Source organism: Sphingopyxis sp. H073 (assembly GCF_001468395.1).
Classification (GTDB): Bacteria; Pseudomonadota; Alphaproteobacteria; order Sphingomonadales; family Sphingomonadaceae; genus Sphingopyxis.
On sequence record NZ_LNSG01000003.1, the window covers coordinates 115210 to 170168 of the forward strand.

General features: G+C 64.8%; 60 protein-coding genes and 3 tRNA genes (1 of these 63 running past the window's edge). 38 read left to right on the top strand and 25 right to left on the bottom strand.

The features are described 5' to 3' along the window. Both trpD and trpC read left to right on the top strand, forming a co-directional pair. Positions 1–727, top strand: the 3' portion of a protein-coding gene (trpD, locus tag ATE64_RS06090) for an anthranilate phosphoribosyltransferase (RefSeq protein ID WP_058456391.1). It extends 272 nt beyond the left edge of the window; only the last 727 of its 999 coding nucleotides appear in the window; the start codon falls outside the window, past its left edge; its stop codon occupies positions 725–727. Next, positions 724–1509, top strand: a complete 786-nt coding sequence (gene trpC, locus ATE64_RS06095; protein WP_058456390.1) for an indole-3-glycerol phosphate synthase TrpC — start codon at positions 724–726, stop codon at positions 1507–1509. Before trpD ends, trpC begins: the two co-directional genes overlap by 4 nt. 304 nt (positions 1510–1813) lie before the next feature. Here the strand turns inward: trpC and ATE64_RS06100 are convergent, their stop codons facing one another. After that, positions 1814–2152, bottom strand: coding sequence for a 2Fe-2S iron-sulfur cluster-binding protein (locus ATE64_RS06100; RefSeq protein WP_156416529.1), 339 nt, complete (start codon positions 2150–2152; stop codon positions 1814–1816). Further along, positions 2149–3240 (bottom strand): aminotransferase class V-fold PLP-dependent enzyme, encoded by a 1092-nt coding sequence (locus ATE64_RS06105; protein WP_058453863.1) that lies wholly within the window; start codon positions 3238–3240, stop codon positions 2149–2151. Before ATE64_RS06105 ends, ATE64_RS06100 begins: the two co-directional genes overlap by 4 nt. A gap of 263 nt (positions 3241–3503) precedes the next feature. Between ATE64_RS06105 and ATE64_RS06110 the strand changes: the two genes are divergently transcribed. Next, entirely contained in the window at positions 3504–4160 is a 657-nt protein-coding gene (locus ATE64_RS06110; RefSeq protein WP_058453864.1) for an alpha/beta hydrolase, read from the top strand. Positions 4161–4201: 41 nt separating this feature from the next. Here ATE64_RS06110 and ATE64_RS21960 read toward each other — a convergent pair whose 3' ends face one another. After that, complete coding sequence (locus ATE64_RS21960) at positions 4202–4366, bottom strand: hypothetical protein (RefSeq protein WP_167541744.1); 165 nt, start codon at positions 4364–4366, stop codon at positions 4202–4204. 155 nt (positions 4367–4521) lie between these two features. On the opposite strand from ATE64_RS21960, the gene rpiB reads away from it, so the two are divergent. From rpiB to ATE64_RS06140, 7 genes are all read left to right on the top strand, one after another. After that, positions 4522–4974, top strand: a complete 453-nt coding sequence (rpiB, locus tag ATE64_RS06115; RefSeq protein ID WP_058453865.1) for a ribose 5-phosphate isomerase B — start codon at positions 4522–4524, stop codon at positions 4972–4974. Continuing rightward, positions 4971–6278, top strand: coding sequence for a serine hydroxymethyltransferase (glyA, locus tag ATE64_RS06120; RefSeq protein ID WP_058453866.1), 1308 nt, complete (start codon positions 4971–4973; stop codon positions 6276–6278). The genes rpiB and glyA overlap by 4 nt, the downstream gene beginning before the upstream one ends. A gap of 4 nt (positions 6279–6282) precedes the next feature. Further along, the gene (locus tag ATE64_RS06125) at positions 6283–6501 is read left to right on the top strand and encodes a hypothetical protein (protein WP_058453867.1); all 219 of its coding nucleotides are present in this window, start codon (positions 6283–6285) and stop codon (positions 6499–6501) included. A 3-nt stretch (positions 6502–6504) separates the two neighbouring features. Beyond that, positions 6505–6969, top strand: coding sequence for a transcriptional regulator NrdR (gene nrdR, locus ATE64_RS06130; protein ID WP_058453868.1), 465 nt, complete (start codon positions 6505–6507; stop codon positions 6967–6969). A 78-nt stretch (positions 6970–7047) separates the two neighbouring features. Beyond that, positions 7048–7182 carry a GIY-YIG nuclease family protein gene (locus tag ATE64_RS21040; protein ID WP_082657603.1) on the top strand — a complete coding sequence of 45 codons (135 nt, stop codon included), beginning with the start codon at positions 7048–7050 and terminating at the stop codon, positions 7180–7182. Further along, complete coding sequence (locus ATE64_RS06135) at positions 7179–7901, top strand: RNA methyltransferase (RefSeq protein ID WP_058453869.1); 723 nt, start codon at positions 7179–7181, stop codon at positions 7899–7901. The genes ATE64_RS21040 and ATE64_RS06135 overlap by 4 nt, the downstream gene beginning before the upstream one ends. 25 nt (positions 7902–7926) lie before the next feature. Further along, positions 7927–8172 carry a hypothetical protein gene (locus tag ATE64_RS06140; protein ID WP_058453870.1) on the top strand — a complete coding sequence of 82 codons (246 nt, stop codon included), beginning with the start codon at positions 7927–7929 and terminating at the stop codon, positions 8170–8172. Between the two features lie 43 nt (positions 8173–8215). Here the strand turns inward: ATE64_RS06140 and ATE64_RS21965 are convergent, their stop codons facing one another. Beyond that, positions 8216–8524: a chorismate mutase gene (locus ATE64_RS21965; RefSeq protein WP_058453871.1), complete on the bottom strand. Its 309-nt coding sequence runs from the start codon at positions 8522–8524 to the stop codon at positions 8216–8218. A 201-nt stretch (positions 8525–8725) separates the two neighbouring features. Here ATE64_RS21965 and rpsD point away from each other — a divergent pair, with 201 nt between their 5' ends. Next, positions 8726–9337, top strand: coding sequence for a 30S ribosomal protein S4 (rpsD, locus tag ATE64_RS06150; protein ID WP_058453872.1), 612 nt, complete (start codon positions 8726–8728; stop codon positions 9335–9337). A gap of 73 nt (positions 9338–9410) precedes the next feature. Here the strand turns inward: rpsD and ATE64_RS06155 are convergent, their stop codons facing one another. Then, positions 9411–11393 (bottom strand): S9 family peptidase, encoded by a 1983-nt coding sequence (locus ATE64_RS06155; RefSeq protein ID WP_231729097.1) that lies wholly within the window; start codon positions 11391–11393, stop codon positions 9411–9413. Positions 11394–11562: 169 nt separating this feature from the next. Here ATE64_RS06155 and ATE64_RS06160 point away from each other — a divergent pair, with 169 nt between their 5' ends. From ATE64_RS06160 to ATE64_RS06175, 4 genes are all read left to right on the top strand, one after another. Further along, positions 11563–13242, top strand: a complete 1680-nt coding sequence (locus tag ATE64_RS06160) for a M28 family metallopeptidase (protein ID WP_058453873.1) — start codon at positions 11563–11565, stop codon at positions 13240–13242. A 106-nt stretch (positions 13243–13348) separates the two neighbouring features. After that, entirely contained in the window at positions 13349–14332 is a 984-nt protein-coding gene (locus tag ATE64_RS06165; RefSeq protein ID WP_058453874.1) for an agmatine deiminase family protein, read from the top strand. A 58-nt stretch (positions 14333–14390) separates the two neighbouring features. Then, on the top strand, positions 14391–15242 hold the full coding sequence (gene aguB / locus ATE64_RS06170) for an N-carbamoylputrescine amidase (protein WP_058453875.1): 852 nt from the start codon (positions 14391–14393) through the stop codon (positions 15240–15242). 21 nt (positions 15243–15263) lie between these two features. After that, positions 15264–15908: a heme-binding beta-barrel domain-containing protein gene (locus tag ATE64_RS06175; RefSeq protein ID WP_058453876.1), complete on the top strand. Its 645-nt coding sequence runs from the start codon at positions 15264–15266 to the stop codon at positions 15906–15908. Between the two features lie 3 nt (positions 15909–15911). Here ATE64_RS06175 and ATE64_RS06180 read toward each other — a convergent pair whose 3' ends face one another. The 4 genes from ATE64_RS06180 to ATE64_RS06195 form a co-directional block, all read right to left on the bottom strand. Beyond that, positions 15912–16532, bottom strand: coding sequence for a PilZ domain-containing protein (locus ATE64_RS06180; protein ID WP_058453877.1), 621 nt, complete (start codon positions 16530–16532; stop codon positions 15912–15914). Between the two features lie 290 nt (positions 16533–16822). Further along, entirely contained in the window at positions 16823–17863 is a 1041-nt protein-coding gene (locus ATE64_RS06185) for a rod shape-determining protein (protein ID WP_058453878.1), read from the bottom strand. 213 nt (positions 17864–18076) lie between these two features. After that, a tRNA-Leu gene (locus tag ATE64_RS06190) sits at positions 18077–18161 on the bottom strand. A 65-nt stretch (positions 18162–18226) separates the two neighbouring features. Further along, positions 18227–19681: a coniferyl aldehyde dehydrogenase gene (locus tag ATE64_RS06195; RefSeq protein WP_058453879.1), complete on the bottom strand. Its 1455-nt coding sequence runs from the start codon at positions 19679–19681 to the stop codon at positions 18227–18229. Positions 19682–19927: 246 nt separating this feature from the next. Here ATE64_RS06195 and ATE64_RS06200 point away from each other — a divergent pair, with 246 nt between their 5' ends. The 8 genes from ATE64_RS06200 (at position 19928) to ATE64_RS06235 (ending at position 27181) form a co-directional block, all read left to right on the top strand. Beyond that, complete coding sequence (locus ATE64_RS06200) at positions 19928–20377, top strand: hypothetical protein (protein ID WP_058453880.1); 450 nt, start codon at positions 19928–19930, stop codon at positions 20375–20377. Positions 20378–20701: 324 nt separating this feature from the next. Next, entirely contained in the window at positions 20702–21544 is an 843-nt protein-coding gene (locus ATE64_RS06205; RefSeq protein ID WP_058453881.1) for a helix-turn-helix domain-containing protein, read from the top strand. A 131-nt stretch (positions 21545–21675) separates the two neighbouring features. Further along, positions 21676–22635, top strand: coding sequence for a tetratricopeptide repeat protein (locus ATE64_RS06210; RefSeq protein WP_058453882.1), 960 nt, complete (start codon positions 21676–21678; stop codon positions 22633–22635). Continuing rightward, on the top strand, positions 22589–23590 hold the full coding sequence (tilS, locus tag ATE64_RS06215) for a tRNA lysidine(34) synthetase TilS (RefSeq protein ID WP_082657604.1): 1002 nt from the start codon (positions 22589–22591) through the stop codon (positions 23588–23590). Before ATE64_RS06210 ends, tilS begins: the two co-directional genes overlap by 47 nt. An 87-nt stretch (positions 23591–23677) precedes the next feature. Beyond that, positions 23678–25621, top strand: coding sequence for an ATP-dependent zinc metalloprotease FtsH (ftsH, locus tag ATE64_RS06220; RefSeq protein ID WP_058453884.1), 1944 nt, complete (start codon positions 23678–23680; stop codon positions 25619–25621). A gap of 40 nt (positions 25622–25661) precedes the next feature. Next, positions 25662–26054, top strand: coding sequence for a hypothetical protein (locus tag ATE64_RS06225; RefSeq protein ID WP_058453885.1), 393 nt, complete (start codon positions 25662–25664; stop codon positions 26052–26054). A 25-nt stretch (positions 26055–26079) separates the two neighbouring features. Further along, positions 26080–26553: a hypothetical protein gene (locus ATE64_RS06230; RefSeq protein ID WP_058453886.1), complete on the top strand. Its 474-nt coding sequence runs from the start codon at positions 26080–26082 to the stop codon at positions 26551–26553. A gap of 22 nt (positions 26554–26575) precedes the next feature. Beyond that, positions 26576–27181: a DUF3800 domain-containing protein gene (locus ATE64_RS06235; RefSeq protein ID WP_058453887.1), complete on the top strand. Its 606-nt coding sequence runs from the start codon at positions 26576–26578 to the stop codon at positions 27179–27181. A gap of 75 nt (positions 27182–27256) precedes the next feature. Here ATE64_RS06235 and rpoZ read toward each other — a convergent pair whose 3' ends face one another. Beyond that, the gene (rpoZ, locus tag ATE64_RS06240) at positions 27257–27601 is read right to left on the bottom strand and encodes a DNA-directed RNA polymerase subunit omega (RefSeq protein WP_058453888.1); all 345 of its coding nucleotides are present in this window, start codon (positions 27599–27601) and stop codon (positions 27257–27259) included. Between the two features lie 146 nt (positions 27602–27747). Between rpoZ and ATE64_RS06245 the strand changes: the two genes are divergently transcribed. Continuing rightward, entirely contained in the window at positions 27748–28965 is a 1218-nt protein-coding gene (locus ATE64_RS06245; RefSeq protein WP_058453889.1) for a phospholipase D-like domain-containing protein, read from the top strand. On the opposite strand, the gene ATE64_RS06250 is transcribed toward ATE64_RS06245, so the two are convergent. Beyond that, positions 28962–29597: a methyltransferase domain-containing protein gene (locus ATE64_RS06250; protein ID WP_156416532.1), complete on the bottom strand. Its 636-nt coding sequence runs from the start codon at positions 29595–29597 to the stop codon at positions 28962–28964. The genes ATE64_RS06245 and ATE64_RS06250 overlap by 4 nt on opposite strands. Before the next feature lie 150 nt (positions 29598–29747). Here ATE64_RS06250 and ATE64_RS06255 point away from each other — a divergent pair, with 150 nt between their 5' ends. After that, the gene (locus ATE64_RS06255) at positions 29748–31049 is read left to right on the top strand and encodes an MFS transporter (protein ID WP_231729098.1); all 1302 of its coding nucleotides are present in this window, start codon (positions 29748–29750) and stop codon (positions 31047–31049) included. Here ATE64_RS06255 and ATE64_RS06260 read toward each other — a convergent pair. Beyond that, positions 31046–33373 carry a CDC48 family AAA ATPase gene (locus ATE64_RS06260; protein ID WP_197410110.1) on the bottom strand — a complete coding sequence of 776 codons (2328 nt, stop codon included), beginning with the start codon at positions 33371–33373 and terminating at the stop codon, positions 31046–31048. The genes ATE64_RS06255 and ATE64_RS06260 overlap by 4 nt on opposite strands. A gap of 160 nt (positions 33374–33533) precedes the next feature. Here ATE64_RS06260 and ATE64_RS06265 point away from each other — a divergent pair, with 160 nt between their 5' ends. After that, positions 33534–34412: a LysR substrate-binding domain-containing protein gene (locus ATE64_RS06265; RefSeq protein WP_058453891.1), complete on the top strand. Its 879-nt coding sequence runs from the start codon at positions 33534–33536 to the stop codon at positions 34410–34412. 6 nt (positions 34413–34418) lie between these two features. On the opposite strand, the gene ATE64_RS06270 is transcribed toward ATE64_RS06265, so the two are convergent. Together ATE64_RS06270 and ATE64_RS06275 are read right to left on the bottom strand one after the other, a co-directional pair. Next, a complete protein-coding gene (locus tag ATE64_RS06270; protein WP_231729099.1) occupies positions 34419–35489 on the bottom strand; it encodes an AI-2E family transporter in 1071 nt (356 codons plus the stop codon). 89 nt (positions 35490–35578) lie between these two features. Continuing rightward, a tRNA-Thr gene (locus ATE64_RS06275) sits at positions 35579–35653 on the bottom strand. 116 nt (positions 35654–35769) lie between these two features. Between ATE64_RS06275 and ATE64_RS22320 the strand changes: the two genes are divergently transcribed. After that, on the top strand, positions 35770–35898 hold the full coding sequence (locus ATE64_RS22320) for a hypothetical protein (RefSeq protein WP_269433198.1): 129 nt from the start codon (positions 35770–35772) through the stop codon (positions 35896–35898). Here the strand turns inward: ATE64_RS22320 and ATE64_RS06280 are convergent. Both ATE64_RS06280 and ATE64_RS06285 read right to left on the bottom strand, forming a co-directional pair. Next, the gene (locus ATE64_RS06280) at positions 35888–36202 is read right to left on the bottom strand and encodes a DUF1905 domain-containing protein (RefSeq protein ID WP_058453893.1); all 315 of its coding nucleotides are present in this window, start codon (positions 36200–36202) and stop codon (positions 35888–35890) included. The two genes, ATE64_RS22320 and ATE64_RS06280, sit on opposite strands and share 11 nt — an antisense overlap. A gap of 5 nt (positions 36203–36207) precedes the next feature. Then, on the bottom strand, positions 36208–37248 hold the full coding sequence (locus tag ATE64_RS06285; RefSeq protein ID WP_058453894.1) for a peptidylprolyl isomerase: 1041 nt from the start codon (positions 37246–37248) through the stop codon (positions 36208–36210). A gap of 127 nt (positions 37249–37375) precedes the next feature. Between ATE64_RS06285 and ATE64_RS06290 the strand changes: the two genes are divergently transcribed. Beyond that, positions 37376–37466 (top strand) — tRNA-Ser (locus ATE64_RS06290). A 279-nt stretch (positions 37467–37745) separates the two neighbouring features. Here ATE64_RS06290 and ATE64_RS06295 read toward each other — a convergent pair. Further along, positions 37746–38435: a Crp/Fnr family transcriptional regulator gene (locus ATE64_RS06295; protein ID WP_058453895.1), complete on the bottom strand. Its 690-nt coding sequence runs from the start codon at positions 38433–38435 to the stop codon at positions 37746–37748. Between the two features lie 418 nt (positions 38436–38853). On the opposite strand from ATE64_RS06295, the gene ATE64_RS06300 reads away from it, so the two are divergent. The 7 genes from ATE64_RS06300 (at position 38854) to ATE64_RS06330 (ending at position 45968) form a co-directional block, all read left to right on the top strand. Then, the gene (locus ATE64_RS06300) at positions 38854–39513 is read left to right on the top strand and encodes a hydrolase (RefSeq protein ID WP_058453896.1); all 660 of its coding nucleotides are present in this window, start codon (positions 38854–38856) and stop codon (positions 39511–39513) included. 69 nt (positions 39514–39582) lie between these two features. Next, on the top strand, positions 39583–40419 hold the full coding sequence (locus ATE64_RS06305; protein WP_058453897.1) for an alpha/beta hydrolase: 837 nt from the start codon (positions 39583–39585) through the stop codon (positions 40417–40419). A gap of 23 nt (positions 40420–40442) precedes the next feature. Further along, entirely contained in the window at positions 40443–40691 is a 249-nt protein-coding gene (locus ATE64_RS06310; RefSeq protein WP_058453898.1) for a DUF1427 family protein, read from the top strand. After that, positions 40688–42619, top strand: coding sequence for an amidohydrolase (locus tag ATE64_RS06315; protein WP_058453899.1), 1932 nt, complete (start codon positions 40688–40690; stop codon positions 42617–42619). The genes ATE64_RS06310 and ATE64_RS06315 overlap by 4 nt, the downstream gene beginning before the upstream one ends. Before the next feature lie 3 nt (positions 42620–42622). After that, on the top strand, positions 42623–43033 hold the full coding sequence (locus ATE64_RS06320; RefSeq protein WP_058453900.1) for a DoxX family protein: 411 nt from the start codon (positions 42623–42625) through the stop codon (positions 43031–43033). Beyond that, a complete protein-coding gene (locus ATE64_RS06325) occupies positions 43030–44610 on the top strand; it encodes an MFS transporter (protein ID WP_058453901.1) in 1581 nt (526 codons plus the stop codon). The genes ATE64_RS06320 and ATE64_RS06325 overlap by 4 nt, the downstream gene beginning before the upstream one ends. Beyond that, positions 44610–45968 carry an alginate export family protein gene (locus ATE64_RS06330; RefSeq protein ID WP_058454141.1) on the top strand — a complete coding sequence of 453 codons (1359 nt, stop codon included), beginning with the start codon at positions 44610–44612 and terminating at the stop codon, positions 45966–45968. Before ATE64_RS06325 ends, ATE64_RS06330 begins: the two co-directional genes overlap by 1 nt. Here the strand turns inward: ATE64_RS06330 and ATE64_RS06335 are convergent. After that, complete coding sequence (locus ATE64_RS06335; protein ID WP_058453902.1) at positions 45965–46894, bottom strand: LysR family transcriptional regulator; 930 nt, start codon at positions 46892–46894, stop codon at positions 45965–45967. The genes ATE64_RS06330 and ATE64_RS06335 overlap by 4 nt on opposite strands. A 113-nt stretch (positions 46895–47007) precedes the next feature. On the opposite strand from ATE64_RS06335, the gene ATE64_RS06340 reads away from it, so the two are divergent. Next, on the top strand, positions 47008–47706 hold the full coding sequence (locus ATE64_RS06340) for a pirin family protein (RefSeq protein WP_058453903.1): 699 nt from the start codon (positions 47008–47010) through the stop codon (positions 47704–47706). Between the two features lie 36 nt (positions 47707–47742). On the opposite strand, the gene ATE64_RS06345 is transcribed toward ATE64_RS06340, so the two are convergent. The 6 genes from ATE64_RS06345 to ATE64_RS06370 form a co-directional block, all read right to left on the bottom strand. Next, positions 47743–48087, bottom strand: coding sequence for a UBP-type zinc finger domain-containing protein (locus ATE64_RS06345; protein WP_058453904.1), 345 nt, complete (start codon positions 48085–48087; stop codon positions 47743–47745). 13 nt (positions 48088–48100) lie between these two features. Continuing rightward, complete coding sequence (locus tag ATE64_RS06350) at positions 48101–48655, bottom strand: methylated-DNA--[protein]-cysteine S-methyltransferase (protein ID WP_058453905.1); 555 nt, start codon at positions 48653–48655, stop codon at positions 48101–48103. A 94-nt stretch (positions 48656–48749) separates the two neighbouring features. Beyond that, positions 48750–49250 (bottom strand): retropepsin-like aspartic protease, encoded by a 501-nt coding sequence (locus tag ATE64_RS06355; protein WP_082657606.1) that lies wholly within the window; start codon positions 49248–49250, stop codon positions 48750–48752. Positions 49251–49343: 93 nt separating this feature from the next. Next, a complete protein-coding gene (locus ATE64_RS06360) occupies positions 49344–50213 on the bottom strand; it encodes a hypothetical protein (protein ID WP_058453907.1) in 870 nt (289 codons plus the stop codon). A 17-nt stretch (positions 50214–50230) separates the two neighbouring features. Continuing rightward, complete coding sequence (locus ATE64_RS06365; RefSeq protein WP_058453908.1) at positions 50231–50956, bottom strand: PEP-CTERM sorting domain-containing protein; 726 nt, start codon at positions 50954–50956, stop codon at positions 50231–50233. Positions 50957–51082: 126 nt separating this feature from the next. Beyond that, the gene (locus tag ATE64_RS06370; protein WP_082657607.1) at positions 51083–51955 is read right to left on the bottom strand and encodes an EpsD family peptidyl-prolyl cis-trans isomerase; all 873 of its coding nucleotides are present in this window, start codon (positions 51953–51955) and stop codon (positions 51083–51085) included. Between the two features lie 98 nt (positions 51956–52053). On the opposite strand from ATE64_RS06370, the gene ATE64_RS06375 reads away from it, so the two are divergent. Further along, positions 52054–52308 (top strand): XrtV sorting system accessory protein, encoded by a 255-nt coding sequence (locus ATE64_RS06375; RefSeq protein ID WP_058453909.1) that lies wholly within the window; start codon positions 52054–52056, stop codon positions 52306–52308. On the opposite strand, the gene xrtV is transcribed toward ATE64_RS06375, so the two are convergent. Next, positions 52305–53213: an exosortase V gene (xrtV, locus tag ATE64_RS06380; protein ID WP_082657608.1), complete on the bottom strand. Its 909-nt coding sequence runs from the start codon at positions 53211–53213 to the stop codon at positions 52305–52307. The genes ATE64_RS06375 and xrtV overlap by 4 nt on opposite strands. Positions 53214–53478: 265 nt before the next feature. Between xrtV and ATE64_RS06385 the strand changes: the two genes are divergently transcribed. Further along, the gene (locus tag ATE64_RS06385) at positions 53479–54873 is read left to right on the top strand and encodes an oligosaccharide flippase family protein (protein ID WP_058453910.1); all 1395 of its coding nucleotides are present in this window, start codon (positions 53479–53481) and stop codon (positions 54871–54873) included. Positions 54874–54959: the final 86 nt, after the last annotated feature.

Consider the following 54959-nt stretch of genomic DNA (forward strand, 5'->3'; position numbering starts at 1 on the left):
TGCGGTCGCGATCGTCGTGGCGGCGTGCGAAGTTCCTGTGGCAAAGCACGGAAATCGCGCAGCTTCTTCCAAATCGGGCGCCGCCGACACGCTCGAAGCCCTCGGCCTCGACATGGAACGCGCCGCGCAGATGGCCGAAGCGCAGCTGGCCGACCTCGGCATCTGTTTCCTGTTCGCCGCGCACCACCATCCGGCGATGAAGCACATCATGCCGATCCGCAAGGCGATCGGCCGCCGCACCATCTTCAACCTGATGGGCCCGCTCGCCAACCCGGCGCGCGTCACCCGCCAGCTCGTCGGCATCGCGCGCCCCGCCTATGTCCCCGTCTATGCAGAGGCGCTGCACCGGCTGGGGACGGATCATTCGCGGGTGATTTCCGGCGACGAAGGGCTCGACGAACTCTCGCTCGCCGGCGGCAACGAGGTCGCGATCGTCACGCGCGAGAATGTCCGTATGCAGCGCAGCGTTGCGGCCGACGCGGGGCTTCCCAGCCATCCCATTTCGGCGATCCGCGGCGGCGATGCGCGAGAAAATGCCCGCGCGCTGCGCAGCCTACTGCAAGGCGAACGGAACGCCTATCGCGACGCCGTGCTTTATAATGCCGCCGAGGCGCTCCTCGTCGCCGGAGCGGTCGAAAACCGGATCGACGGGGTCGAGGAAGCCGCCGAAGCCATCGACAAGGGGCTTGCCAACGCTCTCCTCAATTGCTGGATCGCCTACAGATGAACAAGCTCACCCAAATCCTCGCCACCAAGGCGGATGAGGTCGCGACCCGGCGGCAGGCCTATTCGATGGCCGACCTCGACCGTGTCGACGCGGGCGCTCCGCGCGGCTTTCAAGCCGCCCTGCAGGCAAGGATCGATGCGGGCGGCTACGCCCTGATCGCCGAAATCAAGAAAGCATCGCCTTCCAAGGGATTGATTCGTCGCAATTTCAATCCCGCCGACCATGCCCGCGCCTATGCCGCCGGCGGCGCGGCCTGCCTCTCGGTGCTCACCGACGCCCCTTATTTTCAGGGGCATGAAGAGTTCCTCATCGCCGCGCGCACCGCGTGCGATCTGCCCGTCCTGCGCAAGGATTTCATGATCGACCCCTGGCAGGTCGCCGAGGCGCGCTCGATCGGCGCCGATGCGATCCTGATCATCGTCGCGGCACTCGACGACGGCGCCATGCGCGACATCGAGGCGGCGGCGGTCGAGCGCGGCATGGACGTGCTTGTCGAAGTCCACGACGAAGCCGAACTCGACCGGGCTCTGGCCAAGCTCCAGTCGCGCTTGATCGGCGTCAACAACCGTGACCTGCGCACCTTCGAAACCGATCTCGCCGTCACCGAGCGCCTTGCGAAGCGCGTTCCGGCGGGCACGTTGCTCGTCGGCGAAAGCGGCATCGCGACCCATGCAGACTGCCAACGCCTCGCGGAAAGCGGCGTAAAAGCCTTTCTCGTCGGCGAAAGCGTGATGCGCCAGGACGACGTCGCGGCGGCAACGAAAGCGCTGCTCGAAGGCTGACGGCCGCTTCGGGGTGGGAAGCGGACGTCGCCGATCCTCCCCGGCACGGGGAGGGGGACCATGCGAAGCATGGTGGAGGGGTACGTGCAGTCTGGCGCGGCCTATGATCTCCTGTGCCCCTCCACCACCCTACGGGTGGTCCCCCTCCCCCGGTGGGGGAGGATCGTCTAGGACCGCAATCGGTCGTTTGCAGTCATAATGTGCACCCCGGCGAAAGCCGGGGCCCATGAAGCAAGCGCAGCGCTCATTGCCTGGATCCCGGCTTTCGCCGGGAATCACCAAGACGGCAACCGGTCGTTAGCTGTCAGCGCGGCCCCTGCATATTGCGGCTTTCGGAGGGAATATGGACCGTCAGCCCGTCCAACTCCTCGGTCAGCACGATCTGGCACGACAGGCGGCTCGTCCGGCGCACCCCGGCGGCGAGGTCGAGCATGTCTTCCTCCATCTCGCTGGCTTCGGGGAGGCGGTCGAAATCCTGCCTGTCGACGATGACATGGCAGGTCGAGCAGGCCATCTGGCCCTCGCACGTCCCTTCGAGCGGCATCAGATGCGCCTGCGCGACGTCGAGCAGGATATCTCCCGGCTTCGCCTCGGCCTCGGTGCGCCCCTTGCCGTCGGCGTGGATGAAGGTGACGCGCATCAATTAACCCCCTGGAGCCGCGCGGCATCCTTGATCGCCTGCAGCCCCTCGCGCAACTCCGCTTCGGTGGTGTAGCGTCCCCAACCGAGACGGATCGAGGCACGGGCGTCGGCTTCGCTGACCCCCATCGCGCGCAGCACATGGCTGACCTTGCCCGACCCGCTGCCGCACGCGCTGCCGAGCGAGAAAGCGACATTGCGGGCGTCGGACATCAGGCGGAGACCGTTCACGCCCTCGCGGCGGATGTTGAGATTGCCTTGATAACGCGGGCTTTCGGCGCCGTTGAGCGTCCATTGGGGGAGCGTATCCATCGCTACCGACCAGAGGCGCTCGACATGCTCGGCATCCTTGTCGAGCCGCTCGGCGGCGAGCGCCGCCGCGGCGCCGAAACCGGCGCAGAGCGCAGGCGAGACGGTTCCCGATCGCATCCCCTGCTCCTGCGCGCCGCCGAACATCAAGGGTTCAAGGTCGATGCCGTCGCGAACCCACAGCGCGCCGATGCCCTTGGGTCCGTGGATCTTGTGCGCCGAGACCGCGATCAGGTCGGCGTCCGCCGGGATCGCCACGCGGCCATAGCCCTGCACCGCGTCGCAAAGCAGCAGACTGTTCTTCGCGCGCGCCGCCACTGCGAAATCAGCGACCGGCTGGATCGTTCCGACTTCGTTGTTGACCAGCATTGTCGCGACGATGCCGTTTTCGGGAATCAGTGTGTCGTCGGGCGGCAGCGCCAGCCCCTCGCCGTCCACCGGCAGAATATTTGCATTCAGCCGTTCGAGGCACTGCAGCGACGCGGCATGTTCGATGCTGAGCCCCGCGACGCCGCCCGGCTTCGCCTTCGCGCCGCTGAACAGCGCCCAATTGAGCGCCTCGGTCGCGCCCGATGTGAAGAAGACCCGCCCGCCCTTCGGCAGCAGCGCCGCGACCTGATCGCGCGCGACTTCGACCGCTGCCGCCGCGGCGCGGCCCGCCTTGTGCGTGCTCGATGGATTAGCGAAGCCGCCTCCTTCTCCGGGTCCTTCGAGCCAGCGCAGCATCGCCTCGCGCGCTTCGGGGGCGAGCGGCGTCGTGGCCTGATAGTCGAGGTAAATCATGGGGCGCGGCAATCGTCTGTAAGGAATCAATCAAACCCCGTTCGCATCGAGCGACGTCGAGATGCCCATCGGTGACACATGCCTTCTGGGTGTCTCGACTTCGCTCGACACGAACGGAAACGGGGAGCGTGTCGCCACTCTATTGCGAGCGATTCGCAAAAGTTGCAACTTGCTACCCAATTTCTATATAGGCGCCACCTTCGCTCCGCCACCCCGCCAGCCGGCGATTCGGCTTTGAGTTCAAAAAGACAAGAGGTGCACCCATGCCCGACGTGATTTTCCCCGGCCCCGAGGGCCGCATCGAAGGCCGTTTTTCGCCGCCGCCGCGCCCGCGCGCGCCGGTCGCGCTGATCCTGCACCCGCATCCGCAGGGCGGCGGCACGATGAACGACCGCATCACGCAGGCGATGTACAAGAGCTTCGTCGCGCGCGGTTTCGCAGTGCTCCGCTTCAACTTCCGCGGCGTCGGCCGCAGCCAGGGCACGTTCGACAACGGCATCGGCGAACTCAGCGATGCCGCGTCGGCGCTCGACTGGGTGCAGTCGATCCACCCCGAGGCGCAGACGACCTGGGTCGCGGGCTTCAGCTTCGGCGCGTGGATCGGGATGCAGCTCTTGATGCGCCGCCCCGAAATCCGCGGCTTCCTGTCGGTCGCGCCGCCGGCGAACATGTACGACTTCAGCTTCCTCGCGCCTTGCCCCTCGTCGGGCATCATCGTTGCGGGCGGCCAGGACGAGATCGTTCCTCCGGCTGCGATCCAGAAGCTCGTCGACAAGCTGCGCACGCAAAAGGGCATCACCATCCATCACGACGAGATCCCGCGCGCCAATCACTTCTTCGAACATGAGCTCGACCAGTTGATGAAGTCGCTCGATAACTATCTGGATATGCGGCTCGCCCCCGATTCGCCGATCCGCTGACATTCAGATCCTCCCTGTCGCGCAGCGATGGGGAGCATTTTTCACTTCGTCGGGATCATCCAGATCGCCACATTGGCGAACAGCACCAGCGCCGCGACCACCATCAGGAGCGCGCGGCGGCGGTCGCCGTGGCGGAAGACCATGAATGCGCCGCCGAGCAGCGCAAAACCGCCGAGCATGGCGATCGAAAGCAGCGTGTCACCCATGGCGGCGCTCTACGCGGCGTCCCCTGCCCGGTCAAACCCGCTCTCCGGTCGGGCCCGCTTTGTGACAAAATAATGGATTGCGGCTTATGGCCAATTCGCGACGCTTCGCCTAAAGCGCGCTCATCGATTCCCTTCGACCACACGGGAGCCGCGCCATGCGCATCGCGATAGCCTCTGACCACGCCGCTTACGAGCTCAAGGCCCTGCTCGCCGAGTGGCTGCGCGCCGACGGGCACGAGGTCGCCGATCTCGGCACCGACGGCCCCGACAGCGTCGATTATCCCGACTATGGCTATCGCCTTGCCGAGGCTGTGGCGAGCGGCAGCGCCGAAAGGGGCGTCGCGCTCTGTGGATCGGGCATCGGCATCTCGATCTCGGTCAACCGCAATCCCGTGTGCCGCTGTGCGCTCGTTTCCGAACCGCTGTCGGCGAAACTGTCGCGCGAGCATAATGACGCCAATGTCATCGCGCTCGGCGCGCGGTTGACCGGCATCGATATGGCGAAAGCGTGTATCACCGCTTTCCTGACCACCGACTTCGCGGGCGACCGCCACGCACGCCGCGTCGACAAGCTTTCCCACCCTCCCATTCTGGAGACCAGCCGATGACCACCGAAACGCTCGCCAAGCCCATCAAGTCGGCCGGCTATTTCACCGATGGCGTCGGCGCGACCGATCCGGCGGTCGCCGCCGCGATCAAGCATGAACTCGAGCGCGAGCAATATCAGATCGAGCTGATCGCCTCGGAAAATATCGTCTCGAAGGCGGTGCTGGAGGCGCAGGGCTCGGTCTTCACCAACAAATATGCCGAGGGCTATCCGGGCAAGCGCTACTATCAGGGCTGCGCGCCGTCGGACGAGGTCGAAACGCTGGCGATCGACCGCGCGAAGAAGCTGTTCGACTGCAATTTCGCCAACGTCCAGCCGCATTCGGGGGCGCAGGCGAACGGCGCGGTGATGCTCGCGCTGACCAAGCCCGGCGCGACGATCCTCGGCATGAGCCTCGACGCCGGCGGCCACCTGACCCACGGCGCCCCGCCCGCCATGTCGGGCAAATGGTTCAATGCGGTGCAATATGGCGTCCGCGCCGACGACCATCTCGTCGATTTCGACCAGGTCGAGGCGCTTGCGAAAGAACACCGCCCCTCGCTGATCATCGCGGGCGGCTCGGCCTACCCCCGCACGCTCGACTTTGCGCGATTCCGCGCGATTGCCGATGATGTCGGCGCGTTGCTGATGGTCGACATGGCGCATTTCGCCGGCCTCGTCGCGGGCGGCGCGCATCCGTCGCCGATGGAGCATGCGCATGTCGTCACCACGACGACGCACAAGACGCTGCGCGGCCCGCGCGGCGGCATGATCCTGACCAATGACGAGGCGATCGCCAAGCGCATCAATTCGGCGGTCTTTCCCGGCCTGCAGGGCGGCCCGCTGGTCCATGTCATCGCCGCGAAAGCCGTAGCGTTCGGCGAAGCGCTGCGCCCCGAGTTCAAGGACTATGCGAAGGCAACGATCGCGAATGCGCAGGCGCTCGCGAACCGGCTGAAGGCGCGCGGCGCGGACGTCGTCGCGGGCGGCACCGACACGCACCTCGCGCTGATCGACCTGCGCCCGCTCGGCATCACGGGCCGCGACGCCGACGAGGCGCTCGAACGCAGCGCGATCACCTGCAACAAGAACGGCGTGCCCTTCGATCCGCTGCCGCCGGTCAAGACCAGCGGCATCCGCGTCGGGTCGCCCGCGGGCACCACGCGGGGCTTCGGGATCGCCGAGTTCGAAGAGATCGGCGACATGGTCGCCGACGTTCTGGAAGCGCTGCGCGACAAGGGCGAGCATGGCGACGCCGATGTCGAGGCCGACGTCCGCGGCCGCGTCCGCGCGCTCTGCGAACGCTTCCCCATCTATCAGGGATAATCCAATGGCGCGGCAGCACCCCGAGGAACCGACGCTGGTCGAGCTGACGATCGAAGAGGTCAAGGCGATGGGCAAGCAGGGGATGGACCATCCCTCGACGCGCCCGGTGCTGATCGGCGGCGGGCTCGGGGCGGTTGCGGGCGCGATCCTGCCGGTCGTCACCTGGCCGGTAGGCCTGTTCGCGGGCGCCGCGATCGCGCTCTATTCGCGGGTGAAACGCTGATCCATGCGCTGCCCCTATTGCGGACATGAAGACAGCCAGGTGAAGGACAGCCGCCCGACCGAGGACGGTGCGGCGATCCGGCGCCGCCGCCAGTGCGAGGACTGCGGCGCGCGCTTCACGACCTTCGAGCGCATCCAGCTGCGCGAGGTCGCCGTGCTGAAAGCTGGCGGCGGTCGTGAGCCCTTCGACCGCGAGAAATTGATGCGCAGCGTCCAGATCGCCTGCCGCAAGCGCCCGATCGACGGCGCGCGGATCGAGCGGCTTGTGTCGGGCATCCAGCGCCAGCTCGAAACCTCGGGCGAAAATGAGGTGCAGGCGGCGCAGATCGGCGCGATGGTGATGGAAGCACTCAAGGGCTTCGACAATGTCGCCTATATCCGCTTCGCCAGCGTCTATCGCGATTTCACCGAAGCCAAGGATTTCGAGGAATTCGCCTCTTCGATCACCGAGGCAGCGAAGAAGAATTAGCTCCTCCTCTCCTCCGTATCCCCGAGCGAAGACGAGGGGCATTGTCGAGCGAAGCGAGAAGGCTGCACCAACCGACATATGACTTTCTGGACCTACCTCCTCCATTGCGCCGATCGCACCTATTACACTGGTCATACCGATGATCTGGATAAACGCGTCTATCAGCATCAACAGGGCGTCCTCGGCGGCTACGGGAAGAAGGAAATGCCATGAACGCCCCGCCCCCCGTCATCGTTCTGGTACGGCCGCAGCTTGGCGAAAATATCGGCAAGGCGGCGCGCGCGATGCTCAATTTCGGGCTGACCGAGCTGCGCCTCGTCGCGCCGCGCGACGGCTGGCCAAACCCCGATGCGGGGCCGGCGGCGTCCGGCGCCGACATCGTGCTGACAAAGGCCGAGGTCTTCGACACGCTGGCCGACGCAGTGGCCGATTGCACGACCATCTACGCGACCACGGTGCGCAAGCGCGGCGTGAGCAAGCCCGTCCTCACGCCCGAGGAGGCGGCGAAGCAGGTCCACGCGACGGCGGGCCGATCGGCATATGTCTTCGGCCCCGAACGATCGGGGCTGGAAACCGACGATGTCGCGCTCGCGCACACCATCGTGACGGTGCCGATCAACCCCGAATTCGGCTCGCTGAACCTCGCGCAGGCGGTGATCCTGCTCGCCTATGAATGGTCGAAGGGCGTCGCGCTGGCGAGTCCGCCCGAAGTGCCGCTAGACCCGCCCGCCGAGCATGGCGAGATGGAGCAGCTGATCCAGCATTTCATCCGCGACCTCGACGCCGCGGGCTATTTCTTTCCCGCCGACCGCACCGAAGCGACGCTGCGCACCTTGCGGACCGCGCTCACCAAGACCGGCTGGTCGTATAATGATATCAGGATGATGCACGGCATCATTACGATACTTGGCAGGACGCCCCGGCCGCGATAACGGAGCGCATCCTCATGCGGAGATTATGATGCTCTCTCTCGTTCTTTCGTTGATGCTGTCCGCGGCCGCCCCCGAAGCCGCGTCCCCTGCCGATCCCGCGACGACCACCATCAAGGCCAAGAAGCCCAAGAAGATCTGCCAGAGCCACACCAACACCGGCTCGCGCATGAAGCGCCAGACCTGCAAGACGCAGCAGGAGTGGGAAAGCGAGCAGCAGACCAACGTCGGCAGCGATGCGCGCCTGACCCACGGCGCCGGCGGCGGCAACTGAGCCCTGGACCCTGTTTCGGCAAGGAACAGGGTCTTGGCGGGCGTCAGCGGCGAAGGGCATCCCACTTGATCGCTTCATAGGCGATCGACTGTTCGACCAGTTCGTTCCAGACGGCGCGCAGCCGTGCGGGCTCCAGCCCCGCGGCTTCCGCTGCACGCGCGATATTGTCGAGAACCTCGGCCTTGCGGGCTTCGTCGCGCACCGAATTCCGGTCGGTCTTGATCCGGGCTGCGGCATCCATATAGCCGAACCGGCGCGCCAGCAGCGCGACGAGTTCGCGGTCGATCTGGTCGACCCCCGCGCGCACCTCGATCATCGTTTCGCATTCGTCGGGTAGTTTGATGACGGTCATGCGCGCTGCCTTTAGCGGCTTTTTCCGCGCCGTCCAGCGTGGGACGCGGGCTTGACTCCTACCTCCCCACCGTCTAACGGCGCGCCTTCGCAGATTGACCCCGCACCCCGGTGAAGCGGTGGTCGCACATGGCAAGCCTATGTGGTGCGATCCGGGATAAACGCCGAAATCCTTCGGTACACAGCAAATTGGAGACGACATATGTCGAAGCGCCAGAGCGCCAAGTATAAACTCGACCGCCGGATGGGCGAAAACATCTGGGGTCGCCCGAAGAGCCCGGTCAACCGCCGCGAATATGGCCCCGGCCAGCACGGTCAGCGCCGCAAGGGCAAGATGTCGGACTTCGGCATCCAGCTCCGCGCGAAGCAGAAGCTGAAGGGCTATTACGGCGACATCACCGAGAAGCAGTTTAAGAAGAACTATTTCGAGGCGTCGCGCATGAAGGGCGATACCGGCCAGAACCTGATCGGCCTGCTCGAACGCCGCCTCGACGCGATCGTCTATCGCTCGAAGTTCGCGCCGACGATTTTCTCGGCGCGCCAGCTCGTGAGCCACGGCCACGTCTATGTGAACGGCGTGAAGTGCAACATCGCGAGCCGCCTCGTGAAGCCGGGCGACGAAGTCACCCTCGGCAAGAAGGCGCAGGAAATGGCGCTGGTCGCCGAAGCGCAGAGCCTGCCCGAGCGCGACCTGCCCGAATATCTGGCGCTCGACGGCACCAAGGCGACCTTCGTCCGCGTGCCCACGCTCGACGAAGTGCCCTATCCGGTGAAGATGGAACCGAACCTCGTCGTCGAATTCTATTCGCGCTGATCGGTTTCGATACCCGATTCAAAAAAGGGGCGGTCCGGAAACGGGCCGCCCCTTTTCGTTTAACCGGCCTTCCTCAATGCGGCAGGAAGGCCGAAATCTTCCGCAGCATTTCGGTGCGGGCCTCCGACGCCTCGAGCGCGTGGCCGAGGTCGGGATATTCGACGAGTTCGACGCGCTTCTTCGCGCCCTCGAGTACGCGCTTCATCGTGCGCGACTGCGCGATCGCGACATTCTGGTCGAGCGTGCCGTGGAACATCAGCACCGGCGCCTTGATCGCCCCCGCATTTTCTGCGGGCGATCCCTCGCGAATATGCGGCCCCGTCCCGATGAACTTGCCCTCGATGCGGCCGGTGCCGTCGCGTGACGCCTCATCCTTCAATTGCGCGAGGTCGGTGACCGGCGCGATCGCGACGATCGACTTGAACAGGTCGGGTGCGAGTACCCCCGATTGCAGCGCGGCATAGCCGCCATAGGACCAGCCGACGATCGACAGCTTCGCAGGATCGGCGCCCTCTTTCACCAGCCAGCGGCCGGCGTCGGTCACATCGCCCACCGCGGTGCGCCACGACTGGAAACCGTTGTTCTGATACCATTGGTCACCGAAGCCCGCCGAGCCGCGATAATTGGGCTGCAGCACCGCATAGCCGCTTTGCGCGAAATATTGCGCCAGCCAGTCGAAGCCCCATTCATCGCGCGCCGAGGGTCCGCCGTGCGGCATCACGATCGCGGGCAGTCCCTTCGCGTCGGTTCGCCCGGGCGGCAGCGTCAGATAGCCCGGCACCAGCGTGCCATCGCTCGCAGGATAAGTGATCGCCTTTACCGGCGACAGTTTCACGGTCGCAAGCTGTTCGCGCGACAGCAAGAGCGGCCGCAGTTCCTTGGCGGCAGGTACATAGAGATAATAGGCGCCGGGATCGGTGTCGGATTCGGCGCGAACGATATAGCGGCTCTCGTCGGCCGACGCGTCGACGATCACCACGGGCTTCCCGCCCAGCGCCCGCGACAGCGAGTTCGTCATCTTCGCGATCGCGGGGTCGGTCATGACGGCGGTGCGCTGGTCGGTGGCATAGGACACGCCGACGATCCGACCGTTACGTCCGACGCGGACGATATCGTCGACGTCGACTTCGGGATGTTTGTAGATGGTCGTCGTCGTCCCGCTGCCATCGAGCGCCATCGCGACCACCGCCTGGCGGCCGTCGATCTTCTGGAAGCCATAGACGCGATCCGTCGCGGCATCGATCGCTGCCGGGCGGAATCCTTCGTCGGTCACGACGTCGCGCTGCGCCAGATATTGCCAGCTTCCGCCACCCTTCGGCCGGAAGGAATAGCGAACGACCGGATCATATTGCCCGACGCTGCTGGTATAGCCCTGCGTCTCCATGATGCGGACATTGCCCTGCCCGTCCGAGAGATAGTTGGTCGCATCACGGTTGGCCGATTCGACACGGCGCGCCGTGCCGTTCACCGAATCCACCCGGTCGACGCCCAGCCCCTCTGCCTTTTTCGCGAGATTCGTACCGATGGCGGCTTCGGGAACATAGCTGCGCGTCATCAACAGCGACCCGTTGTCGGTCGAGGACCAGTCGATCACATTGCCGCCGCGAAAATCGGCGTAGAGCGATCGATCACTGCGACGATTGCTGAGCAGGCGAAGATTGCCGCCCGTCGCGTCGACGGCAATGATATTGCTCGCCCCCATGATGTCGCCGGCCACCACATCGCGCTGGAAGGTCTGGCACGCAAGGCGGGCATTGGTCACCCAGCCGCACCAGCCGAGACTGCCGTCGGCGCCGCCGTCGCTCGACAGGATCACGCGCGGCTGCGCGCCTTCGGCCGTATCGACGATGAACAGCTGGCGCTTCTGCTTCGCACCCTGCCCGATGAAGGCAAGATGCTGACCATCGGGCGACAGGCTGACGTCGAGGATCGATTCGAGCGCGCCGAACCGCGCCGCGAGATCATTCTCCTGCGCCTGCGCTGCCGGGACAGCGGCAAGCGACGCCTGCAGGGCCAGCACCGACAGGCCCCGAACGAAAAATTTATGCGAAACCAAGATATATTCCCCCGTTAGAATCTTATGGGGAATGACTGCCACCCGCACCGGAATTATCAAGCGTCTTTGGAACCTTATCGGCAGCTTCGCCTCTTGCGCTGCGCCTTGCATCGACGCGCGGCGGCTGGCACAAGCCCGGTCGCCCGCAAACGAAACCCCAAGGAATTCCATGCTTCGCTTCCCCCGAACCACCGCAGCCTTTGCGGTCCTCCTGTCCGTCGCGGCGTGCGGCGGTGCCGACAAGGCGGCCACCGCCATCGCCCTGCCCGACGTCCAGTTCCCCGACCTGTCGCTGCAGACGCTGCAGGATGTCACCAGGGAACTGTCCTCCGACGCCTATGAGGGCCGCGCGCCCGGCACCGTGGGCGAGGAAAAGACGATCGCCTATCTGATCAAGCAATATGAGGCGGCGGGGCTGAAGCCCGGCAACAAAGGCAAGTGGACGCAGGATGTCCCGCTGGTCGAGATCACGACGAAAAATGCGACCCCGCTTACCTTCTCCGGCGGCAAGACCCCGGTGACCGCGCAATATGCGAAGGACTATGTCGCCTTCAGCTACCGCGTGCAGCCGAGGACCGAGATCAAGGACAGCGACGTCGTTTTCGTCGGCTATGGCATCAACGCGCCCGAAAAGGGCTGGAACGACTATGCCGGGCTCGACGTCAAGGGCAAGACCGTCATCATCCTCGTCAACGACCCCGACTGGCAGACAAAGGAAGCCAAGGGCGAATTCAACGGCCGCGCGATGACCTATTACGGTCGCTGGACCTATAAATATGAGGAGGCGGCACGCCAGGGCGCCGCCGCCGCGCTGATCGTCCACGATACCGAACCCGCCGCCTATGGCTGGAACGTCGTCGAAAGCAGCAACACCGGTGCCAATTATCTCGCCGAAAGCAAGGACGGCGGCGCCAGGGAAACCGCCGCGAACGGCTGGATCCAGCTCGGCAAGGCGAAGGAACTTTTCGCGAGCGCCGGACAGGATTTCGACGCGCTGCGCACCGCAGCCGCGAAGAAGGGCTTCAAGCCCGTCGCGCTGACCGGCGTGAAGGCGACCTTCGGCTTCGACAACGCGATCGCCAAGAAGATGTCGCATAACGTCATCGGTGTGCTACCGGGCGCCAAGCGGCCCGACGAATATGTGCTCTATACCGGCCACTGGGACCATCTGGGCCGCTGCACGCCGGTGAACGGCGATGGCATCTGCAACGGCGCGGTCGACAATGCGAGCGGCATCGCGGGTCTCGTCACGCTGGCACAGGCGTACAAGAAGGCCGGAGCGCCCGACCGCAGCATCGTGTTCCTCGCCGTCACCGCCGAAGAATCGGGTCTGCTCGGTTCCAGATATTATGCCGAGAACCCGATCTTCCCGCTCGGCCAGACGGTCGGTGGGGTGAACATGGACTCGCTTAACCCCAACGGCCCCGCGAAGGACATCGTCGTCGTCGGCCGCGGCAAGTCGCAGCTCGACGCCTATCTCGAAAAGGTCGCCAAGGCTGCGAACATCGCGATCGTCGACGAACCGACCCCCGAAAAGGGCTTCTATTACCGTTCGGATCACTTCAGCTTCGCGAAGCTGGGGGTACCCTTCTTCAACTTCGGCGCGGGCGAAGACCTGGTCGCGGGCGGCACGGAAGCCGGCAAGAAGGCGGCGGAAGATTATGAAAAGAACCGCTATCACGCACCCGCCGACGAGTATGATGCAATCGGCAATTGGGACGGGATGCTCGCCGACCTGAAGCTCTACTATGCCGTCGGCCGGATGCTCGCATCGACGACCGCGTGGCCGAACTGGAACGAAGGCGACGAGTTCCGCGCCGCGCGCGACAAATCGCGCCCGGCGAAGTAGAGCTTCGTCATTGCGAGCGAAGCGAAGCAATCCAGAACGGTATAGGCAGCTCTGGATTGCCGCGTCGCTTCGCTCCTCGCAATGACGAGATAAAGGACAAGCGCCCATGACGCTCAGAATGCCCGCCGAATGGGCGCCGCACGAGGCGGTGTGGATCGGATTTCCGCACCTCGATGACGAATGGGCGGGCGCGATCGACGCGGCCCGCGCCGACGTCGCCGCCTTCGCCAACGCCGTCCATGACGGGGGGCGCGGCGAAGAAGTGCGGCTGGTCGTCAACGACGAACGGCAGGCGGAGATCGCGGCGCAGTTGGTCGACGCGGGCGTCCATATCCTCGTCCAACCGCTCGGCGATATCTGGCTGCGCGACACGGGGCCGATCATCGCAGGCACGGGCTCCGCACGCCGAGCGCGCAACTTCGAATTCAACTGGTGGGGCGATAAATTCGTCATGCCGGGTGATCAGGAAGTGGGGGCGGCGCTTGCCGCCGGGTCGGGCCTGCCTGTGGACGATCAGGACTGGGTGCTCGAAGGCGGCGCGATCGACGTCGACGGTACCGGGCTTTGCGTTACCACCGAGGAATGCCTGCTCAACACCAACCGCAACCCGGTGCTGACGCGCGAGGATATCGCGGTGCGCCTGCACCAGTCGCTCGGTATCGAGCGGCTGCTGTGGCTCGGCAACGGGCTGGTCGGCGATCACACCGACGGCCATGTCGACAATCTCGCCCGCTTCGTCGGCGAAGGGCGCCTCGCGCTTCCCGTTGCGGCGGGCGACGATGACCCCAACGCCCATATCTATGCGGACGCCCGCGCCCGCACCGCGGCCTTCGGCGGAATCGAGATCGTCGACCTGCCCTCGCCGGGCCGGGTCGAAATCGACGGCGAGATCGCGGCGGCGAGCTATATGAACTTCTACATCGGTAACACGGTCGTGGTCGTTCCGACCTATGGAGTGGCGAACGATGCGGCAGCCGTCGACATGCTTGCCGCGCTCTTCCCCGATCGCCGGGCCGTCGGCGTGCCCGCGCGCGGGATCATCGTCGGCGGCGGCAGCTTCCATTGCTCGAGCCAGCAGCTTCCGGCCTAGCATAAGGGGCGAAGCGCCCTATATTCCGGCTCGATTCTCGCGCCACCACGGACGAACCATGACCCGCACCATCACCGTCGCCGCGCTGCAGCTCCGCCTGCCGGGCCCCGTTCAGCCGAACATTGACGCGGTCACCGCGCTCGTCGAGGAAGCGGCGGCAAAGGGCGCGCAAGTGATCCTGCCGCCCGAACTCTTCGAAGGCCCCTATTTCTGCCAGGTCGAGGAGGAAGAACTCTTCGCAACCGCGCGCCCGACCGCCGAACATCCCAGCGTCGCCCGGATGCAGGCGCTGGCCGCGACGCTGAAGGTCGCGATCCCGACGAGCTTTTTCGAAAAGGACGGGCCGCATTATTACAACACCCTCGCGATGATCGGCCCCGACGGGGCGATCATGGGGACGTACCGCAAGAGCCACATTCCCGACGGCCCCGGCTATGAAGAAAAATATTATTTCCGCCCCGGCAATACCGGCTTCAAGGTCTGGGACGTGTTCGGGACGCGGATCGGCGTCGGCGTGTGCTGGGACCAATGGTATCCCGAATGCGCGCGCGCAATGGCGCTGATGGGCGCAGAACTGCTCTTCTACCCGACCGCCATCGGGTCCGAGCCGTATGACGCCGACCTCGACACCAGCCGCATGTGGCGCCGCGCGATGCAGGGACACAGCGTGTCGAACTGCATGCCGGTGATCGCCGCCAATCGTATAGGCGCCGAGGGCGATGCGAACTTCTATGGCCACAGTTTCATCACCGACGAATGGGGCGACATGACGCAGGCGTTCGGCGCCAGCGAAACCGGCGTGCTGGTCGAAACGATCGACCTTGACCGCGCAGCGAAGCACCGCGCCGGCATGGGCTTCTTCCGCGACCGCCGGCCGCAGCTTTACGGGCGGCTGGTCGAGGACATCTGATTGCGACCAAGGGGGCGAGCGATGGAATTACCTGAAGATATCTTCACCGAACCCGAGGACGTCGATCCCGAAACGCTGAACAATCTCGGCCCGCTGCGCCGGCTGGCCGGCATATGGGAGGGCCAGCGCGGCGTCGACGTCAACCCGAAGGCCGACGGCCCCGAAACGCGCAAATATTACGAGCGGATCGAGATGCAGCCGATCGACCCGCAGGCGAACGGACCGCAGCTTTTCTATGGCCTGCGCTATCACGTCCATATCAACACGCGCGAAGAGGACATCACCTTTCACGATCAGGTCGGCTACTGGCTTTATGAAGCCGCGACCGGCGTGATCCTGCAGACGCTGGCGATCCCGCGCGGGCAGATCGCGATCGCGGCGGGCCACGCCAAGCCCGGCGACAGGAAACTGGTCCTGAAAGCCGAGCGCGGCCAGACCGAATATGGCATCTGTTCGACGACTTTCCTCGACCTCGCCTTTCGCACCGACAGCTACCAGCTGACGGTCGATTTTCACGACGACGGGTCGTGGAGTTATGTCTCCGACACGATGCTGATGGTGAAGGGCCGTGACGAGCCTTTCCTTCACCGCGACCATAACCGGCTGAGCAAGATCGGCGAGCCCGACCTCAATCCCTGGGCGAAGATCGCCAAAGGCGCGGCATAGCGCTCAGCTCTGGAAACGGCGGATGCTCTCAAGGTCGGCGCGGTCGAGCGGCTGGGTCAGCCACAAGCCGCCACGCGTCCCGCGCGCCCAGCGGACGATCGCCTTGCGGTGAATGCCGCTGGCGAGGGCCAGGTCGACTTCCTTGCCGACCTCGAGCGCACCGTCGTGGACGAACCCCGCGCCGCTCTGCGACAGGTCGACGAGTTCGATGTCGCTCGTCCCCTCTTCGGTCGTGACCTTCGCCCGCGTGTGCACGGGCAAGCGCGGCTGGCGATAGCCGCTGGCACGCTGTTCGGCGGCGAGTTGCTTCAGCACGTCGGCGACATCGACTTCCCGGTCGAACTCGACGCCGAGACGGCCGCCCTCCGACCACACGACCTTGCCGCGGACGACGACGGCGTCCGACAGCGCGATTTCGAGCTTCTCGCCGACCGCAACCGGCACGTCGGCGGCGAGCATCATCCCGCGATCCGACATGTTGCGGACGCGCCACAGCCCGACGTCGCCGTCGCGCGTCACCTTTGCGATGCGCCAGACGGTGCGATAGCGATCGCCGCCGCGACGATCGGCATCCGCTCCGGCGACCGGCTGGGACACGGCATTGGCAGCGATCGGTTTCTTCATGCCATCCTCGTTCGGAATAGCGCCGGGAGAGCGGGAATAGGTCATCGTTATACTTCAGTACGCATGAATAACGCCACCATATGCATAGCGAAAATCTTCTTATTACTCAACGCCGTCGCGTCCCGCAGTTAACGGTTCATCAACGAGTTAACCTGATCCCACCGCGACATTGCCTGCCGAATATGAATAAAGTTCCCAATTTGCTAAATTTAACGGCGCCAGAACGGCGGCATTAAGTGCAGAAATGGGTAAATGACGGCCGGTGCGGACACTCGCCTCGACGCGGCGGGTCAGGCGGCAGCCAAAGCTCCGTGAAACACGGCTTCTTCCATGGCCTGCCCCGCCCCCATCGCGACGCAGATCAGGGCGTCGGACGCGACCCGTACCGGCAGGCCCGTCCGCTTCGCAATGGCCTGGTCCATCCGGCCGAGCAGCGCGCCGCCACCGGTCAGCGTGATGCCGTCGTCGATGATGTCGGCCGACAGTTCGGGCGCGGTCTCCTCGAGCGCCGCCATCACCGCCATCAGGATCTGGCCGACGGGTTCGGTGAGCGCTTCGGCGATTTCCGCCTCCGACACGGTGATTTCGGACGGACGGCCGCTGACCAGATCGCGGCCCTTGACCGCCATCGCCATCCCCGCGCCGTCGGGCGGGAGCGCGCAACCGAGCAGCAGCTTGACGCGCTCGGCGGTCATTTCGCCGATCATCATATTGTGCTTGCGGCGGATGTAGGAGGCGATCATGTCGTCCATCTTGTCGCCGCCGACGCGCACCGAATTGCAATAGGCGACCCCGCTCAGCGACAGCACCGCGACCTCGGTCGTCCCGCCGCCGATATCGACGACCATCGTCCCGCGCGGCTCGGTGACGGGCAAGCCGGCGCCGATCGCGGCGGCAAGCGGTTCGTCGATCAGCCGCACGCTCGCCGCGCCGGCATTGGTCGCGGCATCGCGGATGGCGCGACGCTCGACGGCGGTCGAGGCCGACGGCACGCAGACGACGATATGGCTGCGCGAGCGGAGCGGCCCGGCGACACCCACCGCCTTTTCGATGAAATGCTTGAGCATCTGCTCGGCAATGTCGATGTCGGCGATCACGCCATCGCGCAAGGGGCGCAGCGCCTGGATATTGGCGGGCGTCTTGCCCATCATCAGCTTCGCCTCGTCGCCGACGACCTTGACGCGGCGGACGCCGTCGCGCGTCTCCAGCGCGATGACCGACGGTTCGTTGAGCACGATCCCGCGGTCGCGGGCGTAGATGACGGTATTCACGGTCCCGAGGTCGATGGCGATATCATGCGCGGCCGATGAGAAGCGCCGGAACATATTCATAAGCGAGGCGACACCCTGTTGCTGGGGCGCAAAAAAGCGCCCGTAAGGGGCAGACCCGCCCCAAGGCCCCCGCCTCTAAACCCACGCATGTTGGCTGGCCGTCATGGCGTCAATTGTTACAGAAGGCGGCGCGCCCGATTCATGAGCCCGGCCGTTTTCCAGACCGGACGAGCGGTTCGTCGCACGACGAATGGAGGATTTGCGCGGCGGTTATGGTGCCCCTGGCCGGACTCGAACCAGCACTCCTTGCGGAACTCGATTTTGAGTCGAGCGCGTCTACCAATTTCACCACAGGGGCACAGCATCGGCATGGTGCCGAAAGCGCGGCGCTTCCCCTAGGGCGAAGCGCCGCCGCTTGCCAAGCTATTTCTTGAGTTCTTTCGCCAGCGTCTTGGCGGTCGCCTTGCCATAGGGCGGCTTGAAGCCCGCGAGCCCCGCGACATCGAGCTTCGGCTGGCGGTAAACAGCGCGCGCGTGACTGAAGGTCCTGAAGCCGTCCAGCCCGTGGTAATTGCCCATCCCCGACGGCCCGACCCCGCCGAAGGGCAGATCCTCCATCGCATTGTGGAACAGCACGTCGTTGACCGTGACGCCGCCCGAGATCGTCCGCGTCAGCACACGGTCCTCCTCGCTCTTGTCCTGCCCGAAATAATAGAGGCCGAGCGGGCGGTCGCGCTCGTTCACATAGTCGATCGCGTCGTCGATCGTCTTGTACGTCTTCACCGGCAGGATCGGACCGAAGATTTCCTCCTGCATCACCTTCATCTCGTCGGTCGGATTGCGGACGATGTGGAGCGGCATCTTGTGGCCGTTCGCGCTCGCAAAATCCTCGCTTGCCGGGTTGACCTCGATCACCTCGGCGCCCTTCTCGCGCGCATCGGCGAGATAGCCCTGCAGACGGTCGTAGTTCCGCCCGTTCACCACCGACGTATAATCGTCGTTCGACAGCAGCGTCGGATAGAGCGCGGTCGCGCCCTTGACGACACTGTCGATCACCTCGCCTTCCTGGTCCTCAGGCACGAGCAGATAGTCGGGCGCGAGGCAGATCTGGCCCGCGTTCATCATCTTGCCGAGCGCGACGCGCTGGCCGACGAGATCCTTGTTCGCGCTGCGCCCGATGAAGGTCGGCGACTTGCCGCCGAGTTCGAGCGTCACGGGTACCAGATTATCCGCCGCCGCGCGCATGATGTGCCGCCCGACGCCCGTCGCGCCGGTGAAGATCATATGGTCGAAGGCGAGCTTCGAGAAGGCGATCCCGACCTCGGCATCGCCGGTGAACACCGCCATCTCGCTTTCGTCGAAATAGTCGGGCACCAGCCGCGCCATCAGCGCCGAGACATTCTCCGTAAACTCGCTCGGCTTGATCATCGCGCGGTTGCCCGCCGCGAGAATGCCCGCCATCGGCACGAAGACCATACCGACGGGAAAGTTCCACGGCGCGACGACGCCGACGACGCCCTTCGGCTGATAGACGACCTCTGCCTTGGCGCCGAGAAAGCCGAGCGGGAAAGTCGGCTTGCGCTTCTCACCCTTCGACCAGGCCGCCATATGCTTTTTCGCGTGCTTGAGCGCGCTGACCGACGGCATGATGTCGGTCATCAGCGTCTGTTCGCGGCTGCGGTGGCCGAAATCCTCGCTGACGGCCTTGGCGAATTCCTCGGCATGATCGACGAGCATCGCGACCGCGCGGTCGATGCGGTCGGTCCGCACGGCGAGGCTTTCGGGCATCGCAGCGGTAAAGCTCGCCTTCTGCGCCGCGAGCACCGCGTGCATACGCGCGGTTTCGCCGGCAATATCCTGCTTGATCGCGGTGGCCATGACCCGTCTCCCCTTATGATCTGCGGCCGCTGTTTGATCATGCCGCGCGGTTAGTTGCAAGTTGAAACCCGCGCGCGGTGTGACCAAGGGGTTTGCGGTTTGGGTTCCGATGGCAGGCATCGGAAAAGCGGGGAATGCGGGCGGTCCGAAAACCGGCCGGAAGCCGCCCTAACCATCATCGTCACCCCGGACTTGATCCGGGGTCCATGCCTTCGGCGCTGCTGTGGATCCCGGATCAAGTCCGGGATGACGAATGACGGGAAACGACCGGTTGCGGACATTGCGGTCAATTGCGATCACAGTTACCCTTGCAATATGGCGGATAATCACTCATTCCTGCCTTCTTCGCTCGCCAACCCGGAGAAGCGAGAAGAGCTCATTCTGTATCTCAAAGAGCTAGCGGCGGAAGATCCGGAAGAACTTTGGCGCAATGCGCGCGAACAGGGGCTGGTGTCAGACATCGATCAGATTTTTCATTTCTTCTTTGACGACAATGATTTTGATGAAGGCGCGGTCGGTTATAGTCTTTTGGATGTGAACGAAGCCAAGGTCATTGGTGAGGTGAAAGCCTTGCTTGACGCGATGCTTATGGATTTACCCAACGGAAATGACGTGGCATTCGTCAGTCATCACTTATGGCCACGCTTGCGTGCTATGGCGCAAGAGGCTCAATCTCTTTTTGAGGCGCGGAGCTAAACGTCCGCTCCCCACCCCAAAGCCGACGCCGCCTTCAAACAGGCCTTTCCTAAATCATCCCGCTGTGCCAGCCTTCGTCCCGCTCTTTCCCCCTGATGGATAAAAGCGGTCGCGGCTCGGCTTGCATGACGGCCTTCTGCCCCGAAACATGCCCGCTCTCCGCCCTGCCGCGCCAGCGACCTCGCCGCCTTTTCCGCCAAACTCGAATCCGCGTCTTTTCAGCCGTTCGTTCGCCGAACTTCATTTGACTTTCGCGCATCGTCAATGCGATGAACGTTGCCACACGGTCGATACGGGTTGCAAACGACCGGCACGGAGACAGTAATGGCAGATGAAGAGGTCGCCGCGCAGGGCGAACTGGCGATCACGCGCACCGGCGACAAGCTCCGCCTCGCGCGCGAGAAGGCGGGCCTGTCGCTCGCCGACGTCGCGACGCGCACGCGCATCACGCAGCGCCATCTCGAAGCCATCGAAAAGTCCGACTTCACCGAACTTCCCGGCCGCACCTATGTGACCGGATTCGCGCGCGCCTATGCCCGCGCGGTCGACCTGCCCGAGGCCGAGATCGGCGCCGGCATCCGCCGCGAGCTGGAAGAAGACGCCTATGGTTCGCGTCCGCTCTACGAAGCCTATGAACCGACCGATCCCGCCCGCCTGCCCACCGCGCGCCTGACATGGACGCTGGTGATCGTCGCGCTCATCCTCGTGTCGGCCTATGGCGTTTGGCGCTTCCTGTCGGTCGAACCCGACGAGGCGCTGGTCGCTGCACAAAACCAGGCTGCCGACGCTTCGGAAGCCCCCGCAACCAAGGTCGCGGCACCCGCCCCGGCAAAGGCCGGGGCGACGATCGCGGCCAACGCACCCGTCGTGCTGACCGGCATTTCCGAGGTCTGGATCGGCTTCGACGATGCCAAGGGCAAGACCGAGAATTGGCGGACACTCGACGCTGGCGAAACCTATGAAGTGCCGCCCGCCTATATCGAGCAGTTCACGCTGCGCACCAGCATCCCGCAGGCGCTCAAGGTCACCGTCGGCGGCCGCGACGTCGGCCCGATCGGCCCCGCCGACACGCTGGTGAAGGGCATTTCGCTGAAGCCGGCCGACCTCGTCGCGCGCGCCGAAGGCAGCCCGGCGGTGCCCGCCGCGGCGCCCAGGACCAGGGGCTGACCGCGCGCTGCATCGCCTCGTTCCGGCGACAACGCGCGGCATCGCGCCGAAATGGGTTTGCGCGCCCGCGCTTTGCGGCGTTATGGATGGACCCGCAGAATAGTTAATATCTCTTGGGGGCCAATCGGCACATGACGAAGCATCACATCACCCTTGCCGGCGCGGCCGCGATCGCGATCGCCGTGGCGGCACCCGCCGCGCTGGCGCAGGACGCGACGGTCGCGAAACGCGTCGACAAGCTCGAAAAGGAAATGCGCGCGGTTCAGCGGCAAGTGTTCCCGGGCGGCGCCCCGACCTTCTTCGAAGGCGAGATCGCACCCGAGGCGACGCCGGGCCAGGCGGTGAAAAGCAATTCGCCGGTCGCCGACCTCACCGCGCGCGTCGATGCTCTCGAATCGCAGCTTCAGGCGCTCACCGGCCAGACCGAGCAAAATGCCTTCCATCTCCGCGAGCTCGAGAAACAGTTCGCTGCCTACAAGGCCGAAATGGACAAGCGTGTGCCCCCCGCCGCTGCCGGAGAGCCCGCCGTGACGCCTGCCAGCCTGCCGGTCGCCCTCGCGCCCAAGCCGGTCGCGCCGACGCCAACCCCGGTGGCGACAGCCACGCCGCCGAAAAAACCCGCGACGCCGCCGGCCGCCAGCACCGGAAAGCCCGACGCGGCACGCCTCGCGCTCGTGAAGAAGGTCGAAATCCCGTCATCGGGCAACGAGCAGCAGGACGCCTATGATTACGGCTTCCGCCTCTGGTCGGCGAAACTCTATCCGGAGGCGCAGGCCCAGCTCAAGACCGTCGTCACCAAATGGCCGAAAAGCAACCAGGCGAGCTATGCGCAAAACCTGCTCGGCCGCGCCTATCTCGACGATGGCAAGCCCAGCCTCGCCGCGGTGGCCTTCTACAACAATTACAAGGACCGCCCCGACGGCCCGCGCGCCCCGCACAGCCTGATGTACATGGGGGTGGCGCTCGACAAGCTTGGACGCAAGGCCGACGCTTGCAAGGCGTTCCGCGAACTCGACGAAGTCTATGGGGCAAAAGCGCCGCAGGATGTCCGCACCGATGCAGCCGCCGCAAAAGCAAAAGCAGGCTGTTGACAGCGGCGACGCGGTCGAGCGTCTCGGCCGCGATCTTGCCGCGCTCGCCGGCCCCGACTGGCAGCGCCTCCACTATGGCGTCGCGGTGTCGGGCGGCCCCGACAGCATGGCCCTCCTTTGGCTCATGGCGACGCTGCTGCCCGGACAGGTCCGGGCGGTCACCGTCGACCATGGCCTGCGCAAGGAATCGGCGGAGGAAGCGCGCATGGTCGCGGGCTTCTGCGCGCGCGAGCATATCCCGCACGCGACACTGACGCCCCCCGTTCCGCTTCGCGGTTCGCTGCAGGCCGCGGCGCGCACCGAACGCTACCGGCTTATGGAGGACTGGCGCGCGGCGAACGGCCTTGCGCACCTGCTCACCGCGCATCATGCCGACGACCAGCTCGAAACGATCGTCATGCGCCTCAACCGCAGCAGCGGGGTCGGCGGCCTCGCCGCGATCCGCGCGCGCTACCGGCTCGTGCTGCGCCCGCTGCTTGCGTGGCGCCGCGCCGAACTGCTGCGCATCGCGCTCGATCACGATATTCCGTTCGTCGACGATCCGTCGAACAGCGACGACCGTTTCGACCGCGCGCGGCTGCGCCACGCCCTCGCCTCGCAGACCGCGATCGACGTCGAGGCGGCGGCGCGCTCGGCGGGCTGGCTCGCCGAGGCCGACGAGGCGATCGACTGGGCGGTCGAGCGGCTGATCGCGAACTGGCCCGACGCCTCGGACATCGCGGTCATTCGCGACGAGGGCTATCCGGCCGAGATTTTCCGCCGCGTCGTCACCCAGCGTCTGCGCGCGAACGACGGTCAGCTTCGCCTGCGCGGCGCCTCGCTCGACGGGGTGATCGCGGCGATGAAGGGCGGCCGCCGCGCGATGGTCGGCGCGCTGCTGATCGACGCCGTGCCGGGGCTTCAGGGCACGATCTGGCGCATTTCCGCCGCACCGCGCCGAAAAGCCCGAAAATAGGACAATCTGGCTCATTGTCATTTAACCCAATTATCCTACATTATCGGGATTGAAGCGCGAACGTGCGCGAAGTTTGGAAAGTTTCCGATGCAGGATGACAAGGAACCGCAGGGCAATCCCTGGATGAAGAGCGTGATGATCTGGAGCGGCATCCTGCTCGCTATGCTCCTCGTCGCCTCGATGTTCGGCGGCGCGACGCAGCCGACCGGAGCCCCCCTCGCCTATTCCGAGTTCCGGCAGAAGGTTCAGGAAGGCGCGGTCAAGGAGGTCGTGCTGTCCGAGGATCGCGTAACCGGCAAGCTCGACAATGGCGAAAGCTTCACCGCGAATATCGTCCGCGACCCCGATCTCCTGAAGATGCTCAACGACAATAATGTCAAATATGACGGAAAACCGACCGATGTTCCCAATTTCTGGATGTATCTGCTCGTCCAGTCGCTGCCCTTCCTGCTGATTCTGGGCATTGCCTTCTTCGTGTTCCGCCAGGTGCAGAAGAACAATGGTTCGGGCGCAATGGGCTTCGGCAAGAGCCGCGCGAAGATGCTCACCGAAAAGCAGGGCCGCGTGACCTTCGACGATGTCGCAGGCATCGACGAGGCGCGCGAGGAACTGCAGGAGATCGTCGAGTTCCTGAAAGACCCCAGCAAATTCTCGAAGCTCGGCGGCCAGATCCCGAAGGGCGCGCTGCTCGTCGGCTCGCCCGGTACCGGCAAGACGCTGCTCGCCCGCGCGATCGCGGGTGAGGCGGGCGTTCCCTTCTTCACCATTTCGGGTTCGGACTTCGTGGAGATGTTCGTCGGTGTCGGTGCCAGCCGCGTCCGCGACATGTTCGAGCAGGCGAAGCGCAACGCGCCGTGCATCGTCTTTATCGACGAAATCGACGCCGTCGGCCGCCACCGCGGCGCCGGGCTCGGCAACGGCAATGACGAGCGCGAGCAGACGCTGAACCAACTCCTCGTCGAGATGGACGGGTTCGAGGCGAACGAAGGCATCATCATCGTCGCGGCAACCAACCGCCCCGACGTGCTCGACCCCGCCCTACTCCGCCCGGGCCGCTTCGACCGCCAGGTCGTCGTGCCGCGCCCCGACATCGAGGGACGCCAGAAGATCCTCGAAGTCCATACGCGCAAGAAGCCGCTTGCGCCCGACGTCGACCTCCGCCGCATCGCACGCGGCACGCCGGGCTTCTCGGGCGCCGACCTTGCGAATCTGGCCAACGAGGCGGCGCTGCTCGCGGCGCGCAAGGGCAAGCGCCTGATCGCCTCGAACGAGTTCGAGGAAGCCAAGGACAAGGTGATGATGGGCGCCGAGCGCCGCTCGATGGTGATGACCGAGGACGAGAAGAAGGCGACCGCCTATCACGAGGCCGGCCATGCACTCGTCTCGCTCCATGTCGAGGGCAATGATCCGCTGCACAAGGTGACGATCATCCCGCGCGGCCGTGCGCTGGGCGTGACGTGGAACCTGCCCGAACGCGACCGCTATTCGATGAACATGAAACAGATGAAGGCGCGTCTCGCGCTCTGCTTCGGCGGCCGCATCGCCGAACAGCTCATCTATGGCAAGGACGAGCTCAACACCGGCGCGTCGAACGACATCCAGCAGGCGACCGACTCGGCGCGCGCGATGGTGATGGAATATGGCATGTCCGAAAAGCTCGGCTGGCTGCGCTACCGCGACAATCAGGACGAGGTGTTCCTCGGCCACAGCGTGTCGCGCGCGCAGAACATGTCCGAAGAGACCGCCAAACTGATCGATGCCGAGGTCCGCCGACTGGTCGAGGAAGGCGAAAAGACCGCGCGCAAGGTACTCACCGATCATCTCGACGAGCTCCATCTGCTCGCGGGCGCGCTGCTCGAATATGAGACGCTGTCGGGCGAGGAAGCGCGCCGCGCGATCAAGGGCGAAGACATCGGCCGCGAGAATGATCAGGACAGGTCGGGGACGCCCGTATCGGGCCACGTCGGCGGCCTGCCGCAGATCAAGCGCAAGCCGCGCCCCTTCGGCGACGCGAACCCGCAAGGCGTCTGATTCAGACCTTGTTCAACGATCTGAAGCGATTCCGGGCCGCATGACCAGCAGGGACATGCGGCCCGGATTTGCTATCGCCGCCCTCAGCGCGGGTGTCCTGCTGTGCGGCATGGCGCCCGGTGACATGAGCGTCGCCGCCTTTCTCCAGCGCGCGAGCCTGCTCGAGCGGCTGGGCCCGCTCGCCATTGCCACACCCGAAGCGCAACGCCTGAAAGGCGAGGTTATCGCGGCCGGCAGGCGCTACAAGGCGCGGATCGATGCCGACCGCAAGGCCGGTCGCAAAACGGCAAGCTGCCCACCCGAAAGCGGCACGCTCACCCCGGAACAGTGGCTCGCGCATCTGCGCAGCTATCCCGCCCAGTCGCGCAAAATGATCTCGATCTATTCGGCATTCGACGGGCTGATGCGGAAACGCTATCCCTGCCCGGCGTGATGGAAACGGCTTCGAGGAGAGACGTATGAGGTTTTGCGGACCAGCGCTGCTTGCGGCCGCGCTCCTGCTGGGCTCACAGCCTGCAGCAGCACAGGGCACGCTGACCTCGAAGGTCGAACTCGAGAAGCTGACGTCCGCCAGCCCAGGCCAGCCCGCCGCCAAAAGCTATACCTCGCCCGATGTCGTCGTTCCGGGTGACCGGGTACGGATCACGCTGATTTTCACCAATGGCGGCGCGGCACCCGCTGCCGACGTCAAGATCGTCAATCCCATTCCCGAGGGACTGGTATTCGACGGCACGTCCGATCCGAAAGATTTCTCCGTCTCGGTCGATGGCGGCAAGATTTTCGGGGCAATCGAGATGCTCACGGTTCCGGTCGCGGGCGCGGCAGCGCGCCCGGCCAACCTCGTCGACGTAACTCATGTCCGCTGGTTGTGGAGCACCCCGATTCCCGTCGGCACCTCACGCGCTGTCGCCTTCTTCGGCAAAGTGAAGTGATCGGCACGGGTTCGCGCGCGCCATGACCATCTATTGCGATGAGTCCGGCGGCCTCAACGCCGGGGCGATGACTTTCGCGGCGGTGATGCTGTCATCGGAGGCCGCAGCGGCCATCCACGCGCGCTTTCGCGCCGTCACCGGCTTGCGCGGCGAACTCAAGGGCAGCCGGATCAGCCTCACCGAGCGCGCCTATCTGCTCGAGCTGTTCGACCGCGCCGGTGGACGTGCCTGGGTCGCGGTCGCGAGGCGCGAGACGCTGGCGCCGCCCTCCGACGGCAAGTTGCCGAGCGACCTCGCGCTCTACACCGCCCTTCTCGATTTGGCGGTGAGCAGCTGGCTTCCCGAAACCGGCGGCGTGTGTACCGACGTGGTGATCGACGATGGACGCTATGATCCCGCGATCCTCGCGGGTGTGCGCGAAACGATCCAGACGGGGCTCGCCGGATGGGGCCAGGCCTCGCTCGCCGACAGCCGCCGCTCCGATGGGGTCCAGATTGCCGATGTGGTCGCGAACAGCCTGTTCAACGTCACGATCGGTTCGCCCCGCGCACAGCGCATCGGCGTGATCATCGAACCGTTGCTCGCCTCGCGCGCGATCCGCATCGCCGAACTGAAACGGCTTCCCTGACCGCGCTACGAGCCTGAAAACAGGAAGGGCCGCGGTTTCCCGCGGCCCCCTTTGGCGATCGCTGTCGCGCTTCGCTTATTCGAAGTCGGCGCCGCCACCGGCCGGGCTGCGCGGCGGCGCAGCGGCGGTCAGACGAAGCGCTTCTGCCGAACGCGCGATCGAGCTGATTTCATCAGGCGTGTCGTCATCGTCGACGACGACCTTCTGCAGCGTGCCAACGAGCGCATCCTTCAGCTCGACCGGACGGATCGTCTGTTCGGCGATTTCGCGCAGCGCGACGACGGGGTTCTTGTCGCGGTCGCGATCGACGGTCAGCTCCGAGCCGCCCGAGATTTCGCGGGCACGGTGCGCCGAAAGCAGCACCAGGTCGAACCGGTTGGGAACCTTGTCGACGCAATCTTCGACGGTAACGCGGGCCATGTTGTTTCCTTAAAAGTCGGAGAGGCCAGCCAATGGCATGGCGGCAAGCGCTGCGCGCTAGCAGGGGTCCATGCGAATGTCAATCAAACCGCCCTCCCCCAACCCCGTGCTTGCGGCCCTCGACGCGCCCGGCCTATGAGCAGGAGATGACCGATACCGCCGTTCCCGTCAGCGAGCCCTCCGGAAGCGCGAGCGACGGGATGAAGGCGGAGGTCGGCGGCCACCGGCTCGAACTGATCTTCGACGGCGACAGGCGCCTCGAACGCCTGCTCACGCTGATCGACGGGGCGATCCGCAGCTTCGACCTCATCATGTATATCTTCGAGCATGACGGCGCGGGCTCCCGCGTGCTGGGCGCGATGACTGCCGCCGCGCAGCGCGGCGTGCGCGTGCGCGCGGTGATCGACAGCTTCGGTTCGGGCGATGTGGCCGACAGCGTCTTCACGCCGCTGCGCGAGGCAGGCGGCACGGTGACCTTCTTCTCGCGCCGCTGGCGATCGAGCTACCTCGTCCGCAACCACCAGAAATTGATCCTGATCGACGGGCATGTCGCGGTAACCGGCGGCTTCAATATCGCCGACGACTATCTGAGCAAGCCGTCCGCCGACTGCTGGTTCGACCTTGGCCTTGTTGTGACCGGCCCGACCGTCGAGCGCGCGGTGCAATGGTTCGACACGATCCATGACTATACGGCCCATGACGACGGCAAGCTGCTGATGCTGCGGCGACTGGTACGCGAATGGAATATTGGCACGGAGCCGGTGCAGTGGCTGGTCGGCGGACCGACCGAGCGGCTGTCGCCTTGGGCGCGGGCCGTGCGAGCGGACCTCGACCGCGGCCGCCGCCTCGATATGGCAATGGCCTATTTTTCGCCCGGCCAAGGCGTGCTGCGGCGTCTCGGGCGCCTGGCGCGCCGCGGCAAGGCGCGCTTCGTCATGGCGGCGAAGTCCGACAATCCGGCGACGATCGGCGCCTCGCGCCTTCTCTACGGCTTCCTGCTGCGCCGCAGCGCAGACATCTGGGAATATCGGCCGTGCAAATTGCACATGAAGCTGATCGTCATCGACGACGTCACCTATATCGGAACCGCCAATTTCGACATGCGGAGCCTGTTCATCAATGTCGAGTTGATGGTGCGGATCACCGATGCCGCCTTTGCCCAAAGGCTGCGCGATTTCGTCGCGGGCCTTGAGCCGCAATGCGACGTCGTCACCGTCGAATCGCACAAGAAGCGCGGAACCTGGCTTACGCGCCTTCGCTGGTTTCTCGCTTGGTTCGTCGTGGGTTTCGCCGACTATACCGTTACGCGCCGGTTGAACTTCGGGCTGACCGAACACGACCCCAACGTCGATGCGCTGCGCTAGTCCTTCCAGCCCCAGAACAGGAAGCAGGGCGGGACGTTCACCCACTCGAACGCATTGTCGATGCGCCTGAAATGTGCCGCGAGGAAATCGCGCGCGCGGGCGCGGAACTGATAGACGAGAAAAGCGCCGCCAGGGCGCAGCACGCGATGCGTCGCGGCGGCGATCGCTGGGCCGACGCCCGACGGAAGCGTCGAGAAAGGCAGGCCCGACAGCACATAGTCGGCCTGCTCGAACCCATGCGCGCGGACGATCTCCTCGACATCCGCGGCCGAGCCATGAACGGCGATGAAGCGACTGTCGCGAATATCCTTGCGCAGATAGTCGATGAAATCCTCGTTGGTGTCGATCGCGATCAGGGTCGCGTCGCCTGCCATTTTTTCGAGGACGGGACGGCAGAAGGTGCCGACACCGGGGCCATATTCGACAAACAGCTTCGTATTTTTCCAGTCGACCGGCCGCAGCATATTGCGGATCAGCGTTGGCGAGGACGGAACGATCGATCCCACCATGACCGGATGCTTGATGAAGCCCTTTACGAACATGCCCCAGGGGCCGAAAAAGCGCTTCAGTTTCTCGCGGATCTTGCGGATCGGCGAGACATTCGATTGGGCGTGCGCCCGTGGATTGGTCATGATGGCTTTCGCGTTGTTGCGGTTGACGAATGCGTGGCAAAATCGTGACGCTCGCGCAACAAAAGAGTCAGTCTTGACACTGGACAGAAATGCAACCCGATGTACGGGGATGGGCAACCCGCAACGAACTATGCGCAAAAAGGGGACCAAGTGACTGCCGCATCGCGATCGATTCCAGCCGACCGCATGGCCGTGCTGTTCGCGATCATGCTCGTAGCCGCCGCGGGCAATACCGCGATGCAGTCGATTCTCCCCGCTATCGGCGCCAAACTCCACATTCCCGACGTATGGGTCAGCCTGGCGTTCAGCTGGTCGGCACTACTCTGGGTGCTGACCGCACCGCATTGGGCGCGGCAATCGGACAAGCGCGGGCGCAAAGCGTTGATGGCGCTAGGGGTCATCGGCTTCTTTTCGTCGATGGCGCTGTGCGGCCTGACCTTGTGGGCAGGACTCGAGGGCTATCTGGCCGCTGGTTTCACCTTCATTGTCTTCGCAATCTTTCGCAGTCTTTATGGTGGGTTGGGATCGGCATCTCCCCCCGCGGTGCAGGCCTATGTCGCTTCGCGCACCGACCCCGAACAGCGCACGCAGGCGCTGTCGCTTGTCTCCTCCTCCTTTGGGCTGGGTACGGTGATCGGACCCGCGATCGCGCCTTTCTTCATTCTGCCCATGGTCGGCCTCGCTGGCCCCTTGCTGGTCTTCGCGCTGATCGGCCTGATCGTGCTCGTCATGCTGCGCTGGCGCCTGCCCGACGACGTGCCACGATTCGCCGCGCGCGGCGCGATTGCTTCCTACCCCCTGTCGGCGGGCCCGTCGGAACCAACGGCAGAAGAGGAAAATGAACTCGACCCCGCCGAACAGGAACCGCTTCACTGGCGCGACCGCCGCGTCCGGCCCTGGCTGCTCGCGGGCTTCTTCGGCGGTCAGGCGCAGGCGATGATGCTGGGCGTCGTCGGCTTCCTGATTCTCGACCGCCTGCACCTGCGGCTGAAACCCGATGAGGGCGCGGCGATTACCGGCATCGTACTGATGGCCGGCGCCTTCGCAACGTTGCTCGCGCAATGGGGACTGATCCCGATCCTGAAGCTGACGCCGCGGCCGACCGTGCTCGCGGGTGCCGCCCTCGCCATCCTCGGCATCTTGATGACCGGGCTCGCACAGGATCTGCACGCGATCGTCATCGGTTTCGCGTCGGCATCGCTCGGCTTTGGCCTGTTCCGTCCCGGCTTCACTGCCGGCGCGTCGCTATCGGTCCCGCGCCGCGACCAAGGCGCGGTCGCCGGCATGACCGCGTCGATCAACGGATCGGCGTATATCATCTCCCCCGCGATCGGCGTGCTGCTCTACAACTGGCACCCGATGGTCGCCTACGGGCTGATGGCGGCCTTCTGCGTCTGGCTGATGGTGTGGGGCTGGTCCGCGCTCAGGCAGGACCAGCCCGCAAACTCTTAGTCCTTCGCAGATTCGTCCGCGTGCTTTTGCTCGCGAACGGGCTTCAGCATTCCCGGCGCGAAAAAGCCGATCGGGTCGACGCTCATTGCCTGCTGCTTGATTTCGCCCTGGATCTTTTCATAATCCTTTTCCATCGCCTCGGTCACCGACGCGCGCGTGTCCTTTAACGCCGCCTCGAAGTCCTCCAGCGTGACCAGATCGCTGTTGATCGAACGTTTGAGCGCCGCGAGACCCGCGCGGCGTACCAGATCCTCCAGATCGGCGCCCGTGAAGCGATCGGCCTTTTCGGCAAGCGCCGCCAGATCGACGTCCTTCGCGAGCGGCATCCGCGACGTATGGATTTCGAGGATCCGCTTCCGCCCCTCGGCGCTCGGTACCGACACATAGATCAGTTCGTCGAGCCGTCCGGGGCGCAGCAGCGCCGGATCGATCAGGTTCGGGCGGTTCGTCGCGCCGATCACGACAACCGATTGCATTTCCTCGATCCCGTCCATCTCGGCGAGAATCGTGTTGACGACACGCTCGGTCACCTGCGGCTCGCCCGACGTGCCGCTGCCGCGCGCGGGCACCAGGCTGTCGAGTTCGTCGATGAAGATGATCGTCGGGGCCACCGCCCGCGCCCGCGCGAACAGGCGCGCGATCTGCTGCTCGCTCTCGCCATACCATTTGGACAGGAGATCGGACGACTTGATCGCGATGAAATTGGCGTCGGACTCGCGCGCCGCTGCCTTCGCAAGTAAGGTTTTGCCTGTCCCCGGTGGGCCATAGAGCAGGAAACCTTTGGCCGAGCGGATGCCGAGCCGACGGAACGCTTCGGGATGCTTCAAGGGGAGTTCGATCCCCTCGATCAGCTTGTCGCGCGCCGCGTCGAGCCCGCCGATGTCGCTCCAGCGCGTATTCGGCGCCTGCACCATCACCTCGCGCATCGCCGAGGGCTGGACGCGTTTCAGTGCGCCCAGAAAATCGTCGCGGGTCACGCGCACCTCTTCGAGCACCTCGGACGGAATCGTTCCTTCCTCAAGGTCGATCTTGGGCATGATCCGCCGCACCGCCTCGATCGCAGCCTCGCGCGTCAGCGCCGCCATGTCGGCGCCAACGAAGCCGAAGGTCGTGCGCGCCAGTTCGTCGAGGTCGACGTCGTCACCCAGCGGCATACCGCGCGTGTGAATGCCCAGTATCTCGCGCCGACCCTTCTCGTCGGGCACCCCGATCACGATTTCGCGGTCGAAGCGACCGGGACGCCGCAGCGCCTCGTCGATCGCGTCGGGGCGGTTGGTCGCGGCAATGACGACAAGGTTGGTCCGCGGTTCGAGCCCGTCCATCAGCGTCAGCAACTGCGCGACGATGCGCTTCTCGGCTTCACCGGTCACTTGTCCGCGTTTGGGCGCGATCGAATCGATCTCGTCGATGAACAGAATCGACGGCGCTGCTTTGGTCGCCTGCTCGAAAATCTCGCGCAGCCGCTTTTCGGACTCGCCATAGGCGCTGCCCATGATCTCGGGGCCGTTGATCAGGAAGAATTGCGCGTCGCTTTCGTTGGCGACAGCACGCGCAAGCCGCGTCTTGCCGGTGCCCGGCGGGCCGTGCAGCAAAACCCCGCGCGGCGGATCGACGCCGAGGCGCTGGAACAGCTCGGGGTAACGGAGCGGCAATTCGACCATCTCGCGCAGTTGGTTGATCGTGTCACCAAGCCCGCCGAGATCGTCATAAGTGACGTCGGTACGCCGAGCGTCCTGCGGCTCCTGATATTCGGCGAGCAGTTCGACCTCGGTATTCTCGTCGATATAGACGATGCCCTTGGGGTTCGCCGACACGACGATCAGGCGCACCTCGGCAAGCGCATAGGCGGGCGCGTTGAGCATCTGGCGAAGCTGCGGCGGCATGTCGCCCGCCGGAAGTCGCTGCTGCCCGGCGGTTGCCACCGTGTCGCCGGCGACGAGCGGGCGGCCGAAAAAGCTGCGTTTCAGCGCCATCGCCGAGCCTTGCAGGCGAAGATTTTCCTGCGCTGGCGCAAAGGTCACCCGCGTCGCGGGTCGCATTTCGGCACGGCTCAGCGCCACCATATCGCCGGCGCCCGCGCCCGCATTGGCGCGTTGCAGGCCATCGAGACGAATAACCTCCAGCCCCTCATCCTCGGGGTAGGGCGCGACGACCCGCGCCGCGGTGTCGCGTTTGGCGCTGATCTGGACGACATCGCCCTCGGTCAGGCCCAGTTCGGCCATCGCGGTGCGCGGGATTCGCGCGATTCCGGCGCCGCTTTCCTCGGCCCGCAACGTCGCCACCTGCAGTTTGACCTGCTTTTCCTTTATTGCCGCATCGGCCAAGGCGTATCTCCCGCAAAAAGGTCGGAATGCGCAAGATAGGGCGATCGCTCGCGATTTTCGAGCCCCGAGAGCGCGTAATATTCGAACGATACTATGCCGCACTGCACAAATTGTCTGGCATGTCCGATATCGCCATGCCATCATCCGCCGAGAGACGCACATGCCACGCCTTCCTCCCCTCAGCAGCATGGAGGCCTTTCTGGAGGTCGCCCGCCATGGCACGGTGAAAGCCGCCGCCAGCGAGCTCGGCTTGTCGATGCCCGCCCTGTCGCGGCGCATCCAGACGCTGGAACATGCCGTCGGGCGGCCGCTGTTCAACCGCCATCACCATGGTCTCCGGCTCACCGAGACGGGGCGAGAAATGCAGGATCAGCTCTCGCCGATCCTCGACGAGCTGCGCGGCGTGATCGAAAAGGCGGGCAGCCCCGACGCGTCGCTCCGCCTCCATCTCAACGTCCTGCCGCTCTTTGCACAGCAACGGCTGTTTCCGCGCCTGCCCGAACTGAGGCGCGACCATCCCGAACTGCACATCGATATCGACACCATGTCGCACGCCGAAGCGCGGCTCGGCGAAGGGATCGACGTCGCCATCGCGCTCGCCCGATCGATCGATCCCATGCTCTATGCGGCGCGCCTCGACCAGGACAAGGTGTTCCCGATCGCGGCGCGGACGCTGGCCGACGGGGGCCGCGCGATCACCGTGCCCGAACAGCTCCAGCGCCAGACGATCCTCCTCCACCGCGAAATGCCAGAAACCTTCGCCGAATGGAAAAAGGCGATCGGGATGCCCTATCTCGAGCCCGCCGGGATCGACTTCTTCGATTCAGGCCCGCTGATGCTCGAAGCGGCCGCGCAGGGGATCGGCGTCGCCTTCATGCACGGTCACCATTTCGACGACGCCCATGATCCACGCCTCGTCCGCCTCTTCGATTTCGACGTCGACAGTCCGTACAGCTATTGGTTCGTCTGCCGCCCGCGCGCGCTGCGGCAGCCGGCGGTCAAGCTGTTCCACGACTGGTTGCTGGGCGCCCGGATCTGATGGGTGTCAGGCCGACGCCTGGGACCGCATCGTCGCGGCGATATCCCATACCGCGATGAACATCGCGGCGATCACCGGCCCGATCACGATGCCGTGCAACCCGAAGATCTGCAGCCCGCCGAGCGTCGTAATGAGGACCACATAGTCGGGGATGCGCGTTTCGCGTCCGACGAGTACCGGCCGCACCACGTTGTCGACCATCCCGATCACGAACAGGCCGCAGACCACGAGCACGATGCCCTGCCAGATCGATCCCGACAGGAAAAGATAGAGCGCCATCGGCACCCACACGAGCCCGGTGCCCACCGCAGGAAGCAGCGAAGCCGCGCCCATCAGCACCCCCCACAGCAGCGCGGCCTCGATCCCCAGCGCCCAGAGGACGATACCGCCGATCAGGCCCTGCAGGATCGCGACGACGATGCTCCCTTTGATCGTCGCGCGCACCACCACGATGAACCGTTCGACCAGAAGCTGCAGATGGTCGGTCTGCAGGGGAATTGCGGCGCTGACGCGCTGCTGGATCGTCTCTCCGTCGCGAATGAGGAAGAAAGCGAGGTAGAGCATCACCATCAGCTTGACGAACAGGTCGAAAACCCCCTGCCCGATCGACAGGGCCTGGCCCAGCACCGCGCGGACCCCTGCCGCGGCGCCGCCGCCGAACATGTCTTTCACGGCGGCAATGTTGCCGATCCCGAGCCGGTCGAGCGCATCCGACAGCCATGCGGGAATTGCCGATTCGAACGCGACGAAGATTTGTTCGGGATCAAGGTTGCCCGACTGGATCCGCTGATACACCGAGGCAGCCTCGTTGAGCAGCGCGACGGTCAGCAATGCGGCGGGCAGCACGACGATCGCCAGAATCATCAGCAGCGTAAGCAGGGCCGCGCCGTTACGCCGGGCCGGCATGACGGCCAGCAGGCGGCGATAGGCGGGCTCGAACAAGATCGCGACGATCACCGCCCACAGGATCGCGGCGAAATAGGGCAGCAGAATTGCGGCGAAGGCCAGCGAGACGCCGATCAGCACGACCAGGAACGCCCAATAGCCGCTCGCCCTCGCTCCTCTGCCGTCGCTCACCACATGTCCCCTCGGTCGCCGCGCGCGGCGTACAGCAATCCTAGCCCGGGGGGCGAGCCCCGGTAAAGTCGGAAACGAAGGCGGAAAAATGGTGCTGCTGGAGAGGATTGAACTCTCGACCTCACCCTTACCAAGGGTGCGCTCTACCACTGAGCTACAGCAGCGTCCGGGGCGCCCGGGAACGCCTGTTCGCGGGGCAGGCGCGGCCTATGGCGGGGCGGCCTTCGCCTGTCAAGGTGCGAGACTTGACGCCGGGTCGATTTCCCCGCATCGCCGCCGCGTGAGCAAGCCGCCCTCCCCCGCCGACCTCGAACGCGAACGCCGCCTCGCCGAGGCGCTCCGCGCCAACCTGCGCAAACGCAAGGCGCAGGCTCGCGAAGCCAGGCCCGATACGCCGCCTAAAGACTGACGGTCACCGTCACATCGTCGCCTTCAACGATCCCTTCGGCCTTGCGCACCGCGGCCTTGACTGGCAGCAACCAGCCGCCGCTCTCCTTGTGGGGAAATACCGCTGTGCTCCAGATCGTGTCGCCGATCGTCGCGCGTACCTTGGCCGATCCGAAGCCCTTGCGGCCATCGAGCCATTGCCCGCTGATCGCCGCGAGCCTTATTCCATCGGCGACGTCGCCCGAGATAGTGACGAAAAACCACGCCGCCGGCGCGGTCGCCGACTGCCAGCGCCAAAGCCGCGTCGTGACGGTGAAATCCTCCAAGGCGGCTATTTCGCTTCGACCGGCTTCGCTTCGACCGGCCGGATCGGAATGGGAATGTTGCAGATATCTGCGCCGCCCGCCGGACGAATGAAAAAGGGATCGCGGCGGTTGGCGCGTGCGTCCGCATAGCGTCGAAAGCTTTCGCTGTCGGTCGACAGATATTCGAACCGCGGCCGTTCGGCGACAGGCAATTCCGTCGCCACGCGGATCGACATGATGGGCACCCGTTCAGCCTCGGTCTCGTAGAAACCCAGCGCGCCAGTCCCCCGGGGCAGGCTCGACAAATGCTCGATCCCGCGAACAACGCGTCCGACCAGGGCAATATTGCGGTCGAGATGGCGGGGTGCTTGCCCGATAACCACATAGAGTTCGGCACCCGACCCGGTATCGGGAGACATATTGCGGCCGACGCCGACCATGCCATAGCAGTGCAGCGGCCACCGTTGATCGGGCACCGTGCGATCGTCGAGACCGATCGGCCAACCCGATTCGAAGGTTACCCTCGGCGCATAGGCGTCGGTCGCCGGTTCGAAGCCGCTTCCGTATATGTCGAGCCCTCGGTCTCTATCCATCCTTCCTGCCCGCCGCGCCGCTTCGTCCTTGGATAGGATGATGACCGGCTTTCCGCCGCTCGTCGTCTCTTTGCTGGCGGGGTCGGAAACAACATATTCGCTCTCGGGCACCGTCACCAAATCTTGGGGCAACGGCTTCTTCTCGGTCGCGTCACCCCATTGCACGACATAATTGTCCTGCACCCGGTTGACGCTCGTCCCGTCCCACCAATGCGCGGCGGCGAGCTTGCGGATATTGCCGATCCAGCCTCGGCTGAAGGGCGCGGGCATGAGCTGGATGACGACGCGTCGCGGCTTGCCCTTCGCATCGGGGGCAAGGTCCATCACGAGCAGATCGGAAGGTGCGATGGCGATCCAATCCGTCGCAGGCGCGGCGGCCGCAATTTCGCCCGGCGACGGGATCGGCGCGGGTTCCTCGGCATAAGCGGGAAGGACGAGCGAAGCGGCGGCGGCGGCCAGAAGCAGGTGTCTCATGCGACGTGTCTGCCACGCCCAATCGGCTTGCGAAAGACCCGCCAAGCGATTAGGGCGCGCGTTCCAGTGCGAATTGGATAGCACCCGATTCACGCTCCGTGCTTCGCACGAAACGACCGGGTGCAGCGGAGCGGTGGCCGAGTGGTCGAAGGCGCTCGCCTGGAAAGTGAGTATACGTCAAAAGCGTATCGAGGGTTCGAATCCCTCCCGCTCCGCCATTCAATATCGAGTTTGTTATTTTTTCCGACATGATTCCAAAGACTGTGTTGCTGAGGGCTCGGTTGGCGAGGATCAACAAGGAGGCTGCGCCGCCAATTTCCGGCGCCGGGGAGATACCTTTGAAACGCGGGAGCAAAGCCTGGCAGTAATGGCCGTTCAGGATGGCCCCCATTATTCCCGTCGGGCACATTCTCAGTCACTTGACGTGAAAGTGCCGATGAGGTGGAGGAAACCCAGTCACTTTGACGCTAGTCCCCCGAACTGACGCCGGCGGCCAGTCAGCCTGCCATCATTTCCACCGCCGCGCGGTCGTTGATCACGACTTCGCGGCGAGATGGCAGGTCGAGCAGACCGTCGGCGCGCATTTTGGTGAGCTGGCGGCTCGTCGTCTCGATCGTCAGGCCCAATATGTCGGCGATCTGCTGGCGGCCGAAGGGCAGTTCGAACCCGGCCTGTGTGTCGGCATGACACCCCTGCCCCGATAATCGTTCCGACATCTCAAGCAGGAAGGATGCCACCTTCTCCGACGCGGACTTGCGTCCAAGCAGCATCATCCAATGCCGTGCGCGGTCGAGTTCATCGAGCGTGCGGCGGAGCAATTTCTGCTGGAGGTCGGGGTGATTGCCCGCAAACTCGTCGAAGTTGCTGCGATTGAAGATGCACACTTCCGCATCGGTCATCGCGGTGACGCTGTAGGGGCTTTCCTTGCCGAACGGGCGTCCGATGAAGTCGGACGGAAAGACCACCCCAACGATCTGCTCGCGCCCGTCCGCGGTCGACACGACGAGCTTCAGCACGCCCTCGAGGACATTCGCGACGACGGGCGCACCGTCGCCTTCCCAAAGCAGGGTCTGTCCGGCCCGTACCTTTTGCCGGCGTCCCATCTTGCCCAGTGCGGCAAGCTCCGCCGGGCTGAGGCTCGCACAAATCGCACGGTTTCGGACAACGCAGGTCGCACAATCGGTCACGGGCCCGCCTTACAGGACGCAAGCCGCTTTGCAAAGCGCGGCGGGTCGCGCCCTGGCGCTCGGGCGACGGGAATGGCGGCCCTGTCTCGACCGGACAAGGTCTCGCGCCGCCGAACGGTACATCGCGCAGTCGAGGCCGACCGATCGCCCCATGACAGATCCTCGGGTCCGGCGGCGGCGATTTGATCGTTGCGGCGATGTTGTCATACAATTATCCTGCTCGCGCCGGGATGCATCTCCCGCGACCGGATTCGGAGCTCGAACGAAAGGAGCAGGACCGCAGCACTTCGCCATCTTTTCTATTTTATAGAATAGATGGAACAATTTTATATGCCTATTTCGCATAAATGAGACTGCCTAAACCATGGCCATCCCCGGACGGTTCGGGGCCCGCGCTTTCAAACAAGGAGTTTCAGCCATGTCCATTAAAGCCACCCCGACCCCCGCCAAAGCTTTGCTCGACCCGAGCAACCACGCGCTCATCCTGATCGACTATCAGTCGCAGATGGCCTTTGCCACCAAGTCGATCGCCCCCGAACTGCTCCGCAACAATGCCGCGCTGATCGCCAATGGCGCCGCGGGCTTCAAGGTTCCGACGATCCTGACCACCGTCGCCGAAAAGAGCTTCTCCGGCCCGATGTTCAACGAGGTCACCGATCCCTTCCCCGGCCAGAAGCTGCTCGATCGCACGTCGATGAACACCTGGGAAGATGCCGGTGTGATCGAAGAGGTCAACCGCATCGGCAAGGACCGGCTCGTTTTCGCCGGCCTGTGGACCTCGGTCTGCATCGTCGGCCCGACGCTGTCGGCGCTCGAACAGGGCTATGAGGTCTATGTGATTACCGACGCGAGCGGCGACATTTCGACCGAAGCGCACGAACGAGCGGTCGAGCGTATGATCCAGGCGGGTGCGCGTCCGATGACCGCCCTTCAATATCTCCTCGAACTGCAGCGCGACTGGGCGCGCGCCGAAACCTATGACCTCACCACCGGCATCGCCCGCAAATGGGGCGGCGCCTACGGCATCGGCATCACCTATGCCAAGACGATGTTCGGCGCCTCCGAAGGCGGTCACTGAACCCCTCCCCTGCGGCCGGACTCTCGGGTCCGGCCGTTTCTTTTGAAGCGAGCCTGAAAGGACAATGTCATGAGCTACGTCACCACCAAGGACGGCACCCAAATCTTCTACAAGGATTGGGGACCGAAGGACGCCCAGCCGATCGTATTTCACCACGGCTGGCCGCTGTCAGCGGACGACTGGGACACGCAGATGCTGTTCTTCCTGGCCAACGGCTATCGGGTCGTCGCGCACGACCGGCGCGGGCACGGCCGATCGGCGCAGGTCTCGGACGGCCATGACATGGCGCATTATGCCGCGGACGCCGCGGCGGTCGTCGATCATCTCGACCTGCGCGACGCCGTCCACATCGGTCACTCGACCGGCGGCGGGCAGGTTGCCGCCTATGTCGCGCGCCACGGCCTGCCCGCGGGCCGCGTCGCCAAGGCGGTTCTGGTCAGCGCGGTGCCGCCGATCATGCTCAAGACCGAGCGCTATCAGGGCGGCCTGCCGATCGAGGTGTTCGACGGGCTGCGCGCCGGGCTCGCGGCCAATCGCGCGCAATTCTTTCGCGGCGTCGCGGCCGGTCCCTTCTACGGCTTCAACCGGCCCGGCGCGAAGGTCGACGAGGGCGTGATCGACAATTGGTGGCGCCAGGGCATGATGGGTAGCGCGAAGGCACATTACGAAGGCATCAAGGCCTTCTCCGAGACCGACCAGACCGACGACTTGAAGGCGATCACCGTGCCGACGCTCGTGCTGCATGGCGACGACGACCAGATCGTGCCCTACAAGAATGCCGGCGTGCTGCAGGCCGAAATCCTGCCCAATGCCACGCTGAAAATCTATGAGGGCTTTCCGCACGGGATGCTGACGACTCACGCCGACATCCTCAACGCCGACTTGCTGGCCTTCGTGAAGGCCTGACGCAAAGAGGGAGGACGGACATCGTGAAAATCTATCTCGTCTCGCTGGGAGCGGGATTGCTGGTTGGCGTCATCTACAGCCTGCTCGGTGTCCGTTCTCCCGCCCCGCCGATCGTTGCGCTGATCGGTCTCGGGGGTATTCTGCTCGGCGAGCAACTCGTGCCCATAGCCAAGCGCATCGCCGACCGCCCCGAACTCGCCCGCTTCGTCCGCGAAGATTGTGCCGAGCATGTTCTGGGGCCGCAGCCCGACAACAAGGATTGCCGGTCATGAACCCGCTGACCCGCCGCCAGACGCTCGCCGGCGCCGCCACCACCGCGCTTCTCACTGCAACGGAAAGTTTCGCCATGCGCCCGAAAGACCTGATCATCTTCAACGCCAAGGTCACCACCCTCGACCGCGCAAACCCGGTCGCCGAGGCGGTCGCGATCCGCGAGGGCAAGTTCCTGAGTGTCGGCAGCGAGGCCGAAGCCCGCGCGGCAGCCGGTCCCGACGCCGATATCATCGATGCAAAGGGTCGCCGCCTGATCCCCGGACTGATCGACAGCCACATCCATGTCATCCGCGGCGGGCTCAATTACAATATGGAACTGCGCTGGGACGGGGTGCCCAGCCTTGCCGATGCGATGGCGATGCTGAAACGCCAGGCCGCGAACACCCCCCCGCCGCAATGGGTTCGCGTCGTCGGCGGCTTTACCGAGCATCAGTTCGCCGAAAAGCGCCTGCCGACGTTGGACGAGATCAACGCCGCCGCGCCCGACACGCCGGTGTTCATCCTCCACCTCTACGACCGCGCGCTGCTCAATGCCGCGGCGCTGCGCGCCGTTGGCTATACGAAGGACACGCCGAACCCGCCGGGCGGCGAGATCGTTCGCGACGCCGGGGGCAACCCGACCGGTCTTCTGCTCGCCCAGCCCAACGCGACGATCCTCTATTCGACCCTCGCCAAGGGGCCGAAGCTTCCGGAAGACTATCAGGTCAATTCGACGAAGCATTTCATGCGCGAATTGAATTCGCTCGGGGTGACCAGCGTCATCGACGCGGGCGGCGGCTACCAGAATTATCCCGACGATTATGCGATCATCGAGAAGCTCCACCAGGACGGCGAGATGACGCTGCGCATTGCATACAACCTCTTCACGCAGAAGCCGAAAGAGGAACTCAAGGATTTCGCGACCTGGTCCACCAAGGTGAAACCCGGCGACGGCGACGACACCTATCGGCACAATGGCGCGGGCGAGATGCTCGTCTATTCGGCCGCCGATTTCGAGGATTTCCGTGTCGAGAGGCCCGACATGCCGCCAAACATGGAGGCCGACCTCGAACCCGTCATCCGCCTCCTCGCCGAACGCCGTTGGCCGTGGCGCCTCCACGCTACCTACGACCAGACCATTGGCCGCGCGCTCGACGTGTTCGAGAAGGTGAACCGGGACATTCCGCTCAAGGGGCTCAACTGGTTCTTCGACCATGCCGAGACGATCAGCGAGCGCAACATCGACCGCATCGCGGCATTGGGCGGCGGTATCGCGGTACAGCACCGGATGATGTTCCAGGGCGAATATTTCATCGAACGCTATGGTGCGAAAGCCGCAGAGGCGACGCCGCCGATCAAGCGGATGATGGAAGCGGGCGTACCCGTCGGCGCGGGCACCGACGCGACGCGCGTCGCGAGCTATAATCCGTGGGTCTCGTTGTCGTGGCTGGTCACCGGCAAGACGCTCGGCGGCGCGACGCTCTATCCCGTCCGCAACCGGCTCGACCGCGAGACAGCGCTGCGCCTCTGGACCGAGGCGAACACATGGTTCTCGAACGAGGTCGGCAAGAAGGGCCAGATCAAGGCCGGCCAGCTCGCCGACCTTGCGCTGCTGTCGGACGATTATTTCGGTGTCGCCGAAAGCGAGATCGTCCACCTGCGCTCGGTGCTGACCTTGCTCGGCGGCAAGGTGGTGCATGGCGAAGGCGATTATGGCCCTATCGCCCCCGCACTGCCGAAACCAATGCCCGACTGGTCGCCCGTCGCGACCTTCGGCGGCTATTATCGGCGGCCCGAAGGCGCGCAGAAGATGGCGTCGGCCTGCGGCTGCGCTTCTGCCTGCGCGGTTCACGGCCACGACCATGCCGCGGCGCTCGGCGCCAATGTGCCAGCTGCCGATGTGCAGAGCTTCTGGGGCGCGTTCGGCTGCGGCTGCTGGGCGGTCTGACCGATGGCCACCCCAGCCCCCATCGCCCGCCTGCTCGACGACAATCGCTTCGCGGTCCTCGCTGCAACGCTGCTGACGCTCCCCTATTGGACGAGCGGCATCGCCAAGCTCACCGACCTGCCCGGCGCGCTCGGCGAGGCCCGGCATTTCGGGCTCGAGCCCGCGATGCTGACCGTCGCCGCGACGATCCTCGTCCAGATCGGCGGATCGCTGCTGATCGTCGTCGGCCGCCAGGCCTGGCTCGGCGCGGGCGCGCTCGGGGTGTTCACTGCGATCGCGACGCTGATCGCGCATCCCTTCTGGCAGGTCGCCGATCCGATGGCGCGCTTTCACGATCGCAACACCTTCCTTGAGCATATCGGGCTGATCGGCGGACTGATGCTGGCCGCGATCCTGCGCGACCGAAAGGCATGACCGAGCCCGCCCAGCCCGACCAGCGCCCGCTGGCGAATCCCGTTTTCCGCGCGCTGTGGATCGCAACCGTCGTCTCGAACATCGGCACCTGGATGCACGACGTCGGCGCGGGCTGGCTGATGACCTCGCTCTCGCCCGATCCGCTGATGGTCGCGCTGGTGCAGGCCGCAACCACCTTTCCGATGTTCGTCCTCGCGCTCCCCGCCGGGGCGCTCGCCGACATCGTCGACCGCCGAAAGCTGCTGATCGGCGCCCAGCTCTTCGGCCTTGTCGCCGCGATGACGCTCGCGGCGATCACGCTCGCCGGCTTCACGACCGCGTGGATCCTGCTCGTTTTCACGGCAGCGATCGCGATGGGTGCCGCCTTTTCGGCGCCCGCCTTCCAGGCGATCGTCCCCGAACTCGTCCCGAGGCCCGCGCTGCAACAGGCAGTCGCGCTCAATTCGCTCGGGGTCAATATCGCGCGCGCGATCGGCCCCGCGCTCGGCGGGCTGATCATCGCTGCCTCGGGACCCGGCGCGGTGTTCGCCGCCAACGCGCTCTCGATCCTCGGCATATTGACGGTCCTCGCCCGCTGGCGGCGTGTTGCGCCCGATCGTCACCTCCCCGCCGAGCATATGGTCGGCGCAATGCGCGCCGGGCTCCGCTATGCGCTGCGCGCGCCGGAACTGCAGGTGGTGCTGATCCGGTCGGTCGGCTTCTTCCTCTTTGCAAGCGGGCTCTGGGCGCTGCTCCCGATCATCGCGCGGCGCGACCTCGAGCTGGGCCCGCTCGGCTATGGCGGCCTGCTTACCTTCATGGGGCTTGGCGCGATCACGGGCGCACTGGTGATGCCGAAGCTGCGCAGCAGGATGGGCGCGAATGCGATCACGCTCGCCGCTTCGATCCTGCTCGCAATCGCCATGGCCGGCCTTTCGCAAGCCGTCGCGTTCGCGGCAGCGGCGGCGGCACTCTTCGTTGCGGGCCTCGCGTGGATCGCGATGATGGCGTCGCTGAACGGCGGCGCGCAGGCAAGCTCGCCCGGATGGGTCAAGGCGCGCGCGCTCGCGATCTATCTCCTCGTTTTCCAGGGATCGATGGCGGCGGGCGCGACCTTATGGGGCTCGGTCGCCTCGGCAATCGGCGTGCCGTCAACGCTGCTCGTCGCGGCCGGTCTGCTCATCGCCGCCAGCCTGATCCTCGCCTCGCGCTTCCCGCTCGACCGCGCGAGCACGCTCGACCTTGCCCCGTCGTCGCATTGGCCCGCACCGCTCGTCGACGGCACGGTCGAACATGACAGCGGCCCGGTGCTCGTGACGATCGAATATCGCGTCGATCCGGCGAAGCTGCCCGACTTCTTCGCCGCGATTCAGGACATGCGCCGCATCCGTCGCCGCGACGGCGCGATCCACTGGGGCGTCTATGAGGATACGGCGGCACCCGGCATGGTCATCGAAACCTTTACCGTCGAAAGTTGGCTCGAGCATCTGCGCCAGCACGACCGCGTCACCAACGCCGACCGCGTGCAGCAGGAGGCGCTCTCCGCTTATCTGATCGGCGATGGCCCGCCCGTGGTGCGCCATTTCGTCACCCGTTGATGCGCCTTCTTCTGCTCCTCACCGCGCTCGCGCCCGCGACCGCCTTTGCCCAATCGGTCGAGCAGACCAATTTGCGCTATGACGAGGATTGGTCGGTGTTGCGCGATGCGCCGCGCGAGGGCTGGCGGCAGGCCAAATATGTACCGCTGGGCGAGACGGGCGATGCCTATCTGACCCTCGGCGGCGAAGCGCGGGCGCGGTTCGAGGGCTTCGACAATAATCTGTGGGGCAGCCCGCCTGCCCCCGACGACGGGTATCTCTGGCTCCGCGTCATGCCGCACGCCGATTTGCACGCCGGTCCGGCAAGCGTCTTCGTGCAGGGCATCGCGGGCCATGCGCGCGGCGTCGGCGCGGGCAAAGGCCCCGCCGACGAAACGGGGATCGACCTGCTGCAAGGGTTCGGCGACCTTCGGTTGACGCTCGGGACGGATAGCAGCCTCACGCTGCGCGGCGGGCGCGAACTGATGGCGCTGGGGTCGGAGCGGCTTGTCGGCATCCGCTATGGCCCCAACATCCCACAGGCCTTCGACGGGGTCCGAGCGATCGCGGAGCATGGCGCTTTTCGCGTCGACGCCTTCCACCTGCGCCCCGTCGCGATTGGCGGCGGCGATTTCGACGACAAGACATCCAAGACGCGCCGCCTCGACGGCATCTATACGACGCTTGCGCCCGCGAAAGGCATCGGCGTCGACGCCTATTGGCTCGGCTATGCGGATGACGGCGCGCGCTTCACCAGCCGCAGCGGACGCGAAACGCGCGATACGTTCGGCCTCCGCTTCTTCGGCAAGCGCGGCGCCCTCGGCTGGAACTGGGAGGCGATGCTTCAACGCGGCCATTTCGACGGTGACCGCATCCGCGCCTGGTCGCTCGCGACCGAAACCGCATTGAGCTTCCCGCAGGCACCGCTGGGGCCGCGGCTTCGCCTGCGCGCCAATATCGCGAGCGGCGACCGCCATCCCGCCGACGGCAAGCTCGGCACCTTCAACGCACTCTTTCCCAAGGGCAAATATTTCGGCGAACTCTCGCCGATCGGGCCGCGCAACATCGTGAACCTCCATCCCAGCGTCGATTTCGATCTGGGCAAGGGCGTTACACTCGAACTCGTCGCGGCACGGTTCTGGCGCGAAAGCCGCGGTGACGGCATTTACGACATTCCCGGCGGCCTCCTCCGACCCGCCGCGGGCAGCCGGGCGCGCCATATCGGCGATCAGGCCGAGATTTCGGTCGCTTGGCAGGCGAGCGAAACCCTGTCCTTTTCGGCCTCCCTCTCGGCCTTCCGCGCTGGCGCCTTCCTCCGCGACACCGGCCCTGCGCGCACGATCCGCATGGTCGGCGCCGAAGCGATGCTCAAGCTTTAAAGGTCGATCATCCCGGCAAGTTCGGCATCGTCGCGGCCAAGCTCGACGAACTGCTCGAGCAGCCACGACGCGGCGGGTCCCGGCGGCGTATCGCGCCGCCACACCCCCGCGAAGCGATAGGTGCCGCCCGGATGATCGGGCATCGCAAGCCGGATCAGCGTGCCCGCGACCAGATCGGCCTCGATCATCGGCAGCGGCATATTGCCCCAGCCGACGCCCTCGCGCAGCAGCGCGTGCTTGGCGCCCAGATCGGCAAGCCGCCACGTCTTGGGACTCATCACCGAATAGTCGCGTCCTTCGGTAGAGCGCGACCGGTCGGTGAGCACGAGCTGCGTGTGATCGCGCCCCGCACCGGGCGGGATACGCTCCATCCGGCCGAGCGGATGGTCGGGCGCGGCGACCGGGACCATCGGGATCGAGCCCGCCGCGATGCATTCGACGCCGTCGACCCCCGCCGCGAGCGGTCCCGAAATGCCGACGATCGCGCGGCGGTCGAGGATCATCGCGGTGATCGCCCCCAGCGCCTCGACGTGCAGGCGAAGCTGGACCGTCGGAAACTCGACCGCGAAAGCGCGCAGCACCTTGCCGAGCCGCTCGGCGGGCAGCATCACGTCGACCGCCAGATCGACCTCGGCCTCCAGCCCGTCGAGCATCCCCTTCACCTTGGCACGCAGCCCGTCGATCCCGAGCGAGATCGCGCGCGCCTCGGCGAGCAGAGCGCGCCCGGCGACGGTGAGCTGCGGCTTGCGCGTCCCCTCGCGCTCGAAGAGGATCAGGCCGAGCTGCGCCTCGAGGTTGGCGATGCCATAACTGATCACCGAAACCGCACGATTGAGCCGCCGCCCCGCCGCGGCGAAACTGCCGGTATCGACGATCGCGAGGAAGATGCGAAGCTGGTCGAGCGTCGGCGTGCCGGGGTTACTCACTTTTCTATTTCCTCGAACGTTTCAATGAAATTTATCCCACTCAAACCGCAGGATCGCAATCCCTAAATCGCGTGCAACGGCGGCTTTTCCGGCCTGCCCCTCGGAGACACATCATGATCGAACTTCGGCCTTTCGACAGCCTCGGTGCCGCCAACCACGGCTGGCTCGACGCGCATCATCATTTTTCCTTCGCCGGCTATCACGATCCCGCGCGGACGAGCTGGGGCAATCTGCGCGTCTGGAACGACGACACCATCGCGCCGCAGACCGGCTTCCCGCCGCATCCGCACCGCGATATGGAAATCATCACCTATGTCCGCGAGGGCGCGATCACGCACCAGGACAGCCTCGGCAACAAGGGCCGAACCGAAGCGGGCGACGTCCAGGTAATGAGCGCCGGCACCGGCATTCGCCATTCGGAATATAATCTCGAGGACGTGACCACGAAGATTTTCCAGATCTGGATTATCCCGACCCGCGACGGCGAACCGCCGCAATGGGGTGCCAAGCCGTTTCCCAAGGGCGAACGCTCGGGCAAGTTCGTGACGCTCGCCTCGGGCTATGAAAACGACAATGACGCGCTGCCGATCCGCACCGACGCGCGCGTCGTGGGCGCGACGCTCCGCGCGGGCGAGACGGCGGAATATCCGCTAGGCAAGGACCGCAAGGCCTATCTCGTCCCCGCCAAGGGCGCGGTGCAGATCGACGACGTCCGCGTCAACGCCCGCGATGGCGCCGCGATCAGCGGCATCGACGTGCTGCGCGTCACCGCGATCGAGGACAGCGAAATCGTCCTCGTCGACGCGGCCTGATCCCCGGGGCGGCGCGGCACCTCGTCGCCGCGCCGCCTATTGACGGAGCCGGCTGATCCAGTCCGCCGGCACCGCGCCTCGCGGACCGGGTACCGGCTGTGCGGCCGGGTGACTCGTCGGCGGGGCAAGCTGCGGCCCGGTTAGTGGCACGCCCTGCCGGTAATCCCAGAACCAGTCCTCGCCCGGTTCGAACGACTGGATAAAGGGGTGACCGGTCGCTTCGAAGTGCGCGGACGCGTGCTGCGCAGGCGAGGAATCGCAGCAGCCGATATGGCCGCAGGTGGCGCAGCGGCGCAGGTGGAACCACCAGCCGCCGTGCTCGAGACATTCGGCGCAGCCGGTTCCCGACGGCGGAACCGATGGATCGATGTCGCTGCTCATGCCGCATTCTCCATCAGAAATCGAAGCCTTGCTGCGCCGGTTCGGGCTGCGCCACACCCTCCAGCGCGAGCATTCGGGCCTTCGAGATCGCACCGCCCGGGGCCGAAAAGCCCCCGATCTTTCCGCCCGCTGCCATGACCCGGTGGCAGGGAACGATCAGCGGCACCGGATTGCGCGCCATTGCCTGGCCGACGCTCCGCGCATATTCGGGACCGACGCCCAGCATCCGCGCAACCGCGCCATAAGTTGTCGTCTCACCCCAGCCGAGCTGGCGCACGACGTCATAAACCCTTGTAAGGAAAAGCTCCTGCGGGCCGAGATCGACGGGAACGTCGGAAAAATCGACGCGCTGACCCGCGAAATAGCGACGGATGCCGTCGATAACCACGTCCACCTCCGGCGATGGGTCGGCACGCACCGCGTCAGGCATGTGCCGCGCAATCGCTCGTTCGCTGTCTTGCGCGTCCGGCGCGGGCAGGCGCAGGCTGTTGATGCCGGAGGCGTTCCACCCGATCGCAGCGACACCTGCCGCAGTCTCGAAAAGCTGAAAGTGGCTCTGCCCCGACATGTGCGGCTCCCATTTAGGGAGCCTGAATATAGGGAGCCCGGGTTTCGCGCCACAGTTTCCGGCCGCTTTCGTCACCCTTTTGATGGGCGGGGGTTCAGCGCGCCAGCGTCAGTCTGTCACCGTCGATGTGGATGCTGTCGAACTGCGCGAGGGCATTTTGCCCCAGCAGCGATACGCCGACATCGCGCCGCGGGACGGCCGCCTTCAGATTGCGGATCGGGTGGCCGTCGAATTCGATCTCGCGGATGACGATCCAGTCGACCGCCACGGGCCCCGCCGCAGTCAGCACCGCCTGCGTATCGCCCGTGACGACATAGCCGCCGAGTTTGCGGGCATCGGCGTGGCTCAGGACGACATGGCTTGCGCCGGTATCGACAAGAAACCGGATTGACCCCGCCGCCAGCTTTCCATCGATATAGAATAGGCCGTTGTCCGACCGCATTGCGCCCGACCGCGTTCCGCCTTCGGCCGGACCGCCCGCCGCGCCTCCAGCCGAAAATGCGGTCGCAGGCCCCTGTCCCGGTTCGGACACGACCAGCGGCGACGTAACCATCGACGTCAATGCTCCGGCAAGAAAGATGGCAGAGGCCCGCATTCGGCCGCTTTAGGCGCGGCAATTTGACCTTCGGTTTCCCCGTGTGGCTAACGGTGCATTAACCGGAATTTGCCTCCGGTGCGACCGGCCCGGTCAGCCGACCGTTTCTTTGGCCTCTTTGGTTTCCTCTTCGAGACGTTTCACGCGCCGCGACTGCAGTACGCCGAACAGCAGGAGGAATACCGACAGGATCGTCCACTGGATCACCTGCAGCCAATATCGCACCTTGAGCGAATATTCGTCGCGATAGAGGGTGTAATAGGGATCGCTGATACCCACGCCGAGTGCGTTGAACAGGACGCGGATCGGGCCGGGCAATCCACCTTCGACCAGGATTCCCGACCAGGACGGGCGTTGGGTCGTCTCGGCAAGCCGCTTCCTGCTCTTTGCTTCAAGCTGCACGAAGAAGGTCGCGGCGCCTTTTCCGGCGGGCCGGTACGGCGAAAAGGCCATCCGGTCGTCGGCGATATACCAATCCTGTCCGAAGAAGACGATGGTGCCGAGCTCACCGCCGACCAGCCTCGCCGGACCTTCGATGATCGCCACCGAACCCGCGTCGCTCGCGGCAATCGTCTGCCGCCGGCCGTCGGTGCCCGGCAGGGCGAACAGGATATAGGCGATAAAGCCGAGAATGACGCCGAGGGCGACAACCGCAAAGCTGTAGAATATCACGCGGAGCGTCTTGGCCCGCTTGATCTGGACCTCGAGCGGCGGCTCCACCTCCGGCTCCGGGTCGCGTTTGCGGAGAATGCGCAGGATGAGCCACGCCGGGAAGACGGCCAGAAGGAACAGGAACAAAAAGGTAAGCAACGGCGCATAAGCGCCGAAATGACCGATCTGCCATTCGGCAAGCCGCGCAAAGAAGCCGCGATATGTGGCTCCTTCCCACAGGAAATAGAGACCGCACAGCGCGATCCATACGCGAATAGCCAGTTTGCGAAGGGGCGTGGAGCGCGTCGACATGAACGGAGCGCGAAGCCTCAGGCGTTTGCGGCTGGCTGGAAACCAGCGCGGCGACGAAGGCGCATCGTCATTCCGACCCCGAACAGGCCGAGGATGAGCGATAGCCAGGTAGCCGGTTCGGGAACCGCCGGCGGCTGGTTCGGATCGCCGCCGCTGCTGGTCGTACCACCACTACTGCTGGTCGTCGTCCCGCCGCTGCTGGTCGTCGTCCCGCCGCTGCTCGTTCCCCCGCCGCTGCTGCCCCCCGACGAACTGCTCGTCGTACCCGGGGGCGGTGTGCTCGCCGAAAACACATTGTTTGCGATGGGACCGAGCGCGGGCGCCGCCAGTGCAAGCACCGGAGGCCCGGCAGCGGGGGCAGCGGCAAACGCCTCGGTGGCAGCCGTACCGGTCGGGTCCGGGACCGCCGCCGCGCCGTCGGACGGCGCCGCGATGACCGGACCGTCGCGGCGCGCAATGGTGGCGAAGTCGCGATCGCGCAGGGCACGGCGCACCCTGTTGCGCGGCAGGCGCGTGGCCTTCGCGATCGGCACCGCCGCATCGGGTTCATCGGCGTAGCTGCCGTCATCAACCTCTTCCGAGGGTGGAATGGCCATCGCCGCCATCGCGCTTGCACCCTGCCCCGGAATTCCAAGGATCGCACGGTCTTCAAGACGCGTAAAACCGATCAGCAGGACACCCAGGATCAGCGCGATGCGCGTCGTCCTGTACCGTGACGGCTTGCTACCCTCACTTGCTTCCATGCTTCGGCAACCCCCACAATACGATTCGTGTCACCTATTGGTAGCATAGCGGATGCTTTTCAACAAATTAGCTGTCTCGACATGGCACAGTTCCACTGCGCCGCGCCGGGACGGCACCCGCGAATGCTACGATCCGGGAGTGGCCGCCTTTGCCGGCGCCTTTGCCGGCGCCTTGGCAGCGGGCGGCTCGAGCCCCGCCTGATAGGTGATGTTCGCCTTGGCCCGCGCCTCGTCGACGCGCTTCTTGAGGACCGTCCCCAGATTCTCGGCGCGCATGACCTGCGCCGCCATCGGCCCCGCATCCTGCTCGCTGACCGGAACGGGTTGCTGGCCGACGATGACGCTCACGATGACCTTGCCCTGCGTCGGGATAATGAAAGGCTCCCCGTCTGGAAGCGCCAGGATCTGCTTCATCACTGCGGCCGGAACGACGCCCGAATCGATGCTGTTCTTGCCCTTCTGGTAGGTGATCGCCTTTTGCTTCAGCGTCGCCTCGACGTCCGCGAGCGACCGCGCTGCCTGCAGGTCCTTCAGGATCTTCTGGTCGCTCGGCATATCGAAGCTGATCTGGTCGACCATATAGGCGGTGCGCTGGCCGAACCGGCCGGGATTGTCGGCGATGAATTTCTTTACCGCGGCCGCTTCCGGCACCCGGACGGTGTCGGCGGTCTTCTTGCCGTACATGCTGACGAGCAGTTCTTCCTTCAGGCGGCGTTCGCGAATGATGTACAGGGGATCGCGGTCGAGCCCGTCTTCCTTGGCGACCTGCGCCATCAGCCGGCGGTTGATGATCTGCTGCAGCATCTGCCGCTGCACGGCCTTCTTGTCGCCCGCCGGGGGGTTCGGAAGTTCCGCGATTTCGGCGTTGAGCTCCTGCTGCGTGATCTCCTCGCCATTGACGACGGCGACCACCTGCCCCGTCGGTTCCTTGTCGCATCCGTGGAGGACGATGGCGGCGGCGCAAATATAGGCGAGCCTTGCAGTTATAGCGGTTTTCACTTACGCCCCCCAAAGGTTCTGGCAGTGCAACAGGCAAGATGCCTAAGCTGCTGGCTGCATAGCGATTTACGCGACCGCAATACAATGGGGAAACCGAATTGGAAACTGTCTACGATTGGATCACGGTTGCCATATTCGTCGGCCTGGCGGTACTCTTTCTCCAGCGCTCCTCCGAAGAGGAGCCGCGCGACAAAATCTATCATTACGCCCCGCCGGCCATCGGATGCGCGATCGCCAACTATCTGGGCAATGAGGGATATATGGTCGGGTCGGTCGTGCTGATCGTCGGCATCCTCGCCTATATCCACTACATCCTCAAACCCTTCGCGCCGTCCGACAGCAACGCGAACTAATCGCCGGCGGGTTTCCCGGCCGCGAAGCGCCAGACCCGCTGCAGCAGCTTGTCGAGCACATAGATCGTCACCAGCGAGATCGCGAAGGTCGTGAGCCCCGCGAAATTGTGCAGGAACCCTTGCGCCGCGGCCTCCCCCCAATAATAGGTGATGAGGATGAGCAGCAACACGCGCATCAGGTTCGAAAAGACCGCGACCGGGATCGCCGCCGCGACCAGCACCGCCATGTAGCGCCAGTTGGCCCGGTGGCTCATATAGACGTAGAAGAGCGTCAGGGCCGACAGCGTGATGAGCGAATTCAACCCCGCACAGGCCGCCGCGACCAGCAACTGATATTGCCCGATCTGGATCGTGACGCCCGCACTGGCAATCGGATAGCCGAGGAAATACAGCAGCGAGACCGCGCTCTCGCTGATCCATATCTTCAGCGGATTGGTCAGCGCGGCAACGAGGCTGTCGGGAAGCGGCACCGCGAACAACAGGTACAGCAGCGGAAACCACAGCCGCTGCAACGCCGCGGCGCCGACAAATGCATAGAGCAAGGCCACGACGAGCGCATAGAGCGCATAGACCTCCAACTCGATGACCGCCGCGATACGGAACAGCACGAGCGAGAGCGCGGTCACGAATATGGCGCCGAATGCCCTCCACGCGGCGGGTTTGTGCTGCACCGGACGCGTTTCCGGCAGCATCCTGACAAACAGCCATATCCCCGATGCCAGAACCAGCGGGCCGTGCGAGCCCTGCTCGGTCGACCAGCTTTGCGTGGCGATGAACCGCCATGTCGGAAACGACACCAGGGCCAGTCCCAGAAGGGCCGGCCAGTAACGCCCCGCCCATGCGAGCGCGGATTGTTTTACCACAGGGTTACCCGAAGCGTGCAATGTCGACTTTCGCCTTTGCATCGGGCAAGCAGGCCCTCCGCCACGATGGCGGTCACCGATCTCTCCCTGATGCACGCGACTAGCAAAACATCCGATCCTTTCGCAAGCCGGATGATGATGGGCATGCGGGGCGAGACGCCGATTCAGCGCGAACCGCACCGAAGCGGTTCAGAATGGGGCGAAAGCTGTGCGATTTGCCTTCGCGTAAACGGAGCTTTTTGCTCGACAAGATGCGCGCGAATGCTACCGCGTCGCGGGTGACGACATTTCATGCAGTCAAACCGGATTGGGCCAGCCGATTGTGGACCTAAAGCACCAGCTGACTTCGCTGAAGTCGATCTTCCTTGGTCAAGGCGACACCACCTCACTCCGCGGCCGGGCGATGAATTCGGGCGCGTGGATCGGTGCCGGATTTGCGGTGCAGAAAGCTCTCCAGTTCGGGTCCAACCTGATCCTGACGCGCCTGCTGTTTCCCGAAGCCTTTGGCCTGATGGCGCTGGCGTCGGTCTTCATGGTCGGGCTCGCGATGTTCTCGGACGTGGGAATTTATCCGGCGGTTATCAGGGACCCGCGGGGCGACGACCCCGATTTTCTGAACACGGCATGGACGGTGCAGGCTGTTCGAGGCCTTGGCTTGTGCGCTGTGGGAGCAGCGATCGCTTACCCCATATCGCTGATTTACGAGCAGCCCATTCTATTTCCGCTGCTTGCCCTGCTCAGCACCACTGCAGCCATATCGGGATTCCAGTCCATTTCCCTTGCCACGGCCGAAAGACGGCTGGATTTTCGCAGGGTCACGGTCATTCAGGTCATATCCCAGATTGTTTCCATCACCCTGCTGATTACTTTATCATATTTATACAGATCGGTCTGGTCGCTGGCTTTCTCGGGCGTCATCAGCACGCTTGCCTCAGTTGTCCTGGGCCATCTGCTGCTTCCGAAGCACCGACATCGGTTCATGCTGCACTCCGCATCGGCAAAATCGCTTTTCCATTTCGGGCGGTGGATATTGCTGTCGACCCTCGCCACCTATTTGGGCGGAGAAGGACTGAAGGCCATTCAGGGAGGCCTGATTTCCCCTGCGGAATTTGGCGTCCTTTCTATAGCCTATACGATCGCGGCCATTCCGAACGAACTTGCGACGAAACTCGCCGCATCGATTGGACTGCCCGCCATTGCCGAAACCTATCGCGCCGCGCCCGATCGCACGTCCGCGGTGCTGCACGCACTGCGGATCCGGACACTTGCCGTTTCGCTGACACTTTTTGCTGGCGCAATCGTGGTCGCGCATCCCGCGATCCGCCTGCTCTATGATCCAAGATACCATGCAGCGGCAGACTATCTCGTGGCGCTGTGCGCAGGCAACGCGATTGCAGCGGTCGCCTCTGGCTACAATAGTGCAATTCTGGCGATCGGAAGGGCGTCAAGCTACTTCCTGTTGATCGCCTCGCTGGCGATAATCCGCATCGTGGCGGTCCTACTGGGCTTCCATATCGACGGAATCATGGGAATGCTATACGGGATGGCTTGCGCAAATCTTGTATATATCGCGATCACATGGATCGTCGCATTTCGATTCAAGATCATCGATTTAAAAATGGACATCATATCGATAATATTGGTTTTGTCATTTTTGCTCGTATTCAGTTCGGCATATCATTTTATGGTTCATATCTTATAGAAAAAGTTGGACGTTTTACCTTAAAGAATACGCTGCATTGAAGGCAAATCTGTGCCAATAATAATACCCCCTCATCTGGAACAGCA

Excerpts from the sequence above, each read along its gene's own strand:
- trpC (WP_058456390.1), top strand. The coding sequence starts at position 724 with ATGAACAAGCTCACCCAAATCCTCGCCACCAAGGCGGATGAGGTCGCG.
- ATE64_RS06105 (WP_058453863.1), bottom strand. The coding sequence starts at position 3,240 with ATGATTTACCTCGACTATCAGGCCACGACGCCGCTCGCCCCCGAAGCG.
- ATE64_RS06110 (WP_058453864.1), top strand. The coding sequence starts at position 3,504 with ATGCCCGACGTGATTTTCCCCGGCCCCGAGGGCCGCATCGAAGGCCGT.
- ATE64_RS21960 (WP_167541744.1), bottom strand. The coding sequence starts at position 4,366 with ATGGGTGACACGCTGCTTTCGATCGCCATGCTCGGCGGTTTTGCGCTG.
- rpiB (WP_058453865.1), top strand. The coding sequence starts at position 4,522 with ATGCGCATCGCGATAGCCTCTGACCACGCCGCTTACGAGCTCAAGGCC.
- glyA (WP_058453866.1), top strand. The coding sequence starts at position 4,971 with ATGACCACCGAAACGCTCGCCAAGCCCATCAAGTCGGCCGGCTATTTC.
- ATE64_RS06125 (WP_058453867.1), top strand. The coding sequence starts at position 6,283 with ATGGCGCGGCAGCACCCCGAGGAACCGACGCTGGTCGAGCTGACGATC.
- nrdR (WP_058453868.1), top strand. The coding sequence starts at position 6,505 with ATGCGCTGCCCCTATTGCGGACATGAAGACAGCCAGGTGAAGGACAGC.
- ATE64_RS21040 (WP_082657603.1), top strand. The coding sequence starts at position 7,048 with ATGACTTTCTGGACCTACCTCCTCCATTGCGCCGATCGCACCTATTAC.
- ATE64_RS06135 (WP_058453869.1), top strand. The coding sequence starts at position 7,179 with ATGAACGCCCCGCCCCCCGTCATCGTTCTGGTACGGCCGCAGCTTGGC.
- ATE64_RS06140 (WP_058453870.1), top strand. The coding sequence starts at position 7,927 with ATGATGCTCTCTCTCGTTCTTTCGTTGATGCTGTCCGCGGCCGCCCCC.
- ATE64_RS21965 (WP_058453871.1), bottom strand. The coding sequence starts at position 8,524 with ATGACCGTCATCAAACTACCCGACGAATGCGAAACGATGATCGAGGTG.
- rpsD (WP_058453872.1), top strand. The coding sequence starts at position 8,726 with ATGTCGAAGCGCCAGAGCGCCAAGTATAAACTCGACCGCCGGATGGGC.
- ATE64_RS06160 (WP_058453873.1), top strand. The coding sequence starts at position 11,563 with ATGCTTCGCTTCCCCCGAACCACCGCAGCCTTTGCGGTCCTCCTGTCC.
- ATE64_RS06165 (WP_058453874.1), top strand. The coding sequence starts at position 13,349 with ATGACGCTCAGAATGCCCGCCGAATGGGCGCCGCACGAGGCGGTGTGG.
- aguB (WP_058453875.1), top strand. The coding sequence starts at position 14,391 with ATGACCCGCACCATCACCGTCGCCGCGCTGCAGCTCCGCCTGCCGGGC.
- ATE64_RS06175 (WP_058453876.1), top strand. The coding sequence starts at position 15,264 with ATGGAATTACCTGAAGATATCTTCACCGAACCCGAGGACGTCGATCCC.
- ATE64_RS06180 (WP_058453877.1), bottom strand. The coding sequence starts at position 16,532 with ATGAAGAAACCGATCGCTGCCAATGCCGTGTCCCAGCCGGTCGCCGGA.
- ATE64_RS06185 (WP_058453878.1), bottom strand. The coding sequence starts at position 17,863 with ATGAATATGTTCCGGCGCTTCTCATCGGCCGCGCATGATATCGCCATC.
- ATE64_RS06195 (WP_058453879.1), bottom strand. The coding sequence starts at position 19,681 with ATGGCCACCGCGATCAAGCAGGATATTGCCGGCGAAACCGCGCGTATG.
- ATE64_RS06200 (WP_058453880.1), top strand. The coding sequence starts at position 19,928 with ATGACGAATGACGGGAAACGACCGGTTGCGGACATTGCGGTCAATTGC.
- ATE64_RS06205 (WP_058453881.1), top strand. The coding sequence starts at position 20,702 with ATGGCAGATGAAGAGGTCGCCGCGCAGGGCGAACTGGCGATCACGCGC.
- ATE64_RS06210 (WP_058453882.1), top strand. The coding sequence starts at position 21,676 with ATGACGAAGCATCACATCACCCTTGCCGGCGCGGCCGCGATCGCGATC.
- tilS (WP_082657604.1), top strand. The coding sequence starts at position 22,589 with ATGTCCGCACCGATGCAGCCGCCGCAAAAGCAAAAGCAGGCTGTTGAC.
- ftsH (WP_058453884.1), top strand. The coding sequence starts at position 23,678 with ATGCAGGATGACAAGGAACCGCAGGGCAATCCCTGGATGAAGAGCGTG.
- ATE64_RS06225 (WP_058453885.1), top strand. The coding sequence starts at position 25,662 with ATGACCAGCAGGGACATGCGGCCCGGATTTGCTATCGCCGCCCTCAGC.
- ATE64_RS06230 (WP_058453886.1), top strand. The coding sequence starts at position 26,080 with ATGAGGTTTTGCGGACCAGCGCTGCTTGCGGCCGCGCTCCTGCTGGGC.
- ATE64_RS06235 (WP_058453887.1), top strand. The coding sequence starts at position 26,576 with ATGACCATCTATTGCGATGAGTCCGGCGGCCTCAACGCCGGGGCGATG.
- rpoZ (WP_058453888.1), bottom strand. The coding sequence starts at position 27,601 with ATGGCCCGCGTTACCGTCGAAGATTGCGTCGACAAGGTTCCCAACCGG.
- ATE64_RS06245 (WP_058453889.1), top strand. The coding sequence starts at position 27,748 with ATGACCGATACCGCCGTTCCCGTCAGCGAGCCCTCCGGAAGCGCGAGC.
- ATE64_RS06250 (WP_156416532.1), bottom strand. The coding sequence starts at position 29,597 with ATGACCAATCCACGGGCGCACGCCCAATCGAATGTCTCGCCGATCCGC.
- ATE64_RS06265 (WP_058453891.1), top strand. The coding sequence starts at position 33,534 with ATGCCACGCCTTCCTCCCCTCAGCAGCATGGAGGCCTTTCTGGAGGTC.
- ATE64_RS06285 (WP_058453894.1), bottom strand. The coding sequence starts at position 37,248 with ATGAGACACCTGCTTCTGGCCGCCGCCGCCGCTTCGCTCGTCCTTCCC.
- ATE64_RS06300 (WP_058453896.1), top strand. The coding sequence starts at position 38,854 with ATGTCCATTAAAGCCACCCCGACCCCCGCCAAAGCTTTGCTCGACCCG.
- ATE64_RS06305 (WP_058453897.1), top strand. The coding sequence starts at position 39,583 with ATGAGCTACGTCACCACCAAGGACGGCACCCAAATCTTCTACAAGGAT.
- ATE64_RS06315 (WP_058453899.1), top strand. The coding sequence starts at position 40,688 with ATGAACCCGCTGACCCGCCGCCAGACGCTCGCCGGCGCCGCCACCACC.
- ATE64_RS06320 (WP_058453900.1), top strand. The coding sequence starts at position 42,623 with ATGGCCACCCCAGCCCCCATCGCCCGCCTGCTCGACGACAATCGCTTC.
- ATE64_RS06325 (WP_058453901.1), top strand. The coding sequence starts at position 43,030 with ATGACCGAGCCCGCCCAGCCCGACCAGCGCCCGCTGGCGAATCCCGTT.
- ATE64_RS06330 (WP_058454141.1), top strand. The coding sequence starts at position 44,610 with ATGCGCCTTCTTCTGCTCCTCACCGCGCTCGCGCCCGCGACCGCCTTT.
- ATE64_RS06340 (WP_058453903.1), top strand. The coding sequence starts at position 47,008 with ATGATCGAACTTCGGCCTTTCGACAGCCTCGGTGCCGCCAACCACGGC.
- ATE64_RS06345 (WP_058453904.1), bottom strand. The coding sequence starts at position 48,087 with ATGAGCAGCGACATCGATCCATCGGTTCCGCCGTCGGGAACCGGCTGC.
- ATE64_RS06350 (WP_058453905.1), bottom strand. The coding sequence starts at position 48,655 with ATGTCGGGGCAGAGCCACTTTCAGCTTTTCGAGACTGCGGCAGGTGTC.
- ATE64_RS06355 (WP_082657606.1), bottom strand. The coding sequence starts at position 49,250 with ATGCGGGCCTCTGCCATCTTTCTTGCCGGAGCATTGACGTCGATGGTT.
- ATE64_RS06360 (WP_058453907.1), bottom strand. The coding sequence starts at position 50,213 with ATGTCGACGCGCTCCACGCCCCTTCGCAAACTGGCTATTCGCGTATGG.
- ATE64_RS06365 (WP_058453908.1), bottom strand. The coding sequence starts at position 50,956 with ATGGAAGCAAGTGAGGGTAGCAAGCCGTCACGGTACAGGACGACGCGC.
- xrtV (WP_082657608.1), bottom strand. The coding sequence starts at position 53,213 with ATGCAAAGGCGAAAGTCGACATTGCACGCTTCGGGTAACCCTGTGGTA.